The following is a 56,546-nucleotide window of genomic DNA, read 5'->3' as shown; positions in this document are numbered from 1 at the left end:
AACGCGAGCCGGCCCCGGCTGAGGGCACGATGACCGCCTCGTCGCCCCGGCCCGCATCGTTGACAGCTGGCGGAAACGGAGGGAGTTCTCCGACCTGATCGCCGTCTGCCAAGCGCGGGCGACGAGTTCACGACCGTATCGAGACCGTGGCCGCGACCGGGCAGGCCGACACCGGACCAACTGGTCCGGTGGCTCCTACGAGCTGGCCATGGAGGTCGGGTCGTGTAACGATGCCGAGATCCAGGCCGTCCTGGGTGCTCTGTGGTCCGCCGCCGACGTGCACGGGTGCTTCGGGCTGAGGGACCGTGAACCTGAGGAACAGGATCCCGTGCCCTGCACCGAGCTGGCCGCCTACGGGTTCGAGATGTACCTGGCCGAGAAGCGGGAGGCCTTGGCGCTGGCCTCCGATGACCCGGTGGCCGACCTGTACCGCGGCTGGGACCTGCACGTCGGCTTCGGAGTGCGGCACCCCGCGTTCTACATGCTCATGTACGGCACGGTGCAGCCAGGGCGGCGCCCCCGGCAGCGGACGAGGCCCATGCTGGTGACACTGCTGGGCCGGGCGGCCGACGCCGGGCGCTTTCGGGTTCCGGTGGCGCAGGCGACCCGCGTCATCCACGCCGCGACGACCGGTGCCACGCTGGCGCTGATCGGCTGGCACGGCTGCGGGACACCGTCCTCGCCTCGATCACGACGGACCCGCCCGCCTCATCCGCGTCGGACCTGGCCTCGCGCGCACTCGCCCTCGACGCCGCGCTGGGAACGGCGCTTGCCACCAAGCCCTCAGCTGCGGACTCCGGGATGCCCTCGCGAGACACCGAGACGGCGCTGCTCCGCGAATGGCTCCAGCAACTGGCAGGCTGAGCCGGGCCGCTGCTCCGCGGGCAGTGGGCGTGCGGTCACGAACGTCCACCCAGAAACACTCACTCCGTGTCCACGGGCCTGACCACCGCCGCGCGCGCATCGCTGTCCCGTTTCCCCCGTCGGACTATCGATACCTCAAGCAGGTGACATAAAATCTTCGGATGCCCTCCTTGCGCGCACTGGAATGCCTGATCGCTGTCGCGGACACCGGATCGATCACTCAGGCCGCGCTGCTGTTGCACTCCTCGCAACCCGCCGTGTCCCACCAGATCGCCACCCTGGAGCGCGAGACCCGCACGGCTCTGCTGCGTCGCGAGGCACGCGGGGTCAGGCTCACCGCCGCGGGGCGGGTCGCGGTCGCTGACGCCCGGCGGGCGGTCGAGGCGGCCACCGCCGCTGTCCGGTCGGCGCGGGCGGTGGGAGAAGCCGGGGGCGGGTTGCTGCGGATCGGCTGCGCGCAGAGCCTTACCGTCGCCTTGCTCGCCCCGGTGCTCCGCGATTGGCGCCGACGTCACCCGGAAGTGACCATCACTCTGCATGAACTCGCCCTCATGGAGGAGGCGTTGAGGCTGGTCGAGTCGGACGACGTCGACGTCGCGGTGCTGCCTGACCCCCCATCCGACCGTTTCCATCTCACTGCCGTCGCCGAGGAGGAGGTCGTGCTGGCCGCGCCCACCGGCCACCCGCTGGCCCAACGGGCATCCGTGCGGATCCAGGACCTCGATGGCGCGCCACTCGTGCACTACACGGCGCACAATCGCCTCGGCGCATGGCTCGATCAGGCCTTCGCCCGGGCCGGGGTCCACCCGGAGGCGGTCATGCGGACGTCCGTCACCGCGACGGCACCTCAACTCGCCGCGGCCGGACTGGGTGTCGCGGTCTGTCCGGTGAGTGCGGTCGGTGCGGGTTTTCCGGGCGTGGTCCGGGCGTTCTCACCGCGGTGGACCAGACAGTTGATGGCGGTGACGTCCGCCGAACCCGATCCGCTCGTCGCGCGGTTCATCGCGGGGCTGCGTCGTCGCGGCGTGCGGGTCCCCCGCGGCGTACAGACGCAGCTCGACGAAGGCGCCGTGGCCACGAGCGAGTGAAGGGCTCCGGCCCGTGCCGGGTCCGCAGGCCGGCGGTGAGCTGGAGGCACCACCACCCCTGCCTGCGCCGCCTCTGACCTGTTCCTGTCGAGTCCTGTACCGGGTGACCTCAGACCTTTGGATGGCTCGGGGCTGTCTCCGAAGAAGGCCTGGCATCGTCGTCGCCGTCAGCCTTGCCATCGTCGCAGTCGTCCCCCACGTGGCGTCCGCGCCGAGGGGTTTCCTCGCCGATCTGCGGCACCTGGTTGCCGCCGCCCGCACCGCAAGATGCACGCCGACGGCCGAGATGCCCGACATCGCCCGTCCGACGAGCACGCCCTCCGGCGCCGCCACGGGGTGAGCAATCCAAAAATCCTATGGCTCGCCGTCTACTCATGAATGGCTTCGAGGGAAGAGCAGACAGCCCGTCATCGCTGCACATCACATGGCCTCCCGCCCACCGCGGAGCGGGAAGCGGCTTACACGAGAGAGAAGGCTCCCATGTCACAGGCATTCATCACGGGCGGCTCGGGCTTCATCGGACGGGCCCTGATCCGCAGGCTCGTCACAGAAGGCCACACGGTCCGTGCGCTGGTCCGCAGCGCGGCGTCGGCCGACAAGGTCGCGGCCCTCGGCGCGCAGCCGGTGCAGGGCGAGCTGACGGAGCCGGCCGGCTGGCAGGACGCGGTGGCAGGCAGCGACGTACTGTTCCACCTCGCCGCCGAGACGGACATCACCGCCGACCGCGAGCGCCACGAGCGGGTGACGGTGGGTGGTACCCGAGCGGCTGTGGAAGCAGCCCGTACGGCGGGGGTCGCCACCTTCGTCCACTGTGGCAGCGAGGCCGCGCTCCTGGCCGGGGAACCGCTGCTGGAGGTGGACGAGACCGCGCCGCTGCGACCGGACTCCGAAGCCGCCTACTGCGCGGCCAAGGCCAAGTCCGAGCAGGTCGTGCTGGACGCCGGCGCACCGGGCTTCACCACCGTCTCCGTACGGCCGCGGTTCGTCTGGGGCCCTGACAGCAGCCTCACCGAAGGCCTGGCCGCTGCGGCCAAGGCCGGGCAGTTCGCCTGGATCGACGGCGGCCGGCACACCACCGATGTGACGTACGTGGACAACGCCGTCGAGGGCCTGATCCTCGGGTGGCGGCACGGCCGGCCCGGTCAGGCGTACTTCGTCACCGACCAGCATCGGGTCGTCCTGCGGGACTTCCTGGAGACCGTCTTCTCGCTCTACGGCGTCGACGCGCCCATCCCCGACATGGACGCGGAGACCGCGGCCGATGTGGTGCCGGTGCCCGCCCGGTGGTTCGTCGGACAGTCGTGCACGCTGCGCACCGACAAGGCCGTGACGGAACTGGGATACCGGCCCGTCGTCCCGCATGCCGCCGGTTTCGCCGCCGTGAAGGACGCGCTCGCCTCCGAGGCCGCGTGACGGCCTCGCGGCATTGCGTCGGGCCCATCGCGCCATGCCCTTCTGCGGGCGGAAACGCGATGGCCCCGGCAGGACCGCGGGCGTGAATACTTGCCCTGCTTCAGTGCCCGGCCATCCTGAGTGGCCGGGCGTGCCGGTGGGGGCGGTCCGGTCACGGATGGATCTGAATGCGGGCATGAGAAAGAAGGGTGCGGTCGCGTGATGCGTCTTGCGGTGCTGGGTCCTGTTCGTGCGTGGCGGCGGGACGAAGAGGTCGACCTCGGGTCTCCACAGCAGCGTGGGCTGCTCGCACTGCTGCTTCTGCATGAAGGGCGCCCGGTGGAGACCGAGGCGATTCTGGAGGCCCTGTGGGGCGAGCACGGGCCTCGGGGCGCCCGGGGCACCGTTCGCACGTACGTCTATCGGCTGCGACCGATCCTCGGCGACATGGCGGTCATCGAATCGACGGGCAGTGGCTACCGCCTGACAGTTCGTGACGGAACCTTCGACCTGAGGAGGTTCCGGGAGCTGACCGCTCAGGCTCACCGGGCCCGCCGCGCCGGCGCCACGGCGAGCGCTGCCGACCTCCTGCGCCAGGCCCTCGGCACCTGGCAGGGACCGGCCCTGTCGGGTGTCCGGGGTCCCTTCTTCGAGCTGGAGCGCGACCGGCTGGAGGAGCTGAGGCTGGCCGCTCTTGAAGAGGTGTTCGATCTTGAGCTGGACGTCGGCGGGTCGTCCGATCTGACGTCCGAGATACGGGCAGCCGTGAGGGAGCACCCACTGCGTGAGCGGCTGCACGAGCAGCTCATGCTGTCGTTGTCCCGTGCCGGCCGCCGGGCCGAGGCTCTGGCCGCCTTCCAGTACACCCGGCGGCTTCTGCGCGAAGAACTGGGCGTGGACCCCGGGCCCGCCCTTAGGTCACTCCACGACCGCATCCTGCGCGAGGGCGAGGATGCGCCCGCCCCCGCGGACCGCGGGCCGTCCTCGGCCCTCACGCCCACGCCGGTCCCGGCTCAGCTCCCGGCGGACCTGGCCGTGTTCACCGGGCGCTGCGCGGAGATCGCGGAACTGTCCTTGACGCTGCGTGATGCCGCGCACGCTCCGGTCGTCGGCATCACCGGCCTGGGCGGGATGGGCAAGACCGCGCTCGCCGTACACGTCGCGCACACCCAGCGGCACCTGTTCCCCGACGGGCAGCTCTTCGCCGACCTCGGTGGTTTCGAGGACCCGGCCGACCCGCTGGAGGTGCTCGGCCGGTTCTTGCGTGCGGTCGGGGTGTCACAGCTGCCGGCATCGCTGGACGAACGCGCCGCGCTGTGGCGTACGACGGTGTCCGGCCGTCGCATGCTGATCGTCCTGGACGCGGCATCCGGCGGCGAGCAGGTGCGTCCGCTGCTGCCGGCCACCCCGGGCTGTGCCGTCATCATGACCGGTCCGCGCCGCATCGTCGACCTGCCCGGCCTCCCCTGGCTGCGTCTCGGCGTTCTGCGGCCCGAGGACGCGTTGCACCTGCTCGCCGCCATATCCGGGACCCGGCGGGTGTTCGCAGAACAGGAAGCGGCCAGCCGCCTGGTGCAGGCCTGCTCCTACCAGCCGCTCTCGGTGCATGTGGCGGCCGCGCGGCTGGACGCCCGGCCGTCGTGGACGATCGACCAGATCCTGGCCCAGCTCGAGGACGACCTGCGCCAGCCGGTCGTCATGCACGCGGACTGCAAGATCGTCGACAGGCCGTTCCGAGAGGCCCAGGCGCGCATGGACACCTTGCACCGCAACGCCTTCCACCTCACCGCCGTTCCCGACTGCGGCCGCCTGGATGCCGCCATGGCCGCGGCAGTGCTCGACCTGCCGGTCAACGAAGCCACTGCCGTCATGGAAGCCCTCGTCGACGCTCATGTGGTGGAGACCGGCGAGAACGGCGACTACCGCTTCCTCGGGCTCGTCAAGGCGTTCGCGCGGCGCCAGGCCCTCAACGGGCTGGGACACCAGCACTGCCAGCAAGCACTGCACCGGCTGCTGCGCCACTGTCTGACCGGCAGGAACACGGCCGGCGAAGAGGACCTGCGCGCGTTGGCGGACCAGATCACTGATCTTCCGGACGCTCTCGCGGAGATGGTGTCGCTTTCGCTGCCCTGATCCCTGCGGCGCCACGCGTGGTGACGCGCCTGCACATGCCCGGCTCCTCACGCGGTGAGAGTCGCGCGGGGAGACGACCTGCGGCGCGTGGGTGAAACACCCCGTCGACGCGCCATCGACGCCACGTCGACACGGGCTCGATGCAATGCACACATGCTCGATTCACTCACACGCGCCGCTCTGGCAGCGCAGATCACCGGACCCGTACTCGGCCCGGAAGACGAAGGCTTCGCCGCGGAGTGCGCGCCTTTCAACCTTGCCGTGACCCACCGCCCCTGCGTCGTCGTCGGAGCCGCGAACAGCTCCGACGTGCAAGTCGCCGTTCGCCTCGCGGCACAGCGGCGTCTGCCGGTCGCCGTCATGGCCACCGGCCACCAGGCGACCGTCCCGGCCGATGACGCGGGTCTCATCACCACTCGCCGCATGGCGCAGGTGAGCATCGACCCCGCGGCGCGCACGGCCCGCGTGACGGCGGGGGCCCGCTGGCAGCAAGTGATCGACGCGGCGGCCCCGTTCGGGCTTGCCCCGCTCAACGGCTCCTCACCGCTCGTCGGAGTCGTCGGTTACACCCTCGGCGGGGGCCTGAGCCCCACCATGGGCCGCGCCCACGGATGGGCAGCCGACCACGTCACCTCCCTGGACGTCGTGACAGCAGACGGCGCGTTGCACCTCGTCGACGCCGCGTCGGAACCCGACTTGTTCTGGGCGCTGCGCGGCGGGAAGAGCAACTTCGGTGTCGTCACCGCCATGGAGTTCGCCCTCTTCCCGGTGGCACAGCTGTGGGCGGGCGGCCTCTTCTTCGACGGTGCCGACGCGGCAGCCGTCCTGCACACCTATGCCGAGGTCACGGCCGACGCCCCCGACGAGTTGAGCTCTTCGATCGCCCTGCTGCGCCTGCCGGCGCTGCCCGGTGTGCCCGCCTTCCTCGCCGACCGGTTCGCCGTGCACGTCCGCATCTCCTGCCTCGGCCCGGCAGCCGAGGCCACCCGGCTGGTTGCGCCGCTGCGGGCGGCCGCACCCGTCCTCGCGGACGCCCTGGGCCCCATGCCGTACGCGTCCTTCGCCGAGATCCACAACGATCCGGCAGATCCGGCACCGTTCATGGAGCGCACCGCGATGCTGCGTTCCCTGCCCGCCGAGGCCGTCGAGGAGATCCTGTCCGCCGCGGGCCCGACGGCCGACTGCCCGGTGCACTTCGTCGAGTTGCGTCACCTGGGCGGCGCCCTGGCCCGGACCGCGGACAACGCCGTCGGACACCGGGACGCCCGGTTCGCACTCTGGATCGTCGGTGTCGGGGCACCCGATGCCTTCACCGCGATGAACGTCTACGCCGATGAGCTGCTGCAGCGGATGCGTCCCTGGTCCACCGGCGGACGGTACCTGAACTTCATGGCGGCCCAGGACACCGGCGTGTCCGACGTGCGGGCGGCATACGACGAAGCCCACTATCGCAGGCTCCGCAGCGTCAAGACGCGCTTCGACCCGGACAACCTCTTCCGTCTGAACCACAACATCCCTCCCGAGGAGCGCCCGATGTCCGACGACAAGCTGCAGCTCTTGATCGACCACGCCGCGATCGCCGATGCGCTGCACCGCTACACGGCAGGACTCGACCACGGCGACGCCGATCTCCTCGCCTCGTCCCTGACCGAGGACGCCATGGTCGACCTGACACCGGCCACGAGCAAGATCGGGCTCGACTTCCCCGCGCTCAAGCCGCGCGACACCGTCGTCGGAGCGCTCATCCCGGCGGTCGGCCCGCTCGACACCAGCCACGTGATCAGCAACATCCGCGCCACCGTGGACGGCGACACCGCCCACGTGAACTGCTACGCGATGGCTCAGCACTACCTGCCACAAGAAGGTCCCGAGCCGGACCGGACCCGGCACGCGCTGATGATGAACCGCTACGACGCGGACCTCACGCGCGACGGAAGCGCCTGGCGCATCAGCCGACTGACGATCGACAACGCCTGGTTCGAGGGCGACGAGACCGTCCTGCTTCCCGGCGACTGAGCTCGCGGCGAGACCGCCCCACCGGGGTGGCGTCCCTGCAGCCGCAGAGCGCCGCCCCGGTGCTGCGGGCCACAGCCTCACCGCCGCGGACGCGGCCGCACCGCCCTGACTCACCAAACCGCCACCGGCTGACCACATCCATGCCCCACGAGGCCCGCACTCCAAAATCCGCTTGGGAGCGTTCCGCATGTCCACCACCCCTGATGAGCCCCACCCCCGTGCGCACTCACACCTCGACAGTGCCCGGGAACTCGCAGCGCTGATGCGGGACTTCCGCCACGGCACATGGCAGCCGACCGGCCTCGAGCATCGCCTGGCCGAGCTTCTTGCGCAGTCGGCCGCCGGGACCGGGTCGCTCACCGCGGTCAGTGTCCGGACCGCGATATGGGAAGGCTCGATGGCGGCCATCCATGAGAATGGCGGACGCTTCATCACCCTTCTGGCCGACCTGCTGCCGCAGATCGAGAAACCCGACGCGGCCGCGCTGCACACCGCCGGCCTCGCCCTCGATCTCGTCGAGACGATCACACAGACGGCACCGCACCGACAAGCTGCTCCCCCACCGCGCGCCTGCCCCTGTCCGAGCAAGGCAGGCAGCGCTCAGAACGAAGGGCCACCGCCCCGGTCACCGCAACCTCGCGAGGGCGGCAGACCCCTGCGCGTGGACGCGGCACGCAATCACGCCCGTCTGCTGAACGCCGCGGCATGGATAGCGCGGGAGCGCGGGCTGGAGCGCCTCACCATGGGGGCGGTGGCCACCGCGGCAGGCGTCGGCAAGGGCACCGTCTTTCGCCGGTTCGGCGACCGCACAGGGCTGTTGCAAGCCCTGCTGCAGCGCTCCGAGGACTCCTTCCAGGCCGCTCACCTCAGCGGCAGCGAACGAGCAGACGGCCGCGACGGGGCCATCGAGCAGCTTCGCGCCTTCGGGGTGGCCGCCATACGGCGCTATGCCGCGGAGATGGAACTGCACCTGGCCGCCGAACCCTCCCCCGACCAGCGCTACCTGCGCGGACCTCGCCGCCGGTATCACGAGCGGGTCAGCATCCTGCTCGGCCTGGCTGCCCCGGATGCAGACGCAGAACTGCTCAGCCACGCACTGCTGGGCTACCTCGAGCCCGCCCTCCTCTGGCACTTGAGCGACCAGTGCGGCCTGCCCCTGCAACGGCTGGAGAACGGCTGGCTCGAACTGGTCTCCCGACTCGTCCAGAAGCCGCAGCCCCACGCGACGTGACCCGAGGGAGGAGCGCCGAGTGAGGACCGGCTGCGCGAGAAGGCAGGCGGCGAGGCCGCCGCCGTGGCCCACCGCCTCCGTCTTCTGTGGGAAACCGTCTGAACGACCGCACCGAACGGGCAGACTGGCAGCCGGCCGAGGAGCCGGGCGGAAGCCGTTGGGGGCGCTGGAATGAAGTACGCGATGCTGGTGGGACCGGGCGCCTAGCGTCCCCGATCAGCCGCGCGGGCTCGTTCCCGGTATGTACGCCGACGGCGGCCTCCGGGACATCCTTCAACTGAGGTGCCGAGCATGATGCCGACGCCCCCGGTCAACGCCAACCGCGGCAAGCGCGCCCCGATCCCCGAGCGGGTCCGCGCCGCCCGTCCCGCTTCCTCAACTCCTGCCAAGGGACATGGGCGAAAGCGGCCGCAACGGGCTGTCAGCGCCCCACCCACGCCCGTACGCCGTGGTCACGCAGCCTGTCCCGGACTTTCAGGCAACGGTGGGTCAGAGGTCGAACTCGAGGTGCTCGATGTCGGTGAAGCGGACCTCCTCCAGCTGGCCTGCGCGGCGTCCGTCGTCCTGGAAGTACACCTCCTTGAGGGCTTCGGCGGCGATCTGCTGGATCTGCTGGTCGCTGGCTCCCCGCTCCTGGGCGTCGAAGAGGCGGGCGGCGTACTGCGGCGGCAGCGCGACCGTCAGGTGCCGGAGGCGGTCCTCGTCCGTCGTCCCGATCGGCGCGGTGTAGCCGATGCGGGCGCGGGTGTCGATGACGATGCCGCCGGTGGTCGCCGCCTTCTGCCGGGCCTTGGCCCGGATCTGCGGCTGCCACCTCTTCTTCACCTCGCCTTCCAGGCGGGCGGCGAGGTCCGGGCGGGGCTTCTTGATCTGGTCTTTCACGTACCGCTCGACGGTGCGCTGGGAGATGCGCAGCATCTGGGCGACCGCCTTGGTGCCCTTGAGCTGTTTGACCAGGTACCGCATCTGCGCGGGCGCGCTCTTGGGCACCGGGCGGGTGAACGCCTTCTGCACCGCGGCGTCCAGGCCGTCCCCGAACATGCTCATCGCGGTCTACTCCCCGGTGTCCTGGTCGGTGACGGTGCCGTCCTTGATGTACCGGGCGAGGTTGAGTTCCGGGGCGTTGAACTGCTCGCGGACGCCCTCGCCCCACAGCACGCTCTGGGTGCCCTCGTGCTTCACCAGGCCCGGGTTCAGTCCGAGTTTGAAGCCGCCGGGCAGTGGCTTGCCGTCCCGGTAGGGCAGGAAGTCCAGCGGGGTGGGTCCGTCGGAGGCGTAGACGGCGCAGTCCGAGAGGATCGCGACCGGGTACTGGCCGGTGAAGGCGGCGTGCTTGACGATCTTGCGGTGCATGTTGATGCGGGTGCGGGAGATGACGGCGGCGCGGATGTCCGGGCGCCAGGTGGGCCGGGCAAGGGCCCGCCAGGGCTGCCCGGGCTTCCAGCCCTCGCCGCGCGGGCGTTCGCGCAGCTTGCCGATGCCGCCCTTCACGGTCGCCTTGATCGCGGACACCACGATCGCCAGCTGAGGGTCACGCTGCCGGTAGCCGTCCATCGCCGCGAGGAATTCGGCCGGCGGCATGTCGGCGTACACGCCGAGGTCGGCCATCGTGGCGAGGTAGGCGTCGCGCAGCCGGTTGTACCAGGCGTCCAGGTAGCGGCCGTTGTCGTGGCGGACGTATGCCTCGATCGGGCGGACGTCGTAGCCGAGCTCCACCGCGTACGCCACGGTCGGCGTGGCGTACCAGGCCGGCCCCTGCGGGCGCTCGCCTTTCGGGGTGAACGGGCTCGGCAGCAGCTCGCCGTCCAGATCCGTCCACTGATTGGCGAGCTTCACGCGGGACAGGTCGACGTGGCTCAGGTCGACCAGCCAGGAGCCGGGCAGTTTCGGATCGAAGACGGGGCTCTTGACGTGCGTCGGCGCGCCCAGGCCGACGTTAAGGCCGTTCGCGCCGGCGGCGAAGGCCATGTTCACGTCGATGCCCACCAGGTGGGGGCGAAGGCATTCGGCGTCGGTGAGCGGGCGCGCCCAGTCGTACGCCTCCTCCACCAGGACCTCGGCCGGGGTGCGCTGGTGGAAACGCGGCAGATCGGCGAGCAGCGGGTGCCCGTCGGGTGCCTCGCACGGCGCGCAGTCCACCGGGTCCTTGCCCAACGAGCCGGGGTTGTGCTCGGAGTGCCGCTTGCCCGTCGCGTCCGGTTGGGAGGCGCGGGTCGGCGGGTGCAGGGCGGTCATCAGCTCCAGACCGGTCACGGCGGTCGACCCGCGCGGGGTCATCACGCGGGCCGCATACGTGCCCAGCAGCCGGGCCAGGTCCGCCGGCGGCAGCTGCCCCGCGTCGGCCCAGTGTCGGGTGTCGAGCGCGTCCCACGACGGGATGCACAACTGCACGCACGCCCGCTCCGAGCCCTGTGCGGGGCGGTAGATCCGCGCCCACGGCCCGAAGCCGCGCTTGGTCAGCTGCCAGTTGGCACGCGTCAGCTGCTTGATGACCTTGTGGCCCTCCGGCAGCCGCCCGGCCAGGCGCTCCTGTTGTGTGAGCGTGACGGGCAGGCCGTAGTGCTCGCAGGCGGCCCCGGTCAGCACGATCAGCGGGTCGGCGTCCTTGCCCGGCCCGGACAACTTCGGCTGGCCGAACCGCCCTTCGCGCAGCGTCCACTCCACCAGCGCGGGAAGCGACTTGGCAGCCACGTCCAGGACCAGGCCGCCGACGCAGTACGCCAGCACCTGGCCGTCGGCAACGTCGACGACCGCAAGCGGACCGTTCTCGAACCGCGGGTCGGTGCCGCCCGCCGGGGCGCTGGCGGGGGCGGCCCTCTTCGCGGCCGGGCGCCGCGAGGTCGGCCTGGTCGAGACAGCCGGGCTCGGTACAGCGGCAGGGGCGACGGGGCGGAGTGCGGTGTTCGCGGGCTTGGCAGCCGGGCCTGTGGGTGCGGTGCGGGCTTGGGCCGGTTCAGCTGCCGAGGGCGCAGGAGCGGCTGGAACGGCAGGGGTCTCGGGGATCGCCGTGTCCTCGGGGGGCACCGGAGCGACTGCGGGGTAGAGCTGGGCGAGTTGCTTGAGCATGCGGGCGTATGCGTCGCGCTCCGGTGGCCGCGGTTCGGTCTTGCCGGCCTCCCAGCCGCTGACCGTCGCGCGCCGCACCTGCAGTGCGGCGGCCACCTCGTCCAGCGTCAGGCCGTGCGCCTGGCGCAGCCGCTTGCGTTCCGCCGGGGGCGGCAACGGGGAGCGGGACGCGATGAGCGCGTCGACCGCGTCGAACAGCTCGGACATGCAGCACCTCCTGTTCCCGCAACCCTAGCGTGAAGCGCACTTTTCGCGTACCGAACGCGTACGGATCCCGTAAGCGGCGGTTGGCACGGTTGTTCCGGGAAGGGGTGCCCTCGGACCTCAGCTGCTTCGTGCTCCTTGGCCGAGGGTCGTGGTCACGCGCACCTTGGTCGGAGCTCAGGATCAGGCGAAGGCCGTCTCTACGTCCGGCGGATTCCCATGCGAGGGAATCCGTTCGAGACGCCGTGCGAGACCGTGGCACCATGTGCCGCATGACGACGAACCGAAAGGTCCATGCCGCGTAGACGGCCAGGGCAGATCCGTGCCGGCGCCCCCGGCAGCCACCGGACAACGGGTGCAAGGCCGGTCATCGACGGCCTGTCTTCGCGTGCGCTGTCCGAGATCAGCCGCCTCGAGCACACCCGCAACTATCTGCAGCCAGGCGATGTCAGCACAGCTGTAGGCCTGTGGAAGAACTACGTCCACCAGCCCGAGCGGGATCTGTGGCACGACCACGAGTGGGGCAACGTGCACTGGTACTGCTGCGGCAACCCTCTCGAATCCCGGGCCCTCCTCGATGCCGTGATGCAGGCCCTGTCGCGCCGAAGTGCCCGCGAATTTCGCGAGGTTGTCAGCCGGTCAGACGCCGTCTGGAACCGCCCGTCCCCGCCCTATGGCGCGGACGGTAGATGGAGAACAAGCTCAGAAGCTGTGCCAGAACATCATTCTCGTTACGCTCAGTCACCTGTGCCTGGTGGATGCGACTCCACCCGCTCAGGCGCACCGCAGGAGCGTGGCCTGGCGCACTGGGCTACTCCGGTTGGCGCCGCGCCGAGTGGTCGCCTACAGCCAGTTCGTGCGGTGGCCCGCCCGGCAGTCCTGGCCCTCCGTGAGACACGCTCGACCGCCGGCGGTCCCAGTGACCGGCCGTCGTCCCGAGTCGTTCACCGGGTGAACACGCACCACGAAGGAGATCCGATGCACGTCTTTCGCCCCGCAGGCCGGCACCGTGCCCAGGGCCGCCGGAGCCAGGTCCTGCTCACCGGGGTCCTCACGATCGGCACCGCCGGCGCTGCTCTTGGGATGGGCGCTCCAGCCTACGCCTCGCCCGCAGACATCGGATTCGACGGCGCTGCGGTGCAGCAGAGCACCGACGACACCCCTTCCCTTGGCGCGCTCCTCCCCACTCACTCGGGGGTGGACGCGCAGAGCCAACGCCTGCTCGCTTCTCTGGAGCAGCTGACGGACGAAGACACAGCTCAGACACTGCGGAAGTTCATCGTCGAAGGGCAGAAGATCCACGGCGTCAAGGACTTGGCCAGCAGCCCCTCATACCTCCGCGACGTTCTCGTCGACGGGTTCCTGTCCTACTACGACAAGGCCTTCGGGGCCGACATGCTCTTGTACGGCCGCACGGGGGAGAGGAGGGGGGAGATTATGACGAACATGGGAGTCCCGCCGGCGCTGCAGCCGGTGATGAACTATGTGCTCAGCAGGACGCCTGAGCTGCGGCAGCAGCTCATGAGTAGAAACTCCGAGCTCCTGAAGTCCGAGCTCCCGAACGTCGAGGACCAGCCCTGACGGTCTGCCCAGCAGGGCCTCCCGCCCGTCACCGGCCGGCTTGGCGCGGACCGTCCACACGCCCGCTGTAGGAGCTACGCCGGTGGGTGGTCTCCGGGCGCCCTCCGAAATGTCGCGGGCACCTGACCACCCACCACACGCTGCCCGCCTCCGATCGCCGTACGAACGCGCCGGCACACCACGACGATCCGCTCACAGCGTCACCAATCGCGGGTTGTGGCACAGCTCCTGAGGGGCAGGTGGGCGCTGATCAGCAGCGGATTCCGCTGAACTGGGGCGTGTATGGGAACGTGTAGTCATCCCCGAAGACCCAACTTCCCTGGTCGACCAGCCTCGGCTGCAGAGGCACGAATGCGCTCACACCGTTCTTCGTGATACGAACCTGGCCTCCGACCGTATGGCATTCCACATCGTCGTCATCACGAAAGGCGGCGTTCCGGCCGCACTTGAAGTTTTCGACGGAAACCTTTGTCTGGTTTCCCCCGGGCTCGACGCAGATACGGAATGTGACGTCGTAGTCGGTCTGGTACCAGGCACGATCAGTAACAAGGCGCTGTTCATCGCACCGCTTCTCGACGGCGGCTGCCGGAGAGGTGCCGAGACCGGAACCAGAAGGCCCTCACCTGTTCACGCCCCCAGCACGCGTGTCACCCACGTGCCCCAGCCCGGCCGTTGGTCAGGGGGGTCGCCGTCTGTGCCGGGCTTGTCCAATCCCAGGTCCGCGCCCTCCCGTTTGGCGGGGTCCTCGATGATCTCGACGGCGAGGGCGTCCACGGACTGTGCCTGTGGGCGGCCCGCTCCGGCGGCGGCGAGGACATCATCACCGGCTCCGTCACCCACGGCCCGGCCCGTCCGTTCGGTCCGCCATGGCGTCAACAGCGCCTGCCTGGTCCTGGCCGCCCTGGTCGTCCTCGCCGTCGGCAGCGAACTCGCCATCGCCCACCCCACCGAGCACGGCTCGCTCACCGTCGCACTGCTCCTCTTCGGCGGTCCCGTGCTCACCTCGCCACCGCCGCCTGGTTCTTCGGCACCACCACCGGCGGAGCCTGGAAGGGTGCCTCTGCCGGCGTGGCGACGGCACGGTGGTCGGCGGTCGCGCGGGGAGGGTGCCGCAGTGGGCTGTTCCGGGCCGGGCGGCTGTTCGGCCGTCCGGCCCGGACGCGGGTGCGCCAGGTCAGGCGTGCAGGAGGACGTTGAGCTCGTCGGGGAGGCTCTGCAGGTTGTCCTGGGGCGGAGTGCCGGGGAGCTCGAAGGTCCAGCGGTGCGAGGGCGCGCAGCCGAATGTGCGGTCGCACACGTTCGGCAGGTTGAGGTCGGCGCTGGCCGCCGAGTCCCAGATCAGAGCCAGGCCCTGGAGGTTCGCTGCCGGGTCGGTGATCCACCGGCCGGACCGCAGGCCGGGGATGTCGGCGGTGAGTGCGGTCGCGCCCTGTCGGGGTGCGAAGGATGTCGAGGGCATGACCTGGCGGGTGGTTCCGGTGTGGCTTTGGGTGCCGTTGCGGTGCTGTTCCCACCAGGCGATGACGACGTGCATGAGTTCCCCCTGAGTGTCGGTTGTGGTGCCGGCACGATGTGGTGCCGGCACGGTTTCCCTTCGACATCCGTGCCCGGCTCCGGGCCCGCCGGTCAGAGCTGCGAACCTCCGGTGGCGTCGAGGACCTGCCCGGTCACCCAGCGGGCGTCGTCCGAGGCGAGGAAGGCCACCACGTCGGCCACGTCCTCGGGGCGGCCCACCCGGCCGAGGGCGGAGAGCTCGGCCGCGGAGCGTTCGGCGGCCTCGTTGCCCCGCAGCCAGGAGGCGTTGATGTCGGTGTCGATGATGCCGGGCGCGACGGAGTTCACGGTGATGCCGCGAGGGCCGAGCGCCTTGGCGAGGGTGAGGCTGAAGGCGTCGATCGCCCCCTTGGTCATGGCGTACGCGATGATGTCGGTCAGGGCGATCCGCGTCGCGCCGGAGGAGACGTTGACGATCCGCCCGCCGTCGCGCAGCCGCTTCAGCGCCTGCTGGGTGAGGAAGAACGGCGCGCGCATGTTGACGGCGACGGCTTCCTCGAATGCTTCGGCCGTGGTCTCGTCGATCTCGCCGCGCGGAGTGACGCCGGCGTTGTTCACGAGGATGTCGAGGCCGGTGCTGGTGGCGTGTTCCAGTACCTGCCGGTCGAAGCTCTCCCAGAGGGTCGCCACGTCCCCCTCGGCTCCCAGCTCGGCGTGGACCGTGAAGGCGGTACCGCCCTTGGCGCGGATGCCCTCGACGACCTCGTCGGCGGCCGCGGCACTGCGTCCGTAGTGCACGGCCACCGTGGCGCCGTCGGCGGCGAGCCGCTCGGCGATCGCCCGGCCGATGCCGCGGCTGCCTCCCGTCACCAGTGCCGTCCTGCCCGTGAGCGCACCCATGGTCTCCCTTTCTGCTCGTATGTGTGCTGCGCGTACAGACTTTCTGTAGCGCTGACTATGGAAACGGTACATCATTTTCTTAGCGATCGCTGTAAAATTTGTGCATGACGACGACGAAGCGCGGCCGGCCACGAGGTTTCGACCGTGACACGGCACTCGCGCAGGCCACTTCACTGTTCTGGCAGCACGGCTTCGAGGGCACGTCCATCGCCGACCTGACCTCCGCGATGGGGATCTCGCCGCCGAGCCTCTACGCGGCCTTCGGCGACAAGCGCACGCTCTTCCACGAAGTCGTCGAGCGGTACGGCGGCACGTTCGGCGCCTTCATGGACAAGGCGCTCACCGAGGAGAGCGACCCGCGCAGGGGCTTCGCGCGGATGCTGGACGAGGCTGCCCTGGCCTACACCGATCCCTCGCATCCCGCGGGCTGCCTGGTCATCACAGCCGCGACCAACTACTCCAAACAGACCGCCGACATCGAGCGGGACCTGCGTGAACGCCGCAGAGCGAACGTACGGTCCTTCGAGACCCGCCTGGAGGACGCCCGGAGCCGGGGCTCACTCGGCCAGGACACCGACACCCGTGCCCTGGCCGTCTATTTCGCCGCCGTGGTCCAGGGCATGTCGCAGCAGGCCCGTGACGGCGCCACCGCGCAGGAACTGCGCCGCGTGGCCGAGCTCGCCATGACCGTCTGGCCGCCTTCCGATGCTTCCTCCTGAAGCACCGGACCGGGAAGGTGTGCCGGCCGCCGGTGCCGCACGGGCGGGTCACGGCGACCGGTCGGCTTTCAGAGAGCGGGCGGTCCCCCGTCCACGCGGCACAGCCGGGACGCCACGTGCGCGTACCGCTCGTCGAACTTCAGGGTGGTGAAGGCGTGGTCGAGTTCGCGCTCGAGAGTCTCCCTGGCGCGTCTCCACACGGCGAGGCCGGCCTCTGTGATGGCGACGCGGCTGGTGCGCCGGTCGCATGGCCAGGCCACTTTGTCCGTCCAGCCGGACCGTTCGAGGTGCGCGAGCATGCGGCTGGCCGCCGAGACGCTCAGCCCCAGTCGTCGGGCGACGTCGCTGACGGTCGCGGGCGTCGACTGCTCGCCGGCCAGGACCCCGAGCGCCATCAGCTGGCCCAGCCCGACGTTGTGGCGGAGCGTCAGCACTCGGTCCAGCCGGCCCTCCAGCAGGGAGAACATGGGGACGACACGCTCCCAGAGCCGGGAGACGTTCTCCGTTTCGGCGTCATGGTTTTCGTTCGTGTACGGCTCTGCCACGTAGGTGCGGTCCGTCCTCGCTCAGCCGGGTGCGGGGCCTGGGGATGCGGGTGCGGCGGCCCGGTCGCCCTGGGGGGGCGGTGTCCGTACCCGGGGGGGGGCTCCGGCGCCGGGCCCCGCTGTCCGTGCTCAGGCGCCCGAGCTTCGGGAAGTGGTCGGTCAGGGCAGGAGGAGGAGCTTTCCTCGTACGCCGCCCGCCTCCAGAAGCCGGTGGGCCTCGGCCGCGTCCTCGAACCCGAGCTGCTTCGAGGTGCGCAGTCGCAGTTTCGAGGCGTCCACCAGGGCCGCCATCTCGGCCAGGCGGGGGCCGTCCTGTTCCACGTGGGAGACGGTCACGCGGATGCCGCGTTCGGCGGCGGGGACCCGGGTCGGCACGATGGAGACCACGCGCCCGCCGTCCCGTACGGCGCTGATCGCGCCCGGCAGGCCGGCGGTCTCCAGCAGGCCGTCGACGGTTCTCGGCGAAAGGCCCGCCTCATCCACCACCCGGTCGGCGCCCAGGGCCCGGGCCGTGTCCTCGTCGCGGGCGGACCGCACCTGCGCCACCACCCTCCAGCCGCGAAGCTTGGCGAGCTGGACCGCCATCCCGCCGACCGCCCCCACCGCGCCGGTGACCAGCAGGGTCGCCCCGGCGGGCAGGTCGAAGGCGTCGAGCGCCTGGGCGCCGGCGAGTGATGCCAGCGGCAGACCCGCCGCGGTGGTCAGCTCCACCGTCCTCGGGGCCGGGGCGACGATGTCCGCCGGCAGTGCGACGGTCTCCGCGTACGTACCGCGCCCGGTCGCCATCTGCGCCGACATCGCCACGACCCGGTCACCGGGCCGGAAGCGGGTGACCTGCTCCCCCACCGCGGTGACGGTGCCCGCCACGTCCCAGCCGAGGACCATCGGCGGGCGGAAGGCGCTGTGCCCGGTGTGCAGGCCGCCACGGGTCTGGAGGTCGACCGGGTTGACCGCGGCGGCGGCCGTCCGGATGAGGACGCCGTCCGGGTCCGGGCCGGCCGGTTCCGCGATCTCGGAGACCGACAGCCCTTCCGGGCCGCCGAACGACGTCAGAACTACAGCACGCATGATGTGTTCGCTTTCCTGACCGGGGCGGTGCACCGCGGGCCCGCCGCGCCGCACCGCCCTGCGAGCATCAGACCAGTTCGGGGATGCGGGACGGCAGCCGGCCGGTGACGGAGGCGGTGAGCGTCCGCAGGACGAGCAGCCGGGTCTGGGCTCCCTCGGCGGTCAGGCGGGCCTGCGCGCCGTGCGGCAGGAGCGCCAGTTGCCCGGCCCGGAGGACTCGCTCCGCGGACTCCGTGGTGAGCCGTAGCTCGCCGTTGAGGACGAGCACCGCCTCCTCCACTCCGTGTTGCGGGGTGGAGGCCAGCACGCCGCCGGGCGGAAGCCGCCAGTGCTCCACCGCCTCGCATTCGCTGTGCAGCATTCCCCGGCGCACCAGGCAGGTCCACATGGCCGCCGCGTCCCCGCCACCGGTGCGTGGGCCCGTGCCCGTGGACGTGCCGGCTTCCCTCTCCGCGCCCTGGCCCGTGTCCGAGGGGACGGCGACTCGAACGGCGTCGTCGGTGGTAGAGATGATCACGACGCCTCCGGCGCGGAACGCGGGACGGACAGGGTCACGACCAGCAGCCGCAGCGGGGTGACGGCCTCGACGCCCGTGACGGTCGACGCGCCGAGGGTGAGGCAGGTGTCGGAAGCCAGGGCGGCCGTGTGGCCGTCGGCGGTGGCCCGGCCCGTCCCCTCGTGCACGAAGACGGCCAGTTCGGCGTCCGGGGCTCCCAGCCGGGTCCGCTCGCCGGCGTCGAGTTCGACGACCTCCACCTGCCGTAGCGGGCCGGTGAAGACCCCACTGGTGGAAACCGTGCGCTCTTTGAAGAGGTCGTGGATGACTGCTTCGCCCATGGGGGGTACTCCCGGGTGGTGGTGTGCGGCTCCGGACAGAACGGCGTCGGTGCCGGGTGCGAGGGTCTCGATGACCCACCAGTCGAGATCGTCCTTCCCGGTGTTGCGCAGCCCGTGCACGTTGCCGGGGGCCGTCAGGGCGAGCGTTCCGGGGCCGACCGGGTGCGGTCGGCCGTTGAACAGGAATTCGCCCCTTCCCCTCAGGACGAGGTAGATCTCCTCGGTGCGGGTGTGGCGGTGCTCCCCGCTGAGGCCGCCCGGGGGCACGGACGCCCACTCGACGGCCTCGGTGGGCGAGTGGAGCTGGCGGCGTCCCGCGAAGCACTTCCAGCGGGTACGTCCGGCGGCGCCGTGCACGCCGTACACGGTCGCGGCGCCGGCCACGGTTCCGAGCGAACGCCAGGGCGCCGGGGAGGTCCGCGGCTCGTGGCACGCGGTACGGCCGGACGCCGGGTCCGCGGACGGGACCGGGCCGGGGCGGACGGCGGCTTCGGTGGTCACCGGGAGACTCCGGAGCGGAGGGCCGCCAGCGACTCGGCCGCGGCGGCCAGTTCACCTTCCGTGACGTCGTTGACGAAGAGCGCGCTGCCGATGCCGACGGGCAGCGGCAGTCGCTGCTTGCCGTCGCGGTGCCGCACGGTGTCGCGCAGGGCGTCGCCGAGCACCTCGGGCGTGCACAGCGGGTGCCAGACCGGCAGTCCCAGGCGCGCCATCACATCGAGGACGCGGTCACGCTGGTAGGAGCTGACCAGGCCGCGCCGCTCGGCCAGCACGGTGGTGAGCGCCATGTCGACGGCCACCGCCTCGCCGTGCAGCAGCGCGGGGAGCGCGTGCATCTCGATGGTCGGGCTGAAGGTGTGGCCGTAGTCCACGACTCGCTCCAGCACCTTCTCCCACAGGTTGGGCTGGAGTTCCTCCAGCATGCCCTGGATGGCCCGTTCGACGACCTCGGTCGCCGGGTCGAGGTGCAGTCCGCGGGCGGCGAGGCGCTGGTCCACCGGCGCGTCGGCGGGGGTGGGGCCGACGGCCGCCGGGCTCTGGAGCTTGTTCCGCAGGAGGTCGGCTCCGTGCTGCTCCAGCAGGTCGAACAGGCGGGCGTCCTTGATCAGGGCGATCTTGAGGATTTCCGCCAGGCCGTTGCTGATGTGCCGCGCGTCGAGCGTGGCCAGGAAGGAGCGGTCGAGCAGGGTGCGGTCCGCGGGGAAGTAGGTGCCGAGCCGGTTCTTGTGGCCGTTGTGGTTGACCCCGGTCTTGGCGCCGACACCCGCGTCCACCAGGCCGATCAGCGTGGTGGGGATCCGGATGAACGGGGTGGAACGGCGGTACAGGCTGGCCGCGAACCCGACGATGTCCATCAGCACCCCGCCGCCGATGGCGATGACGGGCTCGCGCCGGCGGTCGATGCCGAAGGCGTCGAGGGCCTCGGTGACCTGGAGCACCGCGTTCATGGACTTGTGGGTCTCGCCGTCGTTCAGGACCAGCACCCGGTGCTCGACGCCGTGGTGGTCGAAGTAGGCGCGGACACGGTCGCCGTAGAGCGAGTCGACCACCCCGTCGGTGACGATGAGGCGGCGCTGGCCGCTGCTGCCCGAGGCGTCCTCCAGGATGGTGGAGTTCCCGGGGTCGAGGAGGTTCTCGCAAGCCCGTATCTCGTACTGGACCGGATTGCTGGTCTGTACGGACCAGTGGGTGACCGGGCTGCCCACCGCGAAGAGACCGTCGTTGTTCCGCATGGTCTGGGTGTCCTGCTGCATCGGGCTTCCGCCTCCGACGAAGAGTCTGGGTTCGGGTTCGTTGCGAATCCGGTCGGGGCAGTGTTTTCGGGTCTCCGCGCGGCAAGGCCTCCTGGGCCGCCTGCGCGGGACGTGGCCACGGCATCGTGGCCTGCCCCCCGTCGTCGGGGACGACCCTGACACACATATCCTTGCGTGCGCAAGGACATGTCCGGGTCCGCGACGGTGACTCGGCCGGAAAGCGGCGGCAGGGCGACGCGGAGGCCTCCGCAACCTGGATCCCGCTCCCGACGGCGCGTTCCGGGATGGCCGGAAGTGCTCGCCCGGTGCGGGCTTCCGCAGGAGACAGGGGGTCCCTCCCGCGGCCCGGCGGCACCCGGCCGACCGGCACGCCTCACGGGCCGGCGGGGCCTCTTCCCGGCGGAAAACGCCCGTGGCCCTCGCCGGGGGGACGGCGAGGGCCACGGGCGGACGGAGCGGGGTGCGGGGCCGCGCGGTCGACGCGGCTCACCGGTCGAGTCTCGGGGCGTAACGCAACCGCGCGACGACCGAACTGGTCCTGTTGTCCATGGACGCCACCTCGAACGCCATGCCGACCTCGCGCCGGAAGAGGCCTCCTATCTCCGCGGCCAGGTCGCGGCCGGCGTCGGTGACGCGCACCACCACGCCCCTGCGGTCGGTCGCGTGGGCCCCCTTCTCCGCCAGGCTCCGCGACTCCAGACGCTGCACGGCCCGGGTGGCGGACGACTGGTTGAGGCCCAGGAGTTGGGCGAGCTCGTTCATGCGCATGCCTGACGGGTCACCGTTGGCGAGCGCTCTCAGGGCGAGGAAGTCCGTGAGGCCCAGTTCGTAGTCCTCCGAGAGTCGCCGGTCCAGCGCGGTCCCGACCTCCGCGACCAGGACCGACAGCTGGCTCCACAGCTCGATGCTGTCTTCCTTGCGCGCTCGCATGATGTCGACCTCTCCAAAGTGCCGAGGTTTCCACCGCCCGCCGAAGGGGCCTTCCGGCCACGGTGGGGGGTGGGGCTCGGTCCCGCGACTGCGGGGACGGCCGGAACACCTCCAGGGTAGGAGGGTCAGGCAGTCAAGAGAACCTTCGGTGACACACATTTTCCATGCCTGCACATGGAGATCGGACGCTACTTGAATCGAGCAGAGTTCGAATCTCCCCCTCTGACACTGAAACTGCAGCGCACTGCCGCTTCAGCGGGGTCGCCGGGGGTCGGAACACCGCAAGACTTCCTTGCGCACGCAATGACATTGCCTTACTGTCGCTGCCGTCCGGTTCCCGGCCGCGAGGCGGCGGGGCCGACATCCGAGCATTCGTGCGCCGCGTACCGACCCGTACCCGGTGTGCCGTTTCAAGGGGGGAACATGCTCAACGCCGTCCCGGCGTCGCCGCCGGTGCACACCGGCCTGCCCACCGCCCGCGCGGTGGACCACTACGCCTTCACGGTGCCACGCCTCGACGAGGCCGTCGCCTACGCCGTCGACGTCCTGGGGGGCCGGCTGTGCTACCGGGAGGGGCCCGTCGAGGACCCCTCCGGGGACTGGATGACCCGCAAACTCGGTGTCCACCCACGGGCCCGCGCCCAGGTCGCCCTGGTCCGGCTCGGTCCCTGCACCAACCTCGAGCTCTTCGAGTACACCGCCCCCGACCAACTCCTCGCCCCGCCCGGCCCGAACGACGTCGGCGGCCACCACCTCGCTCTGACGGTCGCCGATCCGGACGCGGCCGAGGACCACCTGCGCCGGGCGGGCACCGTCCGTCTCGGGCCGGCGGGCCCTCCCGGCACGGCCCACCGCTGGTTCCTGACGCCCTGGGGCATGCTCCTTTCGGTGCGCGGGCCGCTCAGGCCCGACGGACGGCGTTTCGTCCCCGCCCCCGACCCGCACCCCACGGCCGTACAGAGCGCTCTGGGCCTGCTGGGCGTCGAGCACGTCGGTTACACCGTGGCCGACCTCGATGCCGGCGTCGCCTTCTTCACCGACGTACTCGGCGCGGAAGTGGTGGAGAGCGGGGCGGCACCCGACACCGGTCCGGACGGACACCGGCCTCCCGGCGCCGAGCAGTCGCGACGGGTCCTGCTGCGCACCGGGCCGACCGCCAACTGCGAGCTCGTCCAGAGCGGGACCGGCGCCCTGCGCTCCCGGCCACCGCGCAACAGCGACATCGGCGGCCACCACCTGGCCTTCTACGTCGACGACGTGGACGCGGCCGCCGCGTACCTGCGCGAGCAGCGGGGCGTGGTGCTGATGGGCGAACCGGAGACCATCACCCAGGGGTCGATCGCCGGCGACCGATGGCTCTACTTCAGCACTCCCATCGGCATTCAGATGGAGATCCTCAGCATGCCGGACGGATCACTGCCCTACGAGCGGCAGACCACGGCCCGCCGTGCCACGCCGGGCAGTCTGCGCTGGCACGACCGCCCCTGACGACCGGGGCGGCGGCCCCCGCGACGGCGCCCGCGGCTGTGCGGGCGTGGCGGGCCGCGCCCCGGCCTCGTACGCGTCCGCCGAGCATCCGCCGCACGCGGTGCGCCGCGCCCGGCGGCTCCGGCCGCGTCGCGCACCACCGCGCCCTACGCCCCACTCGGACTCATCAGGGAACTTCCCATGGACACGCTCACCCCGTTACCGGTCCGGCCGGCCGGGCCACTGCGCCGAGCGGCCGCCGCACGGGTGGCGCTCTGGCTGGACCGCCGGCACGCCCCGGAACCCGACGGCCCGACCGCTGGCCCGGTCCTCGACCTCGCCGGGGCGGCCGACGCCGTCCAGGACCTGCTGCCGCCCGCCTCCGAGAACCGCTCCTCGGGACAGCTCACCGCCCACGGCATCCGCGTCGTCGGCCCGGTCCACGGAGGGGCCGGCCACCGGCGGCTGATGCGGCGACTGCTGTCCGAGGTGTCCTCCGCCTCCCCCGCCGCCAGGCCCACCGCCATCGAGTACTGCGTCCCGGCCGTGGACGCGCTCGTCGACGCCCGCCTGGATCAGGTCGGCGGCTGGGAGGCGAAGGCGATGCGGTCCCGTGCGGGGATCGCCGGAGCCCACCTGCTGTACGACATGCACCGCCGCGAACTCGCCTCCCCGCAATGGACCGAGGCCGTCGCCCGCGGCGCGGCGGCCCCGCGTCTGTTGTGGTCGACGCGGCCGGGCGCCGGCCCGGACCGGGGCGCCGACCTCGCCCGGCGGCTGCTGCTCCCCGGGACCGCCGTGGCGCTGTCGCCCCGGTCCCTGGAATCCTTCGCGCGACACGGTGTCGTCACCGGGCCGACCGTGCCCGACCTCGCGGAGGCCCACCGCGTCGTCGGCGTCCTCGACTGGTTCGGCATCCGCCTGGACGACCTGGACTCCCCTGCCGGGTGACCGTCGAGCACCCGCCGCACCACACCGCCGGAGGGCGGACGCCACCGCGCGGACACCTCCCGGCGCACGGCCGTGATCCGGCCCCCGTTTCCTGCCGGCCTCTCATCCGAAGGACTTTCACTCATGCTTTCCCCTGCCTCCCTCCCCTCGGACGCGGACACGTCCGCCGGACCGGCGACCGCCGACGCCGCCGGGCGCCCGGCCGCGCAGACCGCGGTACGTCCCCGGGTACACCGCCGGAGGTTCCTGTCCGGCACGGCCGCGGCGGGCGGCGCGCTCGCGGTGACCGCCGCCGGGCTGGGCTCCGCGGCCGCGGCGGAAACGGGGCGCGGCGGCCCCCTCGCGGGTTCGCCCGCCGGCGCGGCAGCGGCCCCCGTCACGGTGCGCCCGGCCGACCGGCGCTACGCCGATCTGCGGCGCGGCACCAATCAACGCTGGGTGGGCAGCCCCGAGCACATCGTCCTGGCCACGTCCACCGCCGACGTCGTGCGGGCCGTTCAGCAGGCCGTCGACTCCGGCCGGCGGCTGGCGGTACGCAGCGGCGGCCACTGCTACGAGAACTTCACCACCAGCGACGACATAGCGATCCTCCTCGACCTGTCCCGGATGGACGACATCGCCTACGACGAGCGCCGCCGGGCCTTCTCCGTGCAGCCCGGCGCCGCCCTCGGCCGGGTCTACGACCGGCTCTACAAGGGATGGGGCGTCTACCTCCCGGCCGGGAACTGCCCCACGGTGGCCGCCGGCGGCCACATACCAGGCGGCGGTTACGGCTCCATGAGCCGCCGCGACGGTCTTGCCGTGGACCATCTGTACGGCGTCGAGATCGTGGTCGTCGGAGCGGACGGCCGCGCCCGCGCGGTCACCGCGACCCGCGAGCCCGGCGATCCGAACCGGGAGCTGTGGTGGGCGCACACGGGAGGCGGCGGCGGCAACTTCGGTGTGGTCACCCGCTACTGGCTGCGCTCCCCGGACGCCCGCGGCGACGATCCCGCGGCCCAGCTGCCCGCACCGCCACGCGAGGTGTGGCTGAGCGAGGTCGCCTGGCCGTGGGAGGAACTGACCGAGTCCCGCTTCACCCGGCTGATGTGGAACCACGGCGACTGGCACACCCGCAACAGCGCACCCGACTCCCCGTACACGGCGCTGTTCAGCCAGCTCAAGCCGTTCCACAAGTCGGGCGGCGCGGTGGTGCTCGACTCGCTGGTCGACGCCGACGCGCCCGGTGCCGAGCGCCTGCTGCGCACCTACATCGCCGAGGTCGGGGCAGGGATCGGAATCCAGCCGCAGGTCCGCCAGTACCGGCGGATGCCGTGGCTGCACGCCACCCAGTGGCCGGGGTTCACCGGCCCCGACCCGACGGTCCGGTTCAAGGGCAAGTCGGTGTACGCGCGCCGCACGTACACCGACGCCCAGATCTCCGCCGCCTACCGGCACCTGACCCGCGACGACTTCCACAACCCCGGCGCACTGCTGATGATCGCCTCGTACGGCGGTGCGGTGAACCGTGTCGCACCGGACGCCACCGCGGTGCCGCAGCGGGACTCGGTACTGAAGTACCAGGTCGTCTCGTTGTGGCAGGACGCGGCGGACGACGCGGCCAACATCGCCTGGGTGCGGGAGTGCTACCGCGACATGTTCGCGGCGACCGGCGGTGTGCCGGTGCCGAACGACACCACCGACGGCTGCTTCGTCAACTACGCCGACGTCGACCTCGGGGACCCGCGCTGGAACAGCTCGGGCGTCCCCTGGCACGAGCTGTACTACAAGGGCGGCTACCGGCGGCTGCAGAAGGTCAAGGCCGCCTGGGACCCCACCGGCTTCTTCCGCCACGCCCAGTCGGTGCGCCCTGCCTGACCCGGCGCACCCGGCCGACCGGCACGTCGCTGCGCCCACGGCCCGGACGTGCCGGCCGGCTCCCCTCCTCGCCCGCAGACCTACACCGACGGGAAACCCTCGTGTCCACTGCCCCTACTGTGCCCGGGCGCTCTCCCCGGCTCTCCTCACTCACCGGAATGCGGTTCTTCGCCGCCTTCCTGGTGTTCCTCTTCCACCTGTCACTGCTCGACGCCTACTCCACCCCCGGTGAACAGCACGGCCCCTTCGCCTCCGCGGTGAAGAACGGCGGCTGGGCCGGTGTCACCTTCTTCTTCATCCTCAGCGGCTTCGTACTGGCCTGGTCCGCGCGCGACGGCGACACCACGACCTCGTTCTGGGGACGCCGGATCGTGAAGATCGCGCCCAACCACGTCGTCACCTTCTTCGTCGCCCTGGCCTGCTACGCCTACGCGTCGGCGACCTGGGGAGCGGGCATCCCCAACTTCCTGCTCCTCCAGGCGTGGGTACCGCGCGACGACGTGTTCTTCAGCATCAACAACCCCAGCTGGTCGCTCTCCTGCGAGCTGGTCTTCTACCTGCTGTTCCCCGCGCTGTACCGCAGGGTCCGCCGGATCCGCGCCGAGCGGCTGTGGTGGTGGGCCGGCGGCACGGCGATGGTGATCATCTCGCTGCCGCTGCTGGTACAGCTGCTGCCCGCGGGTGAGTCGTTCGGACCGAACCACGCCAACTCTCCGCTGTACGGCCATTCCATCACCCAGATGTGGCTCGTCTACATCTTTCCGCCCGCACGGGTGCTCGACTTCCTGCTCGGCATCCTGATGGCCCGGATCGTGCTGACCGGCCGGTGGGTGGGCCTCGGGGTGCTGCCCGCGCTGGCCGTCACGCTGACGGCCTACGTGCTGAGCCTCCAGGCGCCCTTCCTGTTCTCCCTGAACGCCGTCGTCGTCGTGCCGTTCGCGCTGCTGATCTCCGCCGCTGCGGCCCGGGACGCGCAGGGCCGCGGCACCGCCGTCGGCGGACGCGTATGGGTATGGCTCGGCGAGGTGTCGTTCGCTTTCTACCTGGTCCACCAGATCCTGCTGTCCGTACTGCAGGAACGGTTCGGGTACCGCGAGACCGGCTCGCTCGCCGAGGCGGCCGGCGTGGCCGTGCTGATCGCCGCGGTGAGCCTGCTGCTGGCCTGGCTGCTGTACGCCGGCGTCGAACGGCCCGCCGTACGGGCCTGGGCGCGCCGGGGCCGTGCCCGTACCCTCCGCGTCGCCCGTGACCAGCCCTCCGCCGACGGTCCCGGGCCCGGGAGCGAGGAGAGCGACCGGCCGGTCACCGTCGGCACGCCCTGACCCGACCGGACCCCGGCCGCCGGGCTCTCCCGGCTCGCCCCCGGAGAGCCCGGCGGCCACGGGGCCGACCTCAGAGGAGCTTTCATGCCGCTGCCCGTCCTCGCGATGATGCTGTGCACTTTCTGCATCGGTACCGCCGAGAGCGTCATCGCAGGCATCCTGCCGGGCATCGCGCAGGACGTCGGCGTCTCACTGACCGCCGTCGGCCTGCTGATCACCGTGTACGCCGCCGCGGTCGTCCTGGTCGGCCCCCTGGTCACCGCGGCCACCGCCACGCTGCGCCGCGCCACGCTTCTGCCCGCCATGATGGGCGTGTTCGTCATGGGCAACACGCTGGCCGCGTCGGCACCCGGCTTCGGCTGGCTGCTCGTGGGCCGCGTGGTGAGCGCGGTCGTCCACTCCACCCTGATCGCCGCCTTCGTGGCCGCCGCCCGGGACACGGCGCCACCGGACCGGCGGGCCGCGTACGGAGCGAAGGTCACCCTCGGCATCGGCCTGTCCAGTGTGGCCGGGGTGCCCGCCGGCACCCTGATCGGGAACGCGTTCGGCTGGCGCGCCACCTTCTGGGCACTGGCCGCGGTGAGTCTCGCCGCCACCGCGCTGCTCACCCGGTTTCCCGCACCGCAATCCCCGAGGGGCACGGCGAAGCCGGCCGGCCTGCGCCGAACGGCCGCTCCGGACACCGGCCCCGGCCGGCGCCGGTTCGTCCTGCCGGGCCCGATGCTGCTGGTCGCCGCGGTGATCACGCTGGGCACCGCGGGAGTCTTCGCCCTCTACACCTACGCCTCGCCGTACCTCACGCAATCCGCCGGCTTCGGCTCCGGGAGCGTCACCGTGCTCCTGCTGCTGTACGGGCTCGGAGGCATCGTCGGCAACACGGCCGGCGGCCGGGCAGCCGACCGGTTCCCGTCCGCGGCCGTCCCCGCGACCCTGGGCGCGGCCGCGGCGGGTCTGCTCCTGCTCGCGCTGCCCCCGGGCAACCGGTGGGCCGTGGCCGGCGTCTTCTGCCTGCTGGGCACCGCCTACTTCGCGACGATCCCCGCCCTCAACAACGCCATCGTGTCCGCGGCGGGCCCGTCGTCCTCCACCATGGCGTTGACCGTCAACAACTCGGCGTTCTGCGTTGGCATCGCGCTCGGCAGCTGGCTCGGCGGCCTCCTGCTGGCCCGCGGGAACACGCTGCCGACCGTGGCCGCGGCCGGCGCGGCATCCACCGCGGCGGCCTTGCTGCTGGCCCTGCTGCACACCCGACTCCGCAAGGCCCCTCCCGGCCCCGCCCTCCCCGCCACCGGCGCATCCCACGACACCGGCACCGGCACGACCGTCACGGGCAGCGGAGCGCCACGGTGACGTGGGGGGGGCGCCCGCCCCCACTGGGCGTGGCAGCCCTCGAACCATGCCCGCCCGGATTGGGCGCAGTGCCTCCTCATCCGGTACACGCGACACCTGGCCGAAGCGCGAGGAGCAGCAGCGTGCCGAGGGCGCCTCCGCATCCGCCCGCCTGCAGGCTCGGCAGACTCTGCGCACCTCCCCGTACGCCGAGACGTTCCATGCCCCGGTGCGCTTGGCGACGCCCCGACAAGCCGGCGGTCATGCGACAGCGATTCACCACGATCCGTGCCGACCTGCCCGTGCCGGCCTCGCGGATCGACACGGCTCGAGCCGAAGCCGCCCAGCAGGCTCGCCTCGAAGCCGTCGTGCTGCGCACCAAGCCCGCAACCTGCGTGCGGTCGTCGAGCAGCTCCAGGCCGAGCAAGGGAGTGCGGCGCCAGGCCAACGCCCAGGATCCGGCGTCATACGAACGGCGAAGCAGCCCGCACCGCCGCGCTGCAGCAGGAGAGGCGGCAGGGCGGAGCACCCTGCGTGCCCGGCAGACCCGCGAACAGATCCCGCACCAGCGACCCCGAAGAGCTCGTAGATTCGTGTCCTGCCCGCTGGAGCTGGGCTGACCGTGGTTGTTTTTGGGGGCATGATCGGCAAAGTCCGCACCCGAGTCCTGCCGGCCTCCCAGCGCCGCTCGCTGGACGAGTTGACCGAGGACCTGGACCTGTCGTCCGGGGACACCACGTCCAAGCGTTCGGCCTTCTGGACGATGCTGACGCTGTCGTCGGTCATCGCATCCGGCGGCGTGCTCACGGACTCGACGGCCACCGTGATCGGCGCGATGATCATCGCGCCGCTGTCCACGCCCATCATGGGCATCGCCCTGGGCTCGGTGAAGCGCCGCCGCACCGGATCGGCCAGGGTCGTCCTCCTGGCGTGCCTGCTGGTGACCGCAGTCGGGATGACCGTGTCGGTGGCCCTCCCCGGCGACTACGACCTGCTGTCCAACAGCCAGATCTCCTCACGAACGTCGCCGGGCCTGATGGACCTGATCGCCGCCCTGGCGACCGGTTTCGCCGGCGCAGTGGCACTGGCCCGCCGGGACGTCGCCGCCGTACTGCCCGGCGTCGCGATCGCCATCTCTCTTGTCCCGCCCCTGGTGGTGGCAGGGGTGTGTCTGGGACAGCTGTCGGGATGGCTGGCGCTGGGGGCGTTGGTGCTGTTCGTGTCGAACCTCTTCGCCCTGGTCTTCGGCGGCATGGTGGTCTTCGCCTCGCTCGGCTACGGCACGGAGGCCGACAAGGCAGCCGGACGTCCCGCCCGCAGGACCTACGCGGCCATGATCCTGCTGTTCACCGCCGTGTTCGTTCCGCTGACGGCCAACACCGTGATCACACTCCTGCTCGACACGTGGACCGGCCGGACCAAGGACGCGGCACAGCAGTGGCTTGCCGACGTGCCGGACGCGTCCGTCACGAGCGTCGACGCGACGTCGCGGACGATGTACGTCCACGTCCGCAGCCCCGGAGACCTCCCGCCGGTGGAGTCTCTGCTCGACCGGCTCGAGGGACGGATCCCGGACGGTATCCCCGTCGCGGTGGACACGTCGCGTGGCCGGCGCATCGACGCCGGAGTGGTCGGCGGCTGAGCATCCCGTGCTGTTCCCCTTCGGAGCGCTCTGGGCTGTGTGTGGGGTGGCACCGTGTCGGCGTTGGCGCTGACTGTAGGCAATGATGGCCTGCCATAGGCGGCGTCGATCGGCGTCAGGCCAGTGCAGGTCGGTCAAGTGCAGTTCGGCGTAGGTGGCTTGCTGGGGCAGGAAGTTGGAGGTGCGTCGTTCACCTCCGGTACGCCACAGCAGGTCGACGTCGGGCAGGTCGGGATGGGGCAGGTGTGCGGCGACGTCGCGTTCGCTGAGCAGGTCTGGGGTGATGTGGCCTGCCTGGGCGGCGTGGCCGGCAAGCGGCGCCCGGGTGCTCAGCGGCGACCGCACCCAGGCCCCGGCCGAAAACCTTCTGGCGAGCGAGCCTCCGACGAAGCCGGTGTACGGCGGCATCGCCGAGGGCGGCACCGACACCACCGAGCTGGCCGTGCCGACCGACGCCCGGGGCCGCGCCCGGTCCGCGCCGCTCCAGGCGGGCACTGACAAGGAACGCACATGCACGGTCCGCGCCGAGGCCGGCGGCGCCTCGACGGTCTTCACCGTGAAGGTGCTACACCGTGACCGTCGCGGGCGGTGACGACCAGCAGGCCGAACAGGGCCAGGACTTCGCGGAGGCCCTCCAGGCCCGCGTGGTCAGGTCGGGCGCCACGGCATCGGCCGGCACGGAGGTCGAGTTCCGCATCGAGGACGGCAGCCTCGCCTCGACCGGCACCGGTGGCATCGGCCTCCTCCTCGCCGCGGCCACAGGCCCGCACCACCGGGGTCCGGCCGCGCTGTGACCAGGTCTTCGCTTGCGGCGGCGTCATGGAGAATCCGGCTTCCTCCTCGAAGACAAGCCAGGCTCCACGGGCCGCTGCAAGTCTTCCGCGCACGCGTGCGTCCCAGTCACGGAGTTCGGTGCCACCTGGCCTCAAGACGTCCCTGTTCAGATTCACGGCATGGACGCAGATCCGTTCTTCGCCGGGGAGGGTAATGCGGACGGACCAAGTCACGGACACGGGTCGTGCCTGGGACGCCGCCCAAGCGCGAGCCGGAGTGCGGCGTCGGTGGGTTCGCAGACTGCCGGTCCTGGAAGGCCACCTCCGTCCGTTGCCGGGGGCGGCTCACGGATGCGGGCGCGGCTTTCCACGCGGGTGAGGGACAGCGCGGAGCCACGGCGCGCCGCAGGCATGGTCGGAGGCCGTGCGGTGTCCCGGTAGGTGCTTTGTCGTCGCATTGTTGCGCGGCGCGTAGCGGGAGATATCAGGTGCGTGTGCCGCTCGCGTGATGTGGGGTGCGGGCGTTCTGGGCGGCTCTGCGGGTGCTCCAGCGGACCAGGGGCTGCAGGGCTTCGAGGAGGGCCTCCCCTGCGGGGGACAGGGTGTAGGTGATTTGGACGGGTGTGGTGGGCACCACAGTGCGTTCGATGAGTCCTTCGGCTTCGAGTTCCTTGAGGCGCTGGGAGAGCAGGCGGTCGGAAATGCCGTGGATCACTGCCCGGTACTCGCCGAAGCGTCTGGCGCCTTGGGTGGCGGCCATCAGGATGGAGCCGGTCCAGCGGCGGCCCACCGTTTCGAGGGTTTCCTGGAAGCGGGGGCAGGTTTCGTCGTGGATGGAACTGCGTTCAAGCTGTCGTGGCATGTGGTCTACTCCTGAGCTACTTATGAAAGATTAGCACCTTACGGGACGTTTGGTCTGGCGTGAGGGCGGCCGCACTGTGGTGCCATGACCGATTACGGACACCCGCTGTCGTTCGGCCTGAGCCTCGACCCGGCAGCGGACGCTCTCGAAGAGACCCGCCGGCTCGCGCACCAGGCCGACATCAGCGGGCTCGACTACCTCGCCGTCCAGGACCACCCGTACCAGCCGGGCCACCTGGAGACCTGGACACTGCTCAGTCACCTTTCAGCGTCGACGCAGCGCATTTCCTTCCTCACGGACGTGGCCGATCTTCAGCTGCGGCCTCCGGCGCTGCTGGCCAAGGCGGCCGCCTCGTTGGATGTCCTCACCGGCGGCCGTGTGCAGCTGGGGGTGGGCGGCGGTGCCTTCCCCGAAGCGATCGCCTCCATGGGGAGCTTGCCCCGGCGGGGCGCGCAGATGGTTGCCTTCACCGAGGAGTCCCTCGATCTCATGCACCAGGCGCTGGCCGGTGGTGCGGTACGGATGCAGACCTCTCATCACACCGTCATGGGCTACCGGGCCGGCCCTGTCCCGGCCACCCCGGTGCAGCTGTGGCTGGGGGCCCAGAAATCCAAGATGCTCGCCATGGCCGGGCGGGCGGCCGACGGATGGATCTCGCCGCTGAACATCTACGTGCCGCCCGAGGAGGTGCCCGCACGTCAGGTCATCATCGACGAGGCGGCCACGGCCGCCGGCCGCGACCCGCGGTCCGTCCGGCGCATCTACAACGTCATCGGCACCATCGGGACGCACGGCGCCCCCCACGGACTCGTCGGCGACGTCGAGGTGTGGGTCGACACCCTCACCGACTGGGCCCTGCGTCTGGGGTTCGACACCTTCATCTTCTGGCCTGTGGGCGATGCCGAGACCCAGCTGGAGCTCTTCGCCGCACGAGTCGTCCCGGCGGTGCGCGCACACGTCGCGGAGCGCAGGGGGCAGCGATGAACCCGGAACCCGTCACCGCGCCTGCCGCCCTGCCCGGCAAGCTGATCACGCCGGACGACAGCCGCTACCGGACCTACCGCTCCACGTACACCACGGTTGGCAGTCCCGCCGTCGTCGCCGTCCCGGAATCGGCCGGTGACGTCGCAGCCACCCTGCTCCTGGCGCGGGATCGTGGGCTTGCCGTCGCGGTACGCAGCGGCGGGCACGGTCTGTCCGGCCGCGGCACCAACAACGGCGGGCTGGTCATCGATCTGCGGCGGATGAACCGGGTCACGGTCCTCGACCGCTCCAGGCGCCTCGTGCGGGTGGAGGCGGGTGCCCGCTGGGCGCAGGTCGCCCAGGCGCTGAGCCCGCACGGGCTGGCCATCAGCTCCGGCGACCACGGCAATGTCGGCGTCGGCGGGCTCGCCACGGGTGGCGGGGTCGGATGGCTGGTCAGGCGTTTCGGGCTCACGGTGGACCGTGTGCGGGCGGTGGAGGTGGTGCTGGCCGACGGTTCGCTCGTGCGCGCCGACGCGGCCAACGAGCCGGACCTGCTGTGGGTGATGCGGGGCGCGGGCGCGGGCGCGGGTATAGCCGTGGCCTTCGAGTTCGAAGCCCTCGAACTGCGGAACGTGGGATACGCGCAGATCGCCGCGCGGGTCGACCCGGCGGGCGGGTTGCTGCAGCGTCTGGACGCGGTGCTGAAGGACGCCCCACGGGAGCTCACGACGGCCGTCATGTTCTCCTCGCAGGGGCCGGTGACGAACGCGTTCATCACCGCGGTCGTCGCCACCGACGACACGCGGGCCATCAGCAATGCGATCGGCCCTCTCCTCGACATCGGTGAGGTGACCCTCCAGCAGGCGCTGCTGACGCCCTACACGAGTCTCGTTCCGCGTGAGCACATGCACGTCAATGTGGGGCAGATGCCCGCTTCCACGACCAACGGGCTGCTCTCGGAGGTCACGCCGGCCGCCGGCCGTGCGCTGGTCGACATGATGGCCGGGCCCACGCCCCTGTTCGTCCAGATGCGCTCCCTCGGCGGTGCGGTGGCCGAGGCCGATCCTGCGGCCACCGCCTTCCCGCACCGGCATCAGCGGTTCCTCGTCACCGCCTCGACCTTCCCTCCCTACGGTTACGACGACCTGCTCAGGGCATGGAAGCCGGTGGAACAGCACACGGAAGGGGCGTATGTGAATTTTGAGAGCAATCCGAGCCAGGCCTCGTTCGACCGCACCTACCCGGGCTCCGTCGGCACGCGTGTCGCTGCGTTGTGGCGGCGTTACGACCCCGACGGCGTTCTGCGCCCCCGTCTGTGAGTGAGGTCGGCGCGCGGGTCAGGGGTCGTGTGGCAGGAGGCGGAACGTGTGCCGCATGAGGCGGTTTCGCCACTCCGCGTCGAGTGCTGCGGGGTTCGGCTGCGCAGGTGTGTCCTCGTCCAGGTACTGCCCGTTCCAGGATCCGGCAGCAAGGGCTGCCTGCTTCACGTGGCGTGCGCCTTGGGAGGGCGAGTCTCCCTCGATGGTGAACATGGCGTGGAGCAGCGGTGTGCGGATGACTCCTGGGTGCACGCTCACGGCGTCGAACCGGGGCTCGGGCGCCTGCTCTGTGAGCCATCGCGCGTGGGCCACCAGGGCGAGTTTGCTTCTGGAGTAGGCGCCGGTGGAGCTGTAGGGGGCCCGTTGCATGTTGAGGTCATCCACGTCCAATGACGTGGTCAGATGCGTGGCTGAGGAGACATGAACCACGCGTCCACGCGCGGTGCGGAGCAGAGGGGTGAGACGGGCGGTGAGCAGTACCGGTGCCAGGTAGTTGGTTTGCAGGGTGCGCTCGTTGCCGTCGCCGGTGAGTTGCCGGGTCGGCGGGCCGGGGCGGCCTGCGTTGTTGATGAGTACGTGGACCCGGTCGGTGATGTCTGTGATGTGGCCGGCGAGTCTGTCGGCGGCGGCGAGCTGGTCGAAGTCTGCCTGGAGGTAGTGCACTTCGCCCGCGCCCAGCTGGGTGAGGCGGTCGAGGAGGGAGGACTGGCTTTCGGGTGGCTGGGGGCCGTGGACGATCAGCCGGGCTCCGTCCGCGGCCAGAAGGTGAGCGACGTTTTCCCCGATGCCGCTGGTGGCACCGGTGAGCACCACCGTGGGGCGGGCGGTGCTGCTGGAGTCCATGGTGCTCACCGTTGCGTGGGTGACGGGTGCGGGCCCGTGGCGTGCGGATGCCGCCGGGCCGTCCGGCGCCCCGGAAGACCATGGCGCCGGGCGGATCGGTCGGATGTCCGGGGGGGGTCCTGCCCGTGCGGTGGGGCGTTGTGACTGTCGCCCTCACTCCACCTCACCGCAGGGCTGGGCTCTGGTTCACAGGAGCAGCTGGTCGATGGTGAAGGGCAGGGAGCGCAGTCGGCGGCCGGTGGCGTGGTGGATAGCGTTGCCGATGGCTGCCGCCATGCCGACCAGGCCGACTTCGCCGACTCCCTTCGTGCCGACGGTGGTGGCTCGGTCGGGGCCGCCACAGAAGATCACTTCCATGTCGGGGATGTCCGCGTTGACGGGCATCAGGTAGTCCCCGAAGGTGGCATTGGCGATGCGTCCGGTACCTGCGTCGGTTGCCGTCTCCTCGAACATGGCTTGGCTGATGCCGCCGACGGTGCCGCCGGTGATCTGGCTCGAGGCGGTCTTCTCGTTGAGGATGCGTCCGCCGTCGATCGCGCTGACGACGCGTGCCACCCGCAGGAGCCCCAGTTGCGGGTCGATACGGACCTCGACGAACTTCGCGCCGAAGGCGCCGGCTGTGGCCATGCCGATCTTCTGAGGGTCGGGTGGTGTGCTGCGGCCGTCCGCGCTGAGCTCCTCCAGACCGTGACGGTTGAGGATGTCGGTGTACGCCTCCCCCTGGTCCGGTGCGTCAGTGCGGTGCAGACGGCCCCCGCTCGCGGTGACCTCTTGCACTGCCGCTCCTCGCAGCGGGGAGGCATCGTCGTCGCGGACGATGTCGAGGAACTCCTTGACGAGGTTGCCGCAGGCCATGTGTACAGCGTTGGCCAGCGCTCCGGTCAGGCCGGACCCTCCGGCCTGGGGCGAGTAGGGCATGTCGGAGTCGCCGAGGTCGAAGCGGACCCTGTCGAGGTCCAGGCCCAGGCATTCGGCCGCAAGCTGGGTCATGACGGTGTAGGTGCCGGTGCCGATGTCGGTTGCGGCGCTGGTTACGTAGGCGGACCCGTCGCGGCGCAGCGACGCCCGTGCCTGGCAGGGCACCTGGTAGAACGGATAGGACACGCCGGCCATGCCGTATCCGACCAGCCAGTTGCCGTCGCGCATGGAGCCGATTTCCGGTGTGCGGCGGGCCCAGCCGAAGCGTTCTGCACCGACGGTGTAGCACTCGCGCAGAGCCTTGCTCGACCAGGGCAGGCCCAGCACCGGGTTCTGCTCGGCGTAGTTGCGCAGCCGCAGTTCCAGCGGGTCCATGCCGAGCGCGTACGCCACCTCGTCGATGGCGGATTCCAGGGCGAAGTTGCCCTGGCCCTCGGCGGGGGCGCGCATGGAGCCCGGGCAGGGGATGTTGAGGCGGGCCTGACGGTCGTGGGTCCGGGCGTTGGGGCACTCGTAGGCGACCGCTGATCCGGCGGCGACCGGTTCGTAGTCGTCGTCCTCCATCGCCACCGATGAGATGGCGCGGTGCTCGATCGCAGTCAGTTGGCCGCCGGAGGTGGCGCCGATCTTGATGTGCTGGACGCTGTTGGGGCGGTGTCCGACGGAGGTGAACATCTGTGGCCTGGTCAGGACGAGCTTCACCGGGCGTTTGACTTCACGCGCGGCCATCGCCGTGAGGATGGTGTGGGACCACACGCGCAGTCCGGCGCCGAAGCCGCCGCCGACGAAGGGAGCGAGGACCCGCACGCCGCTTTCGGGGATCCGGAAGATCCGGGCGAAGGAGGTGCGCACGTTGTGCGGCCACTGGGTGGAGTCGTGGACGGTGACCGAGTCGCCGTGCCAGGAGGCGATGGTGGTGAACAGTCCGAGCGGGTTGTTGGTGTTGTCCGGGGTGGTGTAGCGCTCGTCCACGACGATGTCGGCCTGCGCGAACCCGGCTGTGACGTCGCCGCGCTCGGTGTCCAGTCCCCAGGGGTTCTCAAGGACTTCGGCGCGGGGGTCCTCGATGTCGAGCAGCGCCTCGCCCGGCTCGTACTCCACCTTGATCAGCGAGGCGGCGTGCCGTGCCTGTTCCGGGCTGTCGGCCACGACGACGGCGATGTGCTGGCCGTAGTGCAGGATACGGTCGTCCTGCATGGGCGCCGGCGGAGAGGGGCCGAGCAAGGTCATCGGTCCGCGTTCCAGCTGGGGTGCGGTCAGGTGGGTGATCACCGTGAGGACACCAGGAGCATGCTGCGCTTCGGAGGCGTCGATGCTGCGGATGCGCCCTGCGGCGATCGTGCTGCCCACCAGGGCCGCGTGCACCATGCCCGGGTAGATGTAGTCATTGGGGTAGTGCGCGGCCCCGGTGGTCTTCAGGGGGGCATCGACGCGGTCGACGCCTTCACCGATGACCGTGCGCGTCGGGTCTTCCAGCGTGGTCATGACGAGGCTCCCGCGACGGTCTCGAGCGTGCGCACCAGGGTGCGCTTGGCCAGCTCCACCTTGAACGCAGTACCGGGCAGTGTCCGGGCGCCCTCCAGAGCCGCTTCCGCGGCAGTCCGGAAGTTCTCGTCACTGGCCGTGGCGTCGCGCAGCACGTCCTCGGCGCTCCAGGCCCGCCAGGGAACGGTTCCCACTCCGCCCAGGCCGATCCGAGCTTCACGGATGGTGTCGCCCTCCATCCGCAGGGCCACCCCGGCGGAGGTGAGAGCGAACTCGTAGGACACGCGGTCGCGGACCTTCATGTAGTGCGAGCGCGCTCCCTCGGGAAGAAGGGGGATCTCGACTTCCGTGATCAGTTCGCCGTGGTTCAGCACGTTCTCGATGTGGGGTGTCGTGCCGGGCTCACGGTAGAACTGAGTCAGTGGGACGGCGCGCGGCCCGTCCGCGCCCTGGATGTGGACGACGACGTCCAGCGCCACGAAGGGTACGGCTACGTCCGATGCGTGCAGGGCGATGCACTGGTCACTCGTTCCCAAGATCGCATGCATGCGCTGGATGCCATGAATGGCTGCGCATCCGGAGCCGGGGTTGCGCTTGTTGCACGCTGCGACGGTCGGGTCGCGGAAGTACCGGCATCGTGCCCGCTGCAGCAGGTTGCCGCCGATCGTGGCCATGTTGCGCAGTTGCGTGGATGCTCCTAGCAGGAGCGCCTCACGTACGAAGGGAAGCCGTTCGCGCAGCAGCGGGTCTGCGGCAAGTTCCTCCATCGTCGTCAGTGCGCCGACGTGCACCGTCGAGTCGGCGTGCATGATGCCTTTGAGGGGCAGCCTGGTGATGTCGACCAGCCGCTCGGGCTCGAGGACGCCGTCCTTCATGAGGTCGAGCTGAGTGGTGCCGCCGGCCAGGAACGACGTGCGGGGGTCTGCGGTGACGGCGGCCACCGCCTGCTCGGTCTCGGCGGGCCGGACATACTCAAACGGACGCATCGTTGCCCTCCGAAACGACGTCGCGGATCGCTGCGCGGATATTCGGATAGGCTCCGCAGCGGCAGATGTTTCCGCTCATGAACTCGCAGATGTCCGCGTCTGTGCCTGCGCGTCCCTCGGCTTCCAGGGAGACCGCAGACATGATCTGTCCCGGGGTGCAGTAGCCGCACTGAAATGCGTCGTGCCGGGCGAACGCCTTCTGCAAGGGATGCGGCTCGCCGTTGTCGGTGAGCCCTTCCACCGTGGTGATCTCGTGGCCGTCGTACTGAGCAGCCAGAGCGAGGCAGGAGACGATGCGCTTTCCGTCGACCAGAACGGTACAGGCGCCGCACGCGCCTTGATCGCAGCCCTTCTTCGCGCCGGTAAGCCCCAGGTGGTCGCGCAGGGCGTCCAGGAGCGTCACACGCGAGTCGAACCGCATGCGGTACGCATCCCCATTGACGCTGAGTGTGACTTCTACGTCCGGGATCTTTGATGTCGCTTCGCTGGGGCGCGTCGGCGTGTCGGCATGCTTCATAGCGCCTCGATTCATGAGGTTCGGTTTAGAGCAGGAGCGTGGCTTGGCAACCGGAGTGGTTTCTGGTCGATGCTAAAACCGGGCACAAAGGTCCGCCATTCGTGGCAAAACGCAGCATTGATCAAGAAGTGGGAACCGGTACCGCTGTGTTCTCGACTCGTCTGAGGTGGGGTGTTCTGAGCCTGGCGGCGTGACGATCGAACCCTTGTGCTGGCGCCACCGCTGGCATCGATGCCGATGGCATTCCGTTTTGCTGAGCACGCCGAAAGGCTGCCCGAGAAGGCCGCCAGGACTGCGGTCCCGTTCGTGGGAAGGCCTGTCGTCGCCGGTCTGCCTGAGCTGTGAGCTGCCGCCTTGGCATGTGTTGTCTGCCAGGCGAGCGGGACTGTACCGCAGCCTGATGGCATACAACCTTCGGACGAGGCGGGCGAGTTGAGAAGGGCTGCTGGGCTGTTCGCTCGGTGAGACTCGACGGGATTCTCCATGGAGTCGGCGGTCTTTTTTTGGGGGGCGCAGCGGCACTCGTCCTTCGTGCCTGCGGCGTGCCTTACAGCCCTCGGAGCCGCTCAGGTGCGCCCCGTGCACGGAAGTGAGTGGCCGGTCACGGTGAGGTGTCTGGTTGTCTGAGGCGCTTTTCCATGTGCGCACCGGGATGCGTCTCGGGGCAGCGGCTCCGTCGTGGTCCCGGGCGCCCGAAGGGATGGCCGCTTACGCTGGTGCCACGCCCGCCTGCCCGTTCTTTCCCGCCGTTCTCGGTGGCGCCACGGCCGTCTCGTACCGCGTGTGCGGCGGACCGATTCCACACTTCAGGAGCTGGAGATGTTGGATGTTGCGGAGCACCTGTACCGCTGGATCAAAGCTGATCAGGATTTCGCCGTCGCCACCGTGGTCTCTGTGAGCGGCAGCGCGCCGCGCATGCCCGGTGCGGCGCTAGCCGTCGACGCCGACGGAACGGCCGTGGGCTCGGTCTCGGGCGGATGCGTCGAAGGAGCGGTCTACGAGGCGTGCCAGGACTCCCTGCGCACTGGGCGAAGCCTGGTCCAGCGTTTCGGCTACAGCGACGAGGACGCCTTTGCTGTGGGCTTGACGTGTGGTGGTGTCATCGACATCGTCACCGTCCCCGTCCGTCGGTCTGATCCCAGCCGTCGGCTCCTGGCGTCAGCCCTGGCGGGAGTGTGTGCTGACGAAGCTGTGGCCTTGGCCCGTGTGATCGACGGACCGGAGCCGTACATCGGCCGTGTTCTGGTACTGCGTGCCGACGGCTCGATGGAGGGCACACTCGACGGAAATACCGAACTGGATCGTGTAGCTGCCGGTGAGGCCCGTGCATTGCTGGACGTCGGACGCACTTCCACCATTACGGTGGGTGCGGATGGCTCATACTGCGGTCGGCCCCTGCGCCTGCTTGTGGAGGTCAGTGCCCCACCACCACGCATGATCGTTTTCGGCGCCATCGACTTCGCGGCCGCCCTGGTGCGGGTGGGGAAGTTCCTCGGCTACCACGTGACGGTGTGTGATGCCCGCCCGGTCTTCGCCACCCGTCAGCGCTTCCAGGAGGCCGACGAGGTGGTCGTCGCTTGGCCGCACCGATACCTCGAAGGCACCGGCATCGACCATCGGACCGTATTGTGCGTGCTGACGCATGATGCCAAGTTCGATGTGCCCCTGCTCGCACATGCCCTGCGACTGCCAGTGGCTTACATCGGGGCCATGGGATCGCGCCGCACCCACGAAGACCGCGTACGGCGCTTGCGGCAGGTCGGCGTGACAGACGAGGAACTGGCCCGGCTGCGCGCGCCGATCGGCCTCGATCTGGGAGCACGGACCCCGGAGGAGACCGCGGTCGCGATTGCCGCTGAGCTGGTTGCGTCGCACAGAGGAGGGAGCGGTTCGCCGCTCACGGGTTCAGCGGCCCGCATCCACAAAGACGTCGCACTGCAGTGACCGATTCACCGTCGTCGCAACAGGTCCGGGGTCGCTGTGGTGCGGGTAGCAGAGCTCCGGTTGGCAGTCGTGTCCGGCGGTACCTGCAGGCCGTCGTGATGAAGCAGGTGCCACGCCGCGCGAGCGGAGCACGGCACAAGGAGTCCAGACCGCATCCAGAGCCGCGCGGGTGCATCCCGTGGTCAGCTTTGCGATTCTGACAGACGGGGATGCAGAGGAGACTGATGGTGGTGAGCACCCCGCACGACGACTCGAAGAAGTCGCTGACGCAGCGGCTTCCGACAGCCGAGTTGACAGTCGACCAGCACGGGACGATCACCCGGTGGAGCGGGGCTGCCCGGTGCTTGGTTGGTTTCACGGCCTCGGAAATGCGCGGCGAACCGGTCACCCGTCTTTTGTCCCCCCAAGTCGATGCATCGGGCGAGGGCATGGACACCACCGCTCCGGTTCTGGTGCACGGCAAGGACGGTCGCACCGAGGCCTGTCATGTGCGTATCCGGCCTGCCGATGACGTTGCCGGCGGCTGGGCCGTGACTCTGACGCCCGTGGCTGCGGGCGAACACGGTGACAGTGTGGGGTCTGCGGTGCTCGAGACTCTGTTCACGCAGGCACCGTCCAGCTTGTGTGTGTACGACAGTGACCTGCGGCTTCGCCAGTTCAATCCGGCGGCGCAAGGCATGCAGGGAGTTTTCGGCCCTCGCTCTCTCGGTCTGATGCCGCACGAGGTGTGGCCGGATTCGAACTCGAAGGAGTTCGAAGTGCGTATGCGGCAGGTCCTGAAGTCCGGGATTCCGGTGCTGGGTTTCGACAAGCGGGGCCGTCCTCCGGACGATCCCGAGCATGAGCATGTCTTTGCGAACTCGATCTTCAGGCTGGAGGATGCCCAGGGGCGCGTGCTGGGTTTGGCCACCACAGCGGTGGAGATCACCGAACAACGCATTGCGGAAGAACGCATTGCGCTGCTCGCAGACGCCAGCGCTGTGGTCGGCACGTCCCTGAGTGTGGTCGAGACCGGCCAGCAGCTCGCGGATGTCACAGTGCCCCGCTTCGCCGACGCTACAACGGTCGACGTCTGTGCACCGGTTCTTGTAGGAGAGGAACCCAATTCGGGCAACTCCGACTTGCGACGCGTGGGCTTGCGGTACGGCGGTGGTGACAGCCGGCAGCGACGCCGTCCCAGGTTTCCCTACCCGATCGCCATGAAAGAGCACGTCGACGCCCCCTACCGGTCCGAGGTCCGGATCCCCGCAGACGACGGGGAACCGCTGTACCGGAGTACCAGCGGCAGCCGGCCCGTCCCCTGCCTCGTAGCCCCGATGAAGGCCCGCGGTAGCGTCGTGGGGGCCGTGACGTTCTACCGTCTTCGGCCGGGCAGCTCCTTTTCCGACTTCGACAGCCTCACGGCCCGCGATCTGGCCTCCAGGGCGGCTCTGAGCATCGACAACGCGCGCCGCTATGTACGCGAGCACAACGTAGCGCAGGCTCTGCAGCACCAGATGCTTCGCCGCCGCACCACCGAGCAGAGCGCCGTCACGACAAGTCACTACTTCACTCCCGCCTCCGCAGGTGCTCACTGGTTCGACGTCATTCCGGTGTCCGGAGCCCGCGTCGCCTTTGTGCTGGGAGAAACGACTGAGGCCGGCCTGTCTGGGGCCGCCTTCATCGGCCGGCTGGGGGCAGCGGTGCACACGCTGGCGAGCCTGGACCTGGCTGCGGATGAGGTGCTGGCCCGCCTGGACACCTTGGTCATGCAGATGGCCGGCCCCGAGGACGATGCCCCCCGGCACGGGAACGCCTCCCCTGCTGCGGAGATCCGCTGCCTGTACGGCGTCTACGATCCCGTGTCCGGCCGTCTGTCCGTGGCCGTCGCCGGGCACGTCCCTCCTGCTGTCGCGGAGCCCGGGGAGAGGTTCAGAACGCTTCCTATGCTGGTCGGCAAGCCACTCGGTACTGATGAGCGGCACTTCGTAGGCGCTGATTTCGATCTGTCCGACGGCAGTGTGATTGCCTTCCACACGCCGACCTTCAGGCCCAGCACTCCCACGGCCCGCGACGACCAGACGCCGGAACGGCTTACAGGTGTCATGGCCTCGGCTATCGGGACACCGCTGGACGAACTGCGCAACACCATCCTGGCTTCCTCCCCCGACGTTGGGCACACGCCCAGCGGCAAGATCCTCCTGCTGGCCCGCACCCGCCGCTTGGACGACGACCATGTGCACACGTGGGATTTGCCCAGCGACCCGGCGATCGTGGCCACTGCTCGCAGCCTGGTGCAACGCCAATTGGCCGCCTGGGGGTTGGAGGAGGCAGGGTTTGTCACCGAACTGGTGGTGAGTGAGTTGGTCACCAACGCCATCCGTTACGCCGAAGGCCCCATACACCTGCGCGTCATACGCGATCACCAGGTGCTGATCTGTGAAGTGTCCGACGCGAGCACGACGGCTCCCCACCTGCGCTACGCCCGCACCGGCGACGAAGGAGGGCGAGGATTGTTCCTCATCGCGCAGCTCACCCAGCGATGGGGCACACGATTCAGCGACAGCGGCAAAACCATCTGGACCGAACAGGACACGCAGCCACCGGCATGACCCCCCCCTCCCCCGCCCTGATGGGAAGCTGTGACCGGCCTCCTTGGTCCACAGGGCGGGGGCGCCGGCTCAAGCCACCCGATACCGGGCCGCGGCCCGGGCCCTGGCTGCAGCCTCCTGGTGTGCACGGTCCCGGGACCACTCGAAGAGCGGCAGGAGCGCAGTCAGGGCTGGATCCCGCTGGGCGAGCGTGAACTCAGGGACGATGAAGCTGGCATCCAGGCGCAGCGTGTGAGCGAGGACCGCAGTGAGGTAGTTCTGCACAAAATCGTGTCCCTCCTCAGCCGTGCAGGGCGCGTAGGACAGGTACCGGCTGGTGGCCACGGTGGTCGGTGTAGGCGAGTGCGGAGCCTTCTGCGGCCGTGCGGCCGGGGAGGATTACGTTGTCCAACCATGCCTTGAGGGTGGAGGGGATCGTGTAGGTGTGCATCGGCGCGCCGATGCAGGATCACGTCGGCCTGTTCCAATTCCTCGATGAGCCGTTGGCGAGTGGCGAAGGCTGCGGCCTGTTCGGCGGTATGGGTGCGCGGGTCGGCAAGGCCGGCGGCGTAAGCGTCGGCGGTGGTGTGTGCGACGAGATCGGCGGCCAGATCCCAGTAGATCACCGTGGAGTCAGGAGGGTGGGCCGCCCAAATGCGGCGGAACGTCTCCATCACCGCGCGTGAGACGGACGTGTCGTGGGCGGACACGGACGAGTCGATGTGCAGCAGTGCGGCCATGGAAGGGGAGAGTCTCGGAGCGCGTAAGCAAAGGCGCCGAGAGCGCCCGTGTTCGAGGCCGCCGTGGTGTCGCCCAGCCGTCGGCAGCGGCCGGGCGAGCACGGGCCGCACAGCCCAGTGAGGAGGGGAGCGGCACGGTATGCGGCGGGAGGAATCAGGCGGCGGTGACGCGCCGGGCGGTCTCCTTGCCCTTGAGGACGGCGTCGTCCAGCGCGCGTGCCCAGGACTTCTCGGCCAGCGGGATGAGTTCGGCCATGTCCGGGTTGGAGTGCGCAGCCGTGAGCTCCGGGACGATGAAGTCCAGTTCGAGGCCCATGTACTCGTTGAGGATGGACCGCAAGTAGTTCTGCACGTACTCAGAGGCTTCCCTGGGCGTGCCCGGCGCATACGACCCGCCGCGGCTGGCGATTACGGTCACCGGCAGCCCCTTGACGCTGGAGGTGTCTCCGGTGGTGCGTCCGACCATGAGGACGTGATCGATCCACGCCTTGAGGGTCGAGGGAATCGTGAAGTTGTACATCGGTGCGCCCAGGAGCACTGCGTCGGCCCGCTCAAGTTCCTCGATCAGCTGTACACGGCGGGCCATCGCCATGGCCTGCTCCGCAGTACGCGCCTCGGCACCCACGAACGCTGCGGAGAAAGCATGCTGGTCCAGGTGCGGCAAGGGCTCCGCGGCAAGGTCGCGATAGACGACCTCACCGTCGGGGTGCTGCTCCCGCCACGCGTCGCAGAACCTCATCGCCACGGTGCGGGACTTCGAGGTGGTGCCGGGGTTCAGGGAGGAGTCGATGTGCAGCAGAGTTGCCATGGTGAATGTGCTTCCAGGTCTGTACGGACGATCGGATCGGGCGGCTCGCGAGGAGCCTGCGTCCACACTGACCCCGCCCTCCCCCACCCACCAAAGCACCCGTTAGCCGCTTACTTCTCGTAAGGACCTAACAGGACCGTTGTGGGCAGGGAAGGCCGTGCTTACGGTTCTTCGAGGCCGGCACGGTCCGTGGGGCGCAACCGCCCGACGCCTCCCCTCGCGCATAGTCACTCACCCGTGCGCCCGGTCTCCTCACATTTCGATCAACAGGGACCCAGGCCGACAGGCGGACCGATTCCTCCTGTTGGATCGCGGGCCGGATCTGGAGATGGTCATGAACACGCTTGCCGACAAGGTGGCGGTCGTCACCGGCGCCGCCCAGGGGCTCGGTGCCGCCTTCGCGAAGAACCTGGCAGCCGAGGGGGCAGCGGTCGTCGTGAACTACTACCCCGGCGACAAGGAAAGGGCGGCCGCAGTGGTGGCCGCCATCGAAGATGCGGGGGGAAGGGCGATTGCCCTGCCCGCGGACGTCACCAAGGAGTCCGACCTGCGGACGCTGTTCGACGAGACGGTGGGCGCCTTCGGCGCGGTGGACATCCTGGTCAACAACGCCGGCGTCTACGCCTTCGGTCCTCTTGAGGAGACGACCGAGGAGGACTTCCGCCGCCAGTTCGACACCAATGTCCTCGGCGTGCTCCTCGCCTCCAAGGAGGCCGTCAAGCACTTCGGACGCGACGGAGGGAGCATCGTCAACATCAGTACCGCGGCGGCTCAGCTCATCCAGCCCAATCTGAGCGTCTACACGGCGACCAAGAGCGCCGTGGAAGCGGTCACCCGTGTACTGGCGAAAGAACTCGGCCCGAAGAACATCCGGGTGAACGCCGTCGCCCCCGGTGTCACGGAAACCGAGGGCAGCCACTCACAGGGTCTCGTCGGCAGCGCGTACATCAACTCCCTGGTCGCGGACACCCCGTTGGGCAGGCTGGGCCAGCCCGAGGACGTCGCCCTCGCGGTCACCTTCCTCGCGTCCCCCCAGGCCCGCTGGGTGACCGGCGAGGTCATCGTGGCCTCCGGCGGCCTTCGCCCCTGACCGGCCCGATGAGAGGTCCGGCGAGGCTCTCACCGGACCGCGGTACGCCGGTGACACATCACTGTCCTACGGTGTGACGCCCCCAGCCCATCAACTGAGGTACTGCCCTGGACGTCGTTTACGCGGCTGGCGTGGATCTGCCCATGACCTCCCCTTCCCCGGGCATTGGTCGGTCCCTCTCGTCCGGATCGCCCACGCGGCGGTCGTGGCAGGTGCGGTATGAGCGAGGACGGCTGCCCGGCCAGGTCGGCGCTGCCCGACGGGACCGAGGTGCACGGGGTCTTCGGCCCTGGACGCGGGTGGCTTGGTGAGAGCTGCGTGGCTTGGTCAGCCGACGTGGCTGGGTGGCCTTGGGTGAGGAGCGTGTTCCGCGCCAGGGTGAAGACGAGGAAGCCAATTTCGGCGGGGGCAAGGCGGGCTGCTCTGACGACACGAGACTCCATGCGACCAGGAGTTTTGCCTCCCCCTTGCCTGCCACCAGTCTTCGGAGGAAGCTGAGCGCAGCCTCGACGCGGTCATTCCGTTAGGACCTGTTAGAGCGCGGTTCGTGAGCTGATGTCCGTTCATGGCGGCTCGCCCACCAGCGGCCGGTGGCGGCCGACCTCCCCACGCGTAGTGCAGTGGGCCGACTCGGGAACTGCGAGCAGGGGTGTGGCGTCCGACCTGTCGTGAAGGAAGAGATCAAGGGTCTTGCTGGTTTCCTCGTCGCCGGTCTGGGTGCCGCAGCGGCGCTGCTGGCCTGGGCACCGCTGGCGAGGGTCAATGTGGAGGGTGGATTCGAGGGGAGACACCAGGACCTCAGCGTGCTCTACGTGGACCTGCCCCTCATCGCCGCGGGGGGCGCCCTGGTGCCGCTCGCCTTCTGGATGCTCACCTTGCGCCGGTTCCATCGCCCGTGGCTCGCCGCCCTGGCCGCCGTCACCGCGGTCGGCCTGGACATCTGGGCTCTGACGAGTTGGTGGGCTCCCTATCAGGCACCTGAATTCGGCTACTGAGACGGCGATTCAGACCGTGTCCTACGTGGTGAGGCGTCGTTGACCTCGGCATGGGGCGGGGTACATGGAGTTGGATTGTTCCGGACGGGCTGTGGGAAATAGCGAAGCCGCTGATCCCGCCGTCGAAGGTGCGGCCGCAGGGCGGTGGAACACAGGACATCCCTGATGAGACGCTGTTCGCCGCGATCATCACGTGCTGGTATCCGGCTGCGCCTGGCGAGCTCTGCCGCCGTGCTTCGGCGTCTCGAAGTCGACCGCCCATCGGCGGTTCCTGATCTGGTCGAGAGCCGGTGTCTGGGGGCGGCTGCACGAGGCCGTGCTGCATCGGCTCGATGACGCCGGCCTCCTCGACGTCACCCGCGTCGTGCTCGACACCGCCCACGTTCGGGCGAAAAAAGGGGCGAACACACAGGTCCGAGCCCCGTGGACCGGGGCAAGCCGGGTTCCAAGATGCACGTCCTGTCGGACGCGAACGGCCTGCCCCTCCTCGTCGGCGTCTCCGCGGGTAACACCCACGACAGCGAAGGACTGAAGCCGATGGTGGACGGTCACCAAACGAGACATGACCCCCACAACGGCCGGTACTTCAAGCCGCAACGCCTGCACGCCGACAAAGCCTACGACCGGGCCGACCTGCGCAGATGGCTCCGCGGCAAGCGGATCGGCGTGCGCATCGCCCGCAAGGGCATCGAGTCCAGCGAACGATTAGGGCGCCGCCGCTGGGTCATCGAACGGACGATGTCCTGGCTGTCCGGCTACCGCCGACTCAGCCCTCGCTACGAACGCGATCCCCGCAACTACCTGGCCTTTCTCGGCCTCGCCGCCGCCCTGTACTGCTACAAGCGATTCATCCGCCTCACCACGTAGGACACGGTCTAAGCTGCGGATTTCTCGGAAATGGGACACGAAACAGCTGCCTCCGGGAAGGCCGGGGCGTACAGGCGTCCTCGCCCCTCGTAGGCGCCCCGACGAGCGGGGTGTGCCGACTGTTGGGGCGGTCAGCGGGGCTTGCCGAGTTCTGCGGCCGGCCGCAGGTTCTCCTCGAGTCCTTCGGCCATGGCCGCGCCGGCCAACGCCCGTCCCAGTCGAGGTGCCTGTTTGAACAGGTTGTGCCCGGCGGTGAAAAAGATCCTGTCGGCTTCCCAGACCGCCATGCCGTCCTCGCTCCACGGCAGGCTTGTCACCCAGCAGTGCAGGTACTCGACGGGCTCGGGGTCGAGGCCGGGCAATGCGCGGGAGACGTACGCGCGGGCGCGGTCGTTGAGCGCCACCAGTTCTCCGGGGTCCGCAAAGCTGCCGTCCTCCCGCACCTCGACCGTTTGGCTGAGGCCCACCGCATACCGGGCGTTGCCGGGGTAGGGGGCTGCGTAGACGCCGACCTCGCCGAAGTCGCCGCTGCTGTCCTGCAGGCAGGCGACCCGTTTCGGGGGCGCTCCCCTGACCTGGAAGGTGAGGCGGACGTGGGCTGCCGGCCGTACGGGCAGCGAAAGCCCCACGTTGCGCGCCAGCCCCGCCGTGCCCGGGCCCGCGCACACCACGGCCGCTGCGTACTCTTCGCGGCCGGCGGCGCTGAGCACCTCCACCGTGCCGCGGCCCGTAGGATGCAGCGAGATGACCTCGTCGGTGACCACAGAGTCACCCAGCGCGTCGGCCAGGCTCTCGACCGCGGCCCGGGTGCGGATGGCACCGCCGCCCTCATCGAGCATCGCGGGACCGCGGTACTCGGCGAGCAGCGGCATGCGGGCGTGAAGCTCGGCGCTGTCCACGGTCTGGACCGGAATGCCGCCGGCATCCTGGAGAATGCGCAGTCTGTCAGGAACGGGAGCGCCCAGGGCGACCACTCCGTCCTGGGAGATCATTTCGGCGCCCAACCGGTCGGCCCACTCGTCCCATACGGCGCGGCCCTGCCGGGTGAATTCGACCAGGCGGGCGTCGTCGTGCGCGTGACGGAAGATGCGGGACTGACCACTGGACTGTCCGTGGCCTGGAACGCCGCTTTCGTAGACCCGCGCCGTCGTTCCGCGTTCGGCCAATGCGTAGGCGGTGCAGAGCCCGACGATCCCGGCTCCTACCACGGCCACCTCGGGAGCCCGGTCCATTCGATCGCCTCACTTCGCGTCCCGGAGCCGTCCCCCCGCGGAGCAGAGACGGGGTTCATCTGTCGCCGCCGCGAACGGGTGGGTGACTGGACACGGCGGGCGGCATTGTCAGGCTCTACGTGACGCGACGGCGGAACCGTGTCTCCTTCAGCCTCACATCGATCTGCGATATGTCAACCGGCCACCTCGGACGACGACCGTGATCGACCGGCGGAGAGCCGCGGGCTCGGACGTCCGGTCAAGGCACGGGAGGAGGTTCCTGAGGAGTACATCGGACCGGTTCGACCTCGGTGGCCCGGCCCGGTCCAGGGCGGGCGTGACGTGCCGAGCCCACGCTGCCCGGGGCGCCCGCCCCACCCGTCCGGCATCCGCGGCCCGCGCCACCGACGCGCCACTACGGGCCGTCGCGTGCCGGCAGTGAGGCGCTGTCCCGCACCGTGGCAGCCGACCCGCGGGGCAAGAGCGTCACCGTCAACCTGCTGCTGCCCGGAGGCGTGACGGTCACCGGGATGCTGCCCCCAGGACGTCGCCCGCGAGGGTCACGGGTTCCTGAGCCCTGAGGTGATGGGCCCGCCCATCGTCCGGCTGGCCTCCGACGACGCAGCCGACGTGCATGACGAGCGCATCGTCGCCGCCGAGTTCGGACAATGGCTGCGGGACCGGGAGAGCCGGCGGTGAGGGCGTGAGCGCGCGTCTGGGCCTGGCCACGGCGTGTCCGAAGCCGTGATCAAGGGGTGAATTTCCTCCTACGGCCGGTGTTTCGACCGGTTGCTCAGGCTTCCGTGAACCTTTCCGCCCGGAATGCCGACTGTCTGTGTGACGGACGGTGCAGAGCTGGGAGGTGTGGTGGGCAACGACGGGTTGCTGGTGGTGCGCTGCCAGCTTGGGGAGCGGGAGGCGTTCCGCGAGCTGGTGGCCATGTGGCACCCGCCGCTGTGGCGCTATGTCCGGGGCATGGTCGGCTCTCCGCACCTCGCGGACGATCTTGCTCAGGAGGCGTGGGTCGCGGTGGTGCGCGGCCTGCCGCGGCTGCGGCAGCCGGAGCGGTTCGCCCCCTGGCTGTTCACCATCGCCCGGCGCACGGTCACTGACCATCTGCGGCAGACGTACAAGGCTGCGGAGACGGCCATGGAAGAGGCCACGACTGTCGTCGCCGACGACGAGCTCAGCGGCGTGCTCACCACGATGCAGATCGAGGCGGGTCTTGCTGCTCTGCCGCTCTTGGAGCGCGAGGTACTGATCCTCTTCCACCTGGAGGACCTGCCACTGGCTTCCTGCGCGGAGGTGCTCGGCGTACCGGCCGGCACGGTCAAGAGCAGGCTGTATCGCGCTCGGCGCATGCTGCGCGGCCACCTTGCCGAGAAGGGATACGAGGCATGAGCGAGCAGAACCGCGCAGTGCAGCGGGCGGTGCCCGAGCAACTGGAGCGCGCGCTGGCCGCGGAGGTGTCGCTGCGGTCCCGGCTGCGCCATGTGGCAGTGGGTCTGGCCGGGGGATGCGGCGCGGCCGTGATCGCGGTGCTGTGGGCCACCGAGCCGGATGCTCTGCCGAAGCGTACCCAGGCCGCCTTCGCCGGACTGATCGCCATCGGCCTGGCCTGGGCCGTTCTTGCCGGCTGGGTGCTGAGCAGGCGTCGGCCGCTGTTCGCCCGGGACCGGGTGCTGTCCGCCCGGATCGCACTGGCGGCGACCGTGGTGACCGCCGTGGCCGGGGTGGCGCTGGCCGCAGTCCGCGGCAGCACCGTCGACCTGGTGGCCACCGCCGCGGGCGGGGCGGTCTTCGCCGCCGCCGCGATGCTCGCCCTGGTACGGGCGCGGCGCCGCCGACGCGAACTCCTGCGGCTGCGGGACGCCTTGCGTCAAGGCGCCCCCTGAGCAGCCGGATTCGCCCAAGCAGAGATCACCCAGATCATCAGGGAGACAGACATGGACAACAAGACTCCTCCGATCGGCCCGCCGGCCCTCGCGCTCCGCCTCCGCGGTGCGAGCACGCGCACCGTCCTGGTCGTCGCGGCCCTGGCCTGTACCGCCCTGCTGATCGGCGTCGGCCTGCTCCTGGTCTGAGCCTGCGACCCGGAGCCGAGGGCCCACCGCTGAGGCCTCGGTGGCACACGCCCAAGAATGCAGTGACACAGGTCAGCTGGCAGAGGTCGGGGATGTCGATCAGGGTGCGTCCGCGGCTCGTGGCGTAGGCGAGGAAGACACCGGTCCGGGAGTTCTCCGTGCGGCCCGCGGTGCGGGAATACTGGCGCTGCACTCCTGCCGAGCGGGTGCCGGAGCGATCAGACCCCGTACATACAGGCCGGCGCCGACTCCCGCGGCTCGGACCGGCTGAACCGGTGCACGAACCGCCCGTGCACCACATCCAGCTCACCTGCCCACGACCTGACATCAGCAAGGTCCCCACCCGTGATCACACCCATGACGAGCCTGGCCAGCAGTCACGGTAGGCACCGTTGCAGTACTGGCGGCCGTGCCCGATCTCGCGGATGAACGTCCGCTGCGGCGGCAGGGTCACATGGCACCCTTCCCGACCATGTCCGTCCCCGTGCCCACCTCGGACGAGGCCTTCGGGGAGACGAAGCGGAGGCGGGTCGTGCACAGGGAAACGACGACGGCGGAGGCGGCCACGACGGCCATGCCCCAGGCCAGGTCGGCGGCTTCGGCGACGAACCCGATCACCGCCGGGCCGACGAGCAGGCCGGTGGTGCCCGTGGCGGCGACGACGGAGAGGGCCTGCGGCCCTTCGGCCGCGGCGGCGACATAGAGGCACGGCGCCACGGCGGCCACGCCAAGTCCCACACACGCGAACCCGATCAGCGCGGGAACGACGCCTCCCGCCAGCAGTGCGAGCGCCAGTCCGACGCCGGCCACCGCGCTGCCCACGCGGACGACCCGGGCGTCACCCCAGCGGCTGCGCCAGCCGTCGCCGAAGAGGCGCGCGACGACCATCACGATCGAGATGACGGCGATGCCCAGTGGCGCGACCTGGGGCGACGCGTGAGCGATGTCCTTCAAGTAGAGCGCGGACCAGTCGTTCATGGAGCCCTCGACGACCTCCGCGAACACCATGACGCAGCCGAGCCAGAGCACCGCCTGGGTCGGTCGGGCGAACCCGCGACGGCGCTTGCCCTTCTCCTGCCCGGCGACCGGCGGGGACACGGCGGCGGGGGCGTCGTCGGTGAGCAGACGCGGGCGCGCACACGCGAGGAGGAGCAGGAGGATCACCGAAGCGGCGGCGAAGTGGGGGGCGATGTCAGAGGTCAATGCCGTCACCCCGGACGACAACAGAGCGGCGAGGAACGACCCCGCGCTGAACGTGGCGTGCAGTTGCGTCATCGCCGTACGTTCGTGGACCGCCTCCAGAGCGGCGCCCTGCGCGTTCATCGCCACGTTCAGACAGCCGACCGCCGCCCCGTCCACACAGAGAATCACCAGCGCCGTCGGGTAGTTGGGGGCCACGGACAGCACGAGGAGGATCGCCACCAGGCTGAGCCCGGACAGCAGGGCGACGCGGCGTGCCCCGAGGCGCTGCATCAGGAACGTGATGAGCGGAAAGGAAGCAGCCGCGCCCGCCCCGGTGACCACGAGCAGCAGGCCCACCTCGCCGGCGCTCAGATCGAGGCGCTCCTTGAGGGCGGGGATCCGGGAGGCCCAGGTGGCGTACTGGAACCCGAGGAAGCAGAACAGCGCCGCGATGGCCAACTGCGTCCGTCTGAAGTCGTCTAGGACACGGGGCACGGGAACCGGGCCACCTCCTTGGAAGGGCGGCTCCCTCTGCCGGGTACCGCGGTGGACATGTACACGGCGTTCTCGCCGTAGCTCTCGGGGAGTCGGACCCGCGGGTGGGCCTGATAGCCGTGTGCGGCCCAGAAGGCGGCCATACCGTCCACGGCGACGAGCGATATGTGCTCGAACCTGGGCCGGGCGGCGGCCGTCAAGCGGTCCAGCAGACCACGGCCCCACCCTCTGCCCCGATGCCCGTGGGCGACGACCAGGTCGTGCAGATGGAGATTGCGCGCGTCGTGGGCCGGCTCGTCGGCCCGGGCCAGCGGTGGGTACTTAAATCTCGGGTAGGGAAGCGCGAGCAGGTACCCCGCGACGTCTCCGTCGAGGTCCACCACGAAGCAGGTGTCCGGTGAGGCGCGTCCCTTCGCTTCCAGTGCCGCCCGGCCCTCGGTCAGTGAACTCCCCGCGTAGGCCGCTGCCTCCACGAGGGCTATGCCCGGCCAGTCGCCGGCCCGCACGGGACGGATGCGTTCGTCGTGGCCGGTCCTTTCCCGGCTCATGCCGCCGCACCCGCGTGGTCGGGCCCGTCGCGTGTCACCGTGTGCGACAGCGGTCCGAAGCCGTTGAAGCCCTGGGTCATGTAGCCGGTGGCGTAGGCACCGGCGGACAGGATCCAGACCGGGTCGCCGGACGCCAGCTCCCTGGGCACGCGTCGGTGCGCGGTCCGGTACGCGTCGTCGCTGTCGCAGGTGGGCCCGGCGACGACGGCGGCGACGTACTCGCCGTCGGAGTGTCCCGGGAAGACGAGTCTGTGGCAGAGCTCGTCCATCTCGTAAAGGCCGTTGAACTTTCCGCAGCTCAGGTACAGCCAGTGCACCGGCTCGCCGTCGGCCTGCCGTCGTTCGGTGAGCCGGTAGACGTGCGCGCGGATCGCGCCGTGATCGGCGACCAGGTGGCGGCCGGGCTCCATGACGATGTCGAGGGGGGCCGCGTTGAGATGCCGCATGTCCTCGATGCCCTCGCGGAGAACGGCGAACATCTTGTCCAGCGGCGGCTCCAGGGGGTGGCCGTGCCGGTCCAGGTATCCCAGCGCGGGCAGACCGCCGCCGAGGTTGACGTGGTCCAGCACGATCCCCTGCTCACGCAGCGCCACCATGGTGTCCGCCAGTCGGTCGACGGCCTGGCGCCACGCGTCGTAGGTCATCTGCTGGGAGCCGACGTGCACCGACAGCCCGGCCGGGGTCAGTCCGGCGGCGCGGGCCACGGTCAGCACGCGGACCGCGTCGTCCTGCGAGCAGCCGAACTTGCGGCTGAGTCCCCACAGGGCGCCTTCCCCGCTGGTGGTGAGGCGGCAGTACACGCGGGCGCCGGGGGCGTGAGCGCCGATGGCCACCACGTCCTGAACGCTGTCCGTGGCGAACGTCCGTACGCCGAGCCGGTGGGCTTCGGCGATGCTCGCGTCGGACTTCACGGTGTTGCCGTAGTGGATGCGGTCCGCGGGCACGCCCAGCCGCAGCGCCTGCTCGATCTCGCCGGGGCTCGCCGCGTCGAATCCGGCGCCTCGGTCAGCGAGGCAGGCCAGCACCTCGTCGACCGGGCATGCCTTCATGGCGAACCGAACGGTGACCGGCAGTTCGCGCACCAGACGGTCGTACTGCTCCTCGATCCCGGTGAGATCGAAGACGATCCGATCCGATGGCGCGGTGGCCAGGGCGGAAGCCAGTCGCGGACCCAGGTCTCCGCTCACGTGTCCGCACTCCCGAGGCCGCTCTCCCGGGCGGTGCCCACGAGCACGGGCCAGACGTCGATCAGGAGCGCGAAGTCCTCGGTGTCCCGCTGCGCCGCGTCCAGCAACTCTTCCCGCCGTGCGTCCATCAGGTCCGTGAACTCGGCGTAGCGACCGCCCAGTTTGCGGTACGCCGTGCTGACCCGGTCCAGTCGCCAGACGTTCTCCGTCCGGTCCAGGGCGGCGCTCTCGCGCAGAAAGCCGGAGACGACGTCTCCGCGGACCTGCTCCCGTTCGTCCAGCAGCGCGGTGTCGGCGGCCGCGCCCATCCGGCCGTAGACATCGTTGAGGTAGAGCATCGACAACAGGAACTTCACGAACCGCATCTGGTAGGCGCGGAAGCCGGCGTCGGTGCGTCGGAAGGGCGTGTAGTAGTTCTGGATGTGGCGGTTGTGCAGGACGCCGGGCAGTGCGGCGTCGTGGACGAGGTGGATGAGGAAGTAGTCGCTGCCTATGGTGTCGGTCGCCGGTGGCAGCGGCACCCGCTCGTACACCTCGTGGTCGAAGGCGATGTTGCTCATGTCGACCCTCATGGGGTCGACGAGCGTCAGGATGGAATGGTCCGCGGTGAAGGGGGTGGTTCCGGCGCCCTTGAAGGACTCCTCGACAAGCTGTTCCTTCTGCTCGTCCGACCAGTGGGTGGGTGCCCACAGACTGACGATGTCGTGGTAGACGCCCGCGTCGCGCTGTTCGATCTCGGCGATGTCCACGGACGGTTCACCGATGAAGGAGGCCCCGACCATGGAGACCCTGCGGTGGCCATGGCGCGCGGCGAGGACGGTCTCCGTCACGGCCGCCGATGCCTTGGACGCGGTCTTCCCGAGTGAGGCCAGCTCGTGATGGATGGGGAAGACCTTCTCGCCGTCCAGCACTTGGTAGCTGCAGTCCGAATCCCTGCGGTGCACCGACCGGCAGCCGAGTGCGCCGGCGATGAGGAAGGCGCGGTTGGTGCAGGCACCGTAGGAGAGGTCGGCCGGCAGCATGAGGTCGAGCAGCCGGTCGGGGGCGGCGAGCCGGGAGCGTCGGATCGTGCGCCGCAGGAACTGTCGTTGGCGTGCCTCGTCGAGGTGGTGGACGGTCACGCCGGGAGTGGCCGGCAGGTCGGCCACGACGCGGGTGTGTTCCGTCCTTGTGGCCTGATCGCAGGAGTCGAGGATGACGAGGTGCACCTCCGTACCGAAGGTGCGAGCCGCGTACGCGCCCTCCTCGGCGATGCTGGTGATGGCCTCCGCGCACGCCCTGTTGGTCGGCAGGGCCAGGCAGATCCGGTCGGTGCTGGTCTTGTGGTTCACTCGGTGCTCTCTCGTTCGCTCCAGGAGTCGAGCCCCAGGAGTTTCCTGCCGAGGTCGTTGAGCGTCGCGGCTCCGTAGCGGAGCGATTCGTGCCGGTCGGCGTCCCCGAGCAGCGTCGCGTTCCAGTCGGGCGTGCTGAGCGTCCGCCAGGAATCGACGCGGGAGCGGCGCAGTGCCTCGTGCTCCTCCAGCGCCGGCATCATCGACAGGTACTGCACGGCGCGCACGCCGTGCTCGGAGACGTTGGGCGCGACGCCGTGTGCCAGCAGTCCGTTGAAGATCAGCAGGTCACCTGCCTGCAGGTCGGGCCTTACCACGGGGAAGTCGGCACGGTCGACCGCGGGCCTGATCGGGTCCCGGTCGGCGGGCTGCGCGATCCGCCACTCGTCGAACTGGCGGAACAGTTCCGGTGCGCACTGGAATCCGCCGAGCTCG

Annotated in this window: 47 protein-coding genes and 5 pseudogenes (1 of these 52 only partly in view); 25 read left to right on the top strand and 27 right to left on the bottom strand. The window is 70.3% G+C overall.

From position 1 onward, the window contains the following. Nucleotides 1-1,025 precede the first annotated feature (1,025 nt). The 5 genes from MTR79_RS16670 to MTR79_RS16650 all read left to right on the top strand — a co-directional run bounded on the left by MTR79_RS16670 (nt 1,026) and on the right by MTR79_RS16650 (nt 8,724). Nucleotides 1,026-1,952 carry a LysR family transcriptional regulator gene (locus MTR79_RS16670; RefSeq protein ID WP_244790974.1) on the top strand — a complete coding sequence of 309 codons (927 nt, stop codon included), beginning with the start codon at nt 1,026-1,028 and terminating at the stop codon, nt 1,950-1,952. 480 nt (nt 1,953-2,432) lie between these two features. Next, nucleotides 2,433-3,365, top strand: a complete 933-nt coding sequence (locus MTR79_RS16665; RefSeq protein WP_244790972.1) for an NAD-dependent epimerase/dehydratase family protein — start codon at nt 2,433-2,435, stop codon at nt 3,363-3,365. A gap of 201 nt (nt 3,366-3,566) precedes the next feature. Continuing rightward, nucleotides 3,567-5,477 carry an AfsR/SARP family transcriptional regulator gene (locus MTR79_RS16660; RefSeq protein WP_280518391.1) on the top strand — a complete coding sequence of 637 codons (1,911 nt, stop codon included), beginning with the start codon at nt 3,567-3,569 and terminating at the stop codon, nt 5,475-5,477. Between the two features lie 153 nt (nt 5,478-5,630). Next, nucleotides 5,631-7,493: a nuclear transport factor 2 family protein gene (locus tag MTR79_RS16655; protein ID WP_244790968.1), complete on the top strand. Its 1,863-nt coding sequence runs from the start codon at nt 5,631-5,633 to the stop codon at nt 7,491-7,493. Nucleotides 7,494-7,680: 187 nt separating this feature from the next. After that, entirely contained in the window at nt 7,681-8,724 is a 1,044-nt protein-coding gene (locus MTR79_RS16650; protein WP_244790966.1) for a TetR/AcrR family transcriptional regulator, read from the top strand. A 489-nt stretch (nt 8,725-9,213) separates the two neighbouring features. On the opposite strand, the gene MTR79_RS16645 is transcribed toward MTR79_RS16650, so the two are convergent. Continuing rightward, nucleotides 9,214-9,771 (bottom strand): XRE family transcriptional regulator, encoded by a 558-nt coding sequence (locus MTR79_RS16645; protein ID WP_244790964.1) that lies wholly within the window; start codon nt 9,769-9,771, stop codon nt 9,214-9,216. A gap of 6 nt (nt 9,772-9,777) precedes the next feature. Further along, a complete protein-coding gene (locus MTR79_RS16640) occupies nt 9,778-11,997 on the bottom strand; it encodes a helix-turn-helix transcriptional regulator (RefSeq protein WP_244790962.1) in 2,220 nt (739 codons plus the stop codon). Between the two features lie 975 nt (nt 11,998-12,972). Here MTR79_RS16640 and MTR79_RS16635 point away from each other — a divergent pair. Continuing rightward, nucleotides 12,973-13,575: a hypothetical protein gene (locus MTR79_RS16635; RefSeq protein ID WP_244790960.1), complete on the top strand. Its 603-nt coding sequence runs from the start codon at nt 12,973-12,975 to the stop codon at nt 13,573-13,575. 627 nt (nt 13,576-14,202) lie between these two features. Here MTR79_RS16635 and MTR79_RS16630 read toward each other — a convergent pair. The 3 genes from MTR79_RS16630 to MTR79_RS16620 form a co-directional block, all read right to left on the bottom strand. Then, nucleotides 14,203-14,541, bottom strand: a complete 339-nt coding sequence (locus tag MTR79_RS16630; protein ID WP_244790958.1) for a hypothetical protein — start codon at nt 14,539-14,541, stop codon at nt 14,203-14,205. A gap of 208 nt (nt 14,542-14,749) precedes the next feature. Then, nucleotides 14,750-15,109 (bottom strand): hypothetical protein, encoded by a 360-nt coding sequence (locus MTR79_RS16625; protein WP_086700177.1) that lies wholly within the window; start codon nt 15,107-15,109, stop codon nt 14,750-14,752. Between the two features lie 92 nt (nt 15,110-15,201). Continuing rightward, entirely contained in the window at nt 15,202-15,969 is a 768-nt protein-coding gene (locus MTR79_RS16620) for an SDR family oxidoreductase (RefSeq protein WP_189365355.1), read from the bottom strand. Nucleotides 15,970-16,073: 104 nt separating this feature from the next. Here MTR79_RS16620 and MTR79_RS16615 point away from each other — a divergent pair, with 104 nt between their 5' ends. Then, on the top strand, nt 16,074-16,688 hold the full coding sequence (locus tag MTR79_RS16615; RefSeq protein ID WP_086700175.1) for a TetR/AcrR family transcriptional regulator: 615 nt from the start codon (nt 16,074-16,076) through the stop codon (nt 16,686-16,688). Nucleotides 16,689-16,756: 68 nt separating this feature from the next. Here the strand turns inward: MTR79_RS16615 and MTR79_RS16610 are convergent, their stop codons facing one another. The 6 genes from MTR79_RS16610 to MTR79_RS16585 form a co-directional block, all read right to left on the bottom strand. Beyond that, nucleotides 16,757-17,233: a MarR family transcriptional regulator gene (locus MTR79_RS16610; RefSeq protein WP_189365357.1), complete on the bottom strand. Its 477-nt coding sequence runs from the start codon at nt 17,231-17,233 to the stop codon at nt 16,757-16,759. Between the two features lie 159 nt (nt 17,234-17,392). Then, nucleotides 17,393-18,301, bottom strand: coding sequence for an NADP-dependent oxidoreductase (locus MTR79_RS16605; RefSeq protein ID WP_189365358.1), 909 nt, complete (start codon nt 18,299-18,301; stop codon nt 17,393-17,395). Between the two features lie 67 nt (nt 18,302-18,368). Beyond that, nucleotides 18,369-18,818, bottom strand: a complete 450-nt coding sequence (locus MTR79_RS16600; RefSeq protein WP_189365359.1) for a cupin domain-containing protein — start codon at nt 18,816-18,818, stop codon at nt 18,369-18,371. Beyond that, nucleotides 18,815-19,639 (bottom strand): cupin domain-containing protein, encoded by an 825-nt coding sequence (locus MTR79_RS16595; protein WP_244790956.1) that lies wholly within the window; start codon nt 19,637-19,639, stop codon nt 18,815-18,817. Before MTR79_RS16595 ends, MTR79_RS16600 begins: the two co-directional genes overlap by 4 nt. Next, nucleotides 19,636-20,892: a sedoheptulose 7-phosphate cyclase gene (locus tag MTR79_RS16590; protein ID WP_244790954.1), complete on the bottom strand. Its 1,257-nt coding sequence runs from the start codon at nt 20,890-20,892 to the stop codon at nt 19,636-19,638. The genes MTR79_RS16595 and MTR79_RS16590 overlap by 4 nt, the downstream gene beginning before the upstream one ends. 486 nt (nt 20,893-21,378) lie before the next feature. Beyond that, nucleotides 21,379-21,822, bottom strand: coding sequence for a MarR family transcriptional regulator (locus tag MTR79_RS16585; RefSeq protein WP_244790952.1), 444 nt, complete (start codon nt 21,820-21,822; stop codon nt 21,379-21,381). Nucleotides 21,823-22,245: 423 nt separating this feature from the next. On the opposite strand from MTR79_RS16585, the gene MTR79_RS16580 reads away from it, so the two are divergent. From MTR79_RS16580 to MTR79_RS16555, 6 genes are all read left to right on the top strand, one after another. Continuing rightward, nucleotides 22,246-23,310 (top strand): VOC family protein, encoded by a 1,065-nt coding sequence (locus MTR79_RS16580; protein WP_244790950.1) that lies wholly within the window; start codon nt 22,246-22,248, stop codon nt 23,308-23,310. Between the two features lie 180 nt (nt 23,311-23,490). Next, nucleotides 23,491-24,240, top strand: a complete 750-nt coding sequence (locus MTR79_RS16575; RefSeq protein ID WP_244790948.1) for a hypothetical protein — start codon at nt 23,491-23,493, stop codon at nt 24,238-24,240. A 123-nt stretch (nt 24,241-24,363) separates the two neighbouring features. Then, the gene (locus tag MTR79_RS16570; RefSeq protein WP_189365363.1) at nt 24,364-26,097 is read left to right on the top strand and encodes an FAD-binding protein; all 1,734 of its coding nucleotides are present in this window, start codon (nt 24,364-24,366) and stop codon (nt 26,095-26,097) included. Nucleotides 26,098-26,255: 158 nt separating this feature from the next. Then, entirely contained in the window at nt 26,256-27,419 is a 1,164-nt protein-coding gene (locus tag MTR79_RS16565) for an acyltransferase (RefSeq protein ID WP_189365364.1), read from the top strand. Between the two features lie 84 nt (nt 27,420-27,503). Next, nucleotides 27,504-28,769: an MFS transporter gene (locus tag MTR79_RS16560; protein WP_244790946.1), complete on the top strand. Its 1,266-nt coding sequence runs from the start codon at nt 27,504-27,506 to the stop codon at nt 28,767-28,769. A gap of 619 nt (nt 28,770-29,388) precedes the next feature. Further along, nucleotides 29,389-30,390 carry a TIGR00341 family protein gene (locus MTR79_RS16555; RefSeq protein WP_244790944.1) on the top strand — a complete coding sequence of 334 codons (1,002 nt, stop codon included), beginning with the start codon at nt 29,389-29,391 and terminating at the stop codon, nt 30,388-30,390. Nucleotides 30,391-30,438: 48 nt separating this feature from the next. Here the strand turns inward: MTR79_RS16555 and MTR79_RS16550 are convergent. Further along, nucleotides 30,439-30,693 (bottom strand): annotated as a pseudogene (locus tag MTR79_RS16550) (undecaprenyl diphosphate synthase family protein); the annotation flags it as partial. On the opposite strand from MTR79_RS16550, the gene MTR79_RS16545 reads away from it, so the two are divergent. Both MTR79_RS16545 and MTR79_RS16540 read left to right on the top strand, forming a co-directional pair. Further along, nucleotides 30,674-30,982, top strand: a complete 309-nt coding sequence (locus MTR79_RS16545; RefSeq protein WP_244790942.1) for a hypothetical protein — start codon at nt 30,674-30,676, stop codon at nt 30,980-30,982. The pseudogene MTR79_RS16550 and the gene MTR79_RS16545 overlap by 20 nt on opposite strands. Continuing rightward, on the top strand, nt 30,963-31,184 hold the full coding sequence (locus tag MTR79_RS16540) for a hypothetical protein (protein WP_244793380.1): 222 nt from the start codon (nt 30,963-30,965) through the stop codon (nt 31,182-31,184). Before MTR79_RS16545 ends, MTR79_RS16540 begins: the two co-directional genes overlap by 20 nt. On the opposite strand, the pseudogene MTR79_RS16535 reads toward MTR79_RS16540, so the two are convergent. Then, a pseudogene (locus tag MTR79_RS16535) lies at nt 31,143-31,277 on the bottom strand (IS630 family transposase); the annotation flags it as partial. The gene MTR79_RS16540 and the pseudogene MTR79_RS16535 overlap by 42 nt on opposite strands. 370 nt (nt 31,278-31,647) lie before the next feature. Continuing rightward, nucleotides 31,648-32,025: a helix-turn-helix domain-containing protein gene (locus MTR79_RS16530; RefSeq protein ID WP_244790940.1), complete on the bottom strand. Its 378-nt coding sequence runs from the start codon at nt 32,023-32,025 to the stop codon at nt 31,648-31,650. 84 nt (nt 32,026-32,109) lie between these two features. Between MTR79_RS16530 and MTR79_RS16525 the strand changes: the two genes are divergently transcribed. Together MTR79_RS16525 and MTR79_RS16520 are read left to right on the top strand one after the other, a co-directional pair. Then, nucleotides 32,110-33,009: an LLM class flavin-dependent oxidoreductase gene (locus MTR79_RS16525; RefSeq protein ID WP_244790939.1), complete on the top strand. Its 900-nt coding sequence runs from the start codon at nt 32,110-32,112 to the stop codon at nt 33,007-33,009. After that, nucleotides 33,006-34,310, top strand: coding sequence for an FAD-dependent oxidoreductase (locus MTR79_RS16520; RefSeq protein ID WP_244790937.1), 1,305 nt, complete (start codon nt 33,006-33,008; stop codon nt 34,308-34,310). Before MTR79_RS16525 ends, MTR79_RS16520 begins: the two co-directional genes overlap by 4 nt. Before the next feature lie 18 nt (nt 34,311-34,328). Here the strand turns inward: MTR79_RS16520 and MTR79_RS16515 are convergent, their stop codons facing one another. The 4 genes from MTR79_RS16515 to MTR79_RS16500 form a co-directional block, all read right to left on the bottom strand. Next, nucleotides 34,329-35,153 (bottom strand): SDR family NAD(P)-dependent oxidoreductase, encoded by an 825-nt coding sequence (locus tag MTR79_RS16515; protein ID WP_244790935.1) that lies wholly within the window; start codon nt 35,151-35,153, stop codon nt 34,329-34,331. A 186-nt stretch (nt 35,154-35,339) separates the two neighbouring features. Continuing rightward, the gene (locus MTR79_RS16510) at nt 35,340-37,556 is read right to left on the bottom strand and encodes a xanthine dehydrogenase family protein molybdopterin-binding subunit (protein WP_244790933.1); all 2,217 of its coding nucleotides are present in this window, start codon (nt 37,554-37,556) and stop codon (nt 35,340-35,342) included. Then, nucleotides 37,553-38,542, bottom strand: coding sequence for a xanthine dehydrogenase family protein subunit M (locus MTR79_RS16505; RefSeq protein ID WP_244790931.1), 990 nt, complete (start codon nt 38,540-38,542; stop codon nt 37,553-37,555). The genes MTR79_RS16510 and MTR79_RS16505 overlap by 4 nt, the downstream gene beginning before the upstream one ends. Further along, nucleotides 38,529-39,059: a (2Fe-2S)-binding protein gene (locus tag MTR79_RS16500; protein ID WP_163037209.1), complete on the bottom strand. Its 531-nt coding sequence runs from the start codon at nt 39,057-39,059 to the stop codon at nt 38,529-38,531. Before MTR79_RS16500 ends, MTR79_RS16505 begins: the two co-directional genes overlap by 14 nt. Before the next feature lie 819 nt (nt 39,060-39,878). Between MTR79_RS16500 and MTR79_RS16495 the strand changes: the two genes are divergently transcribed. After that, entirely contained in the window at nt 39,879-41,003 is a 1,125-nt protein-coding gene (locus tag MTR79_RS16495) for an XdhC/CoxI family protein (protein ID WP_244790929.1), read from the top strand. Between the two features lie 224 nt (nt 41,004-41,227). Then, a complete protein-coding gene (locus MTR79_RS16490; RefSeq protein WP_244790927.1) occupies nt 41,228-43,594 on the top strand; it encodes a PAS domain-containing protein in 2,367 nt (788 codons plus the stop codon). 69 nt (nt 43,595-43,663) lie between these two features. On the opposite strand, the pseudogene MTR79_RS16485 reads toward MTR79_RS16490, so the two are convergent. After that, a pseudogene (locus MTR79_RS16485) lies at nt 43,664-44,313 on the bottom strand (NAD(P)H-dependent oxidoreductase). 154 nt (nt 44,314-44,467) lie between these two features. Beyond that, nucleotides 44,468-45,121: an NAD(P)H-dependent oxidoreductase gene (locus MTR79_RS16480; RefSeq protein WP_163037203.1), complete on the bottom strand. Its 654-nt coding sequence runs from the start codon at nt 45,119-45,121 to the stop codon at nt 44,468-44,470. Nucleotides 45,122-45,455: 334 nt separating this feature from the next. Between MTR79_RS16480 and MTR79_RS16475 the strand changes: the two genes are divergently transcribed. The 3 genes and pseudogenes from MTR79_RS16475 to MTR79_RS16465 all read left to right on the top strand — a co-directional run bounded on the left by MTR79_RS16475 (nt 45,456) and on the right by MTR79_RS16465 (nt 48,073). Beyond that, on the top strand, nt 45,456-46,211 hold the full coding sequence (locus tag MTR79_RS16475) for a glucose 1-dehydrogenase (RefSeq protein WP_244790925.1): 756 nt from the start codon (nt 45,456-45,458) through the stop codon (nt 46,209-46,211). A 668-nt stretch (nt 46,212-46,879) separates the two neighbouring features. Beyond that, entirely contained in the window at nt 46,880-47,206 is a 327-nt protein-coding gene (locus MTR79_RS16470; RefSeq protein WP_244790923.1) for a hypothetical protein, read from the top strand. Nucleotides 47,207-47,256: 50 nt separating this feature from the next. Continuing rightward, nucleotides 47,257-48,073, top strand: a pseudogene (locus tag MTR79_RS16465) (IS5 family transposase). Nucleotides 48,074-48,204: 131 nt separating this feature from the next. On the opposite strand, the gene MTR79_RS16460 reads toward MTR79_RS16465, so the two are convergent. Next, nucleotides 48,205-49,305 (bottom strand): FAD-dependent oxidoreductase, encoded by a 1,101-nt coding sequence (locus MTR79_RS16460; RefSeq protein WP_189365369.1) that lies wholly within the window; start codon nt 49,303-49,305, stop codon nt 48,205-48,207. Between the two features lie 816 nt (nt 49,306-50,121). Here MTR79_RS16460 and MTR79_RS16455 point away from each other — a divergent pair. The 3 genes from MTR79_RS16455 to MTR79_RS16445 are packed head-to-tail and all read left to right on the top strand — an operon-like array spanning nt 50,122 to nt 51,368. Continuing rightward, on the top strand, nt 50,122-50,685 hold the full coding sequence (locus MTR79_RS16455; RefSeq protein ID WP_244790921.1) for a sigma-70 family RNA polymerase sigma factor: 564 nt from the start codon (nt 50,122-50,124) through the stop codon (nt 50,683-50,685). Beyond that, entirely contained in the window at nt 50,682-51,179 is a 498-nt protein-coding gene (locus MTR79_RS16450; RefSeq protein ID WP_244790919.1) for a transmembrane transport protein, read from the top strand. Before MTR79_RS16455 ends, MTR79_RS16450 begins: the two co-directional genes overlap by 4 nt. Before the next feature lie 51 nt (nt 51,180-51,230). Continuing rightward, nucleotides 51,231-51,368, top strand: coding sequence for a hypothetical protein (locus MTR79_RS16445; protein ID WP_163037188.1), 138 nt, complete (start codon nt 51,231-51,233; stop codon nt 51,366-51,368). A 94-nt stretch (nt 51,369-51,462) separates the two neighbouring features. Here the strand turns inward: MTR79_RS16445 and MTR79_RS16440 are convergent. The 6 genes and pseudogenes from MTR79_RS16440 to MTR79_RS16415 form a co-directional block, all read right to left on the bottom strand. Continuing rightward, a pseudogene (locus tag MTR79_RS16440) lies at nt 51,463-51,727 on the bottom strand (transposase); the annotation flags it as partial. A gap of 91 nt (nt 51,728-51,818) precedes the next feature. Continuing rightward, nucleotides 51,819-53,045: an MFS transporter gene (locus MTR79_RS16435; RefSeq protein WP_244790917.1), complete on the bottom strand. Its 1,227-nt coding sequence runs from the start codon at nt 53,043-53,045 to the stop codon at nt 51,819-51,821. Further along, entirely contained in the window at nt 53,030-53,593 is a 564-nt protein-coding gene (locus MTR79_RS16430; protein WP_244790915.1) for a GNAT family N-acetyltransferase, read from the bottom strand. The genes MTR79_RS16435 and MTR79_RS16430 overlap by 16 nt, the downstream gene beginning before the upstream one ends. Beyond that, entirely contained in the window at nt 53,590-54,780 is a 1,191-nt protein-coding gene (locus tag MTR79_RS16425) for a type III PLP-dependent enzyme (protein ID WP_244790913.1), read from the bottom strand. Before MTR79_RS16425 ends, MTR79_RS16430 begins: the two co-directional genes overlap by 4 nt. Next, a complete protein-coding gene (locus tag MTR79_RS16420; RefSeq protein WP_244790911.1) occupies nt 54,777-56,111 on the bottom strand; it encodes a DUF6271 family protein in 1,335 nt (444 codons plus the stop codon). The genes MTR79_RS16425 and MTR79_RS16420 overlap by 4 nt, the downstream gene beginning before the upstream one ends. Next, nucleotides 56,108-56,546, bottom strand: the 3' portion of a protein-coding gene (locus tag MTR79_RS16415; RefSeq protein ID WP_189365375.1) for a phytanoyl-CoA dioxygenase family protein. 599 nt of this gene lie beyond the right edge of the window; 439 of the gene's 1,038 nt are visible here — the last part of the coding sequence; the start codon falls outside the window, past its right edge — the gene reads right to left on this strand; its stop codon occupies nt 56,108-56,110. The genes MTR79_RS16420 and MTR79_RS16415 overlap by 4 nt, the downstream gene beginning before the upstream one ends.

Origin of the sequence: Streptomyces sp. BJ20 (genome assembly GCF_022869105.1) — a bacterium.
GTDB classification, from domain to species: Bacteria; Actinomycetota; Actinomycetes; order Streptomycetales; family Streptomycetaceae; genus Streptomyces; species Streptomyces griseoincarnatus.
Note: the sequence above shows the minus strand (reverse complement) of the source record. Positions and strands in the feature narration are given on the sequence as shown.

What these genes read in the sequence shown, in the direction of transcription:
- MTR79_RS16650 (WP_244790966.1), top strand. Translation starts at nt 7,681, where the DNA reads ATGTCCACCACCCCTGATGAGCCCCACCCCCGTGCGCACTCACACCTC.
- MTR79_RS16620 (WP_189365355.1), bottom strand. Translation starts at nt 15,969, where the DNA reads ATGGGTGCGCTCACGGGCAGGACGGCACTGGTGACGGGAGGCAGCCGC.
- MTR79_RS16500 (WP_163037209.1), bottom strand. Translation starts at nt 39,059, where the DNA reads ATGAAGCATGCCGACACGCCGACGCGCCCCAGCGAAGCGACATCAAAG.
- MTR79_RS16575 (WP_244790948.1), top strand. Translation starts at nt 23,491, where the DNA reads ATGGACACGCTCACCCCGTTACCGGTCCGGCCGGCCGGGCCACTGCGC.
- MTR79_RS16635 (WP_244790960.1), top strand. Translation starts at nt 12,973, where the DNA reads ATGCACGTCTTTCGCCCCGCAGGCCGGCACCGTGCCCAGGGCCGCCGG.
- MTR79_RS16615 (WP_086700175.1), top strand. Translation starts at nt 16,074, where the DNA reads ATGACGACGACGAAGCGCGGCCGGCCACGAGGTTTCGACCGTGACACG.
- MTR79_RS16525 (WP_244790939.1), top strand. Translation starts at nt 32,110, where the DNA reads ATGACCGATTACGGACACCCGCTGTCGTTCGGCCTGAGCCTCGACCCG.
- MTR79_RS16555 (WP_244790944.1), top strand. Translation starts at nt 29,389, where the DNA reads ATGATCGGCAAAGTCCGCACCCGAGTCCTGCCGGCCTCCCAGCGCCGC.
- MTR79_RS16495 (WP_244790929.1), top strand. Translation starts at nt 39,879, where the DNA reads ATGTTGGATGTTGCGGAGCACCTGTACCGCTGGATCAAAGCTGATCAG.
- MTR79_RS16670 (WP_244790974.1), top strand. Translation starts at nt 1,026, where the DNA reads ATGCCCTCCTTGCGCGCACTGGAATGCCTGATCGCTGTCGCGGACACC.
- MTR79_RS16590 (WP_244790954.1), bottom strand. Translation starts at nt 20,892, where the DNA reads ATGCAGCAGGACACCCAGACCATGCGGAACAACGACGGTCTCTTCGCG.
- MTR79_RS16645 (WP_244790964.1), bottom strand. Translation starts at nt 9,771, where the DNA reads ATGAGCATGTTCGGGGACGGCCTGGACGCCGCGGTGCAGAAGGCGTTC.
- MTR79_RS16605 (WP_189365358.1), bottom strand. Translation starts at nt 18,301, where the DNA reads ATGCGTGCTGTAGTTCTGACGTCGTTCGGCGGCCCGGAAGGGCTGTCG.
- MTR79_RS16480 (WP_163037203.1), bottom strand. Translation starts at nt 45,121, where the DNA reads ATGGCAACTCTGCTGCACATCGACTCCTCCCTGAACCCCGGCACCACC.
- MTR79_RS16640 (WP_244790962.1), bottom strand. Translation starts at nt 11,997, where the DNA reads ATGTCCGAGCTGTTCGACGCGGTCGACGCGCTCATCGCGTCCCGCTCC.
- MTR79_RS16545 (WP_244790942.1), top strand. Translation starts at nt 30,674, where the DNA reads ATGTGGCCTGCCTGGGCGGCGTGGCCGGCAAGCGGCGCCCGGGTGCTC.
- MTR79_RS16580 (WP_244790950.1), top strand. Translation starts at nt 22,246, where the DNA reads ATGCTCAACGCCGTCCCGGCGTCGCCGCCGGTGCACACCGGCCTGCCC.
- MTR79_RS16530 (WP_244790940.1), bottom strand. Translation starts at nt 32,025, where the DNA reads ATGCCACGACAGCTTGAACGCAGTTCCATCCACGACGAAACCTGCCCC.
- MTR79_RS16565 (WP_189365364.1), top strand. Translation starts at nt 26,256, where the DNA reads ATGCGGTTCTTCGCCGCCTTCCTGGTGTTCCTCTTCCACCTGTCACTG.
- MTR79_RS16515 (WP_244790935.1), bottom strand. Translation starts at nt 35,153, where the DNA reads ATGGACTCCAGCAGCACCGCCCGCCCCACGGTGGTGCTCACCGGTGCC.
- MTR79_RS16655 (WP_244790968.1), top strand. Translation starts at nt 5,631, where the DNA reads ATGCTCGATTCACTCACACGCGCCGCTCTGGCAGCGCAGATCACCGGA.
- MTR79_RS16560 (WP_244790946.1), top strand. Translation starts at nt 27,504, where the DNA reads ATGCCGCTGCCCGTCCTCGCGATGATGCTGTGCACTTTCTGCATCGGT.
- MTR79_RS16660 (WP_280518391.1), top strand. Translation starts at nt 3,567, where the DNA reads ATGCGTCTTGCGGTGCTGGGTCCTGTTCGTGCGTGGCGGCGGGACGAA.
- MTR79_RS16430 (WP_244790915.1), bottom strand. Translation starts at nt 53,593, where the DNA reads ATGAGCCGGGAAAGGACCGGCCACGACGAACGCATCCGTCCCGTGCGG.
- MTR79_RS16665 (WP_244790972.1), top strand. Translation starts at nt 2,433, where the DNA reads ATGTCACAGGCATTCATCACGGGCGGCTCGGGCTTCATCGGACGGGCC.
- MTR79_RS16445 (WP_163037188.1), top strand. Translation starts at nt 51,231, where the DNA reads ATGGACAACAAGACTCCTCCGATCGGCCCGCCGGCCCTCGCGCTCCGC.
- MTR79_RS16450 (WP_244790919.1), top strand. Translation starts at nt 50,682, where the DNA reads ATGAGCGAGCAGAACCGCGCAGTGCAGCGGGCGGTGCCCGAGCAACTG.
- MTR79_RS16505 (WP_244790931.1), bottom strand. Translation starts at nt 38,542, where the DNA reads ATGCGTCCGTTTGAGTATGTCCGGCCCGCCGAGACCGAGCAGGCGGTG.
- MTR79_RS16625 (WP_086700177.1), bottom strand. Translation starts at nt 15,109, where the DNA reads ATGCACGTCGTCATCGCCTGGTGGGAACAGCACCGCAACGGCACCCAA.
- MTR79_RS16460 (WP_189365369.1), bottom strand. Translation starts at nt 49,305, where the DNA reads ATGGACCGGGCTCCCGAGGTGGCCGTGGTAGGAGCCGGGATCGTCGGG.
- MTR79_RS16475 (WP_244790925.1), top strand. Translation starts at nt 45,456, where the DNA reads ATGAACACGCTTGCCGACAAGGTGGCGGTCGTCACCGGCGCCGCCCAG.
- MTR79_RS16585 (WP_244790952.1), bottom strand. Translation starts at nt 21,822, where the DNA reads ATGCGAGCGCGCAAGGAAGACAGCATCGAGCTGTGGAGCCAGCTGTCG.
- MTR79_RS16520 (WP_244790937.1), top strand. Translation starts at nt 33,006, where the DNA reads ATGAACCCGGAACCCGTCACCGCGCCTGCCGCCCTGCCCGGCAAGCTG.
- MTR79_RS16570 (WP_189365363.1), top strand. Translation starts at nt 24,364, where the DNA reads ATGCTTTCCCCTGCCTCCCTCCCCTCGGACGCGGACACGTCCGCCGGA.
- MTR79_RS16490 (WP_244790927.1), top strand. Translation starts at nt 41,228, where the DNA reads ATGGTGGTGAGCACCCCGCACGACGACTCGAAGAAGTCGCTGACGCAG.
- MTR79_RS16510 (WP_244790933.1), bottom strand. Translation starts at nt 37,556, where the DNA reads ATGACCACGCTGGAAGACCCGACGCGCACGGTCATCGGTGAAGGCGTC.